Source organism: Roseibium algicola (assembly GCF_001999245.1).
In the GTDB taxonomy this organism is placed as follows: Bacteria; Pseudomonadota; Alphaproteobacteria; order Rhizobiales; family Stappiaceae; genus Roseibium; species Roseibium algicola.
In genome coordinates this window covers 173014-229095 of record NZ_CP019631.1, presented here as the reverse complement: position 1 = coordinate 229095, position 56082 = coordinate 173014, and the positions used below count along the sequence as shown (strand labels likewise).

Annotated in this window: 58 protein-coding genes (2 of these 58 cut by a window edge); 28 read left to right on the top strand and 30 right to left on the bottom strand. The window is 59.1% G+C overall.

The features are described 5' to 3' along the window. The 7 genes in view from B0E33_RS29360 to B0E33_RS29330 are tightly spaced (at most 30 nt apart) and all read left to right on the top strand, a layout consistent with a single transcriptional unit that may run on beyond the window. Positions 1-312, top strand: the 3' portion of a protein-coding gene (locus tag B0E33_RS29360; RefSeq protein WP_156912571.1) for a NosR/NirI family protein. The gene continues 1902 nt to the left of window position 1, outside the view; 312 of the gene's 2214 nt are visible here — the last part of the coding sequence; its start codon lies off the left edge, out of view; it ends in the stop codon at positions 310-312. A gap of 30 nt (positions 313-342) precedes the next feature. Next, a complete protein-coding gene (gene nosZ / locus B0E33_RS29355; protein ID WP_077294238.1) occupies positions 343-2253 on the top strand; it encodes a TAT-dependent nitrous-oxide reductase in 1911 nt (636 codons plus the stop codon). A 3-nt stretch (positions 2254-2256) separates the two neighbouring features. Continuing rightward, positions 2257-3540, top strand: coding sequence for a nitrous oxide reductase family maturation protein NosD (locus B0E33_RS29350; RefSeq protein ID WP_206051480.1), 1284 nt, complete (start codon positions 2257-2259; stop codon positions 3538-3540). Next, positions 3537-4457 carry an ABC transporter ATP-binding protein gene (locus B0E33_RS29345; RefSeq protein WP_077294235.1) on the top strand — a complete coding sequence of 307 codons (921 nt, stop codon included), beginning with the start codon at positions 3537-3539 and terminating at the stop codon, positions 4455-4457. The genes B0E33_RS29350 and B0E33_RS29345 overlap by 4 nt, the downstream gene beginning before the upstream one ends. A 3-nt stretch (positions 4458-4460) precedes the next feature. After that, positions 4461-5291, top strand: coding sequence for an ABC transporter permease (locus tag B0E33_RS29340; protein ID WP_075281792.1), 831 nt, complete (start codon positions 4461-4463; stop codon positions 5289-5291). Then, a complete protein-coding gene (locus B0E33_RS29335; protein WP_077294231.1) occupies positions 5288-5836 on the top strand; it encodes a nitrous oxide reductase accessory protein NosL in 549 nt (182 codons plus the stop codon). The genes B0E33_RS29340 and B0E33_RS29335 overlap by 4 nt, the downstream gene beginning before the upstream one ends. Beyond that, positions 5833-6858: an FAD:protein FMN transferase gene (locus tag B0E33_RS29330; protein WP_228148149.1), complete on the top strand. Its 1026-nt coding sequence runs from the start codon at positions 5833-5835 to the stop codon at positions 6856-6858. Before B0E33_RS29335 ends, B0E33_RS29330 begins: the two co-directional genes overlap by 4 nt. A 12-nt stretch (positions 6859-6870) precedes the next feature. On the opposite strand, the gene B0E33_RS29325 is transcribed toward B0E33_RS29330, so the two are convergent. The 12 genes from B0E33_RS29325 to B0E33_RS29270 form a co-directional block, all read right to left on the bottom strand. Then, positions 6871-7272, bottom strand: a complete 402-nt coding sequence (locus B0E33_RS29325) for a hypothetical protein (RefSeq protein ID WP_228148148.1) — start codon at positions 7270-7272, stop codon at positions 6871-6873. A gap of 25 nt (positions 7273-7297) precedes the next feature. Further along, the gene (locus tag B0E33_RS29320) at positions 7298-7549 is read right to left on the bottom strand and encodes a hypothetical protein (RefSeq protein ID WP_023001466.1); all 252 of its coding nucleotides are present in this window, start codon (positions 7547-7549) and stop codon (positions 7298-7300) included. Beyond that, complete coding sequence (locus tag B0E33_RS29315; protein ID WP_023001467.1) at positions 7546-8289, bottom strand: sirohydrochlorin chelatase; 744 nt, start codon at positions 8287-8289, stop codon at positions 7546-7548. Before B0E33_RS29315 ends, B0E33_RS29320 begins: the two co-directional genes overlap by 4 nt. Continuing rightward, the gene (locus tag B0E33_RS29310; RefSeq protein WP_077294219.1) at positions 8246-9793 is read right to left on the bottom strand and encodes a nitrite reductase; all 1548 of its coding nucleotides are present in this window, start codon (positions 9791-9793) and stop codon (positions 8246-8248) included. Before B0E33_RS29310 ends, B0E33_RS29315 begins: the two co-directional genes overlap by 44 nt. Beyond that, positions 9768-10988 (bottom strand): heme d1 biosynthesis radical SAM protein NirJ, encoded by a 1221-nt coding sequence (gene nirJ, locus B0E33_RS29305; RefSeq protein WP_077294216.1) that lies wholly within the window; start codon positions 10986-10988, stop codon positions 9768-9770. Before nirJ ends, B0E33_RS29310 begins: the two co-directional genes overlap by 26 nt. 3 nt (positions 10989-10991) lie before the next feature. Then, positions 10992-11480: a siroheme decarboxylase subunit beta gene (gene ahbB, locus B0E33_RS29300; RefSeq protein WP_077294213.1), complete on the bottom strand. Its 489-nt coding sequence runs from the start codon at positions 11478-11480 to the stop codon at positions 10992-10994. Then, positions 11477-11932 (bottom strand): Lrp/AsnC family transcriptional regulator, encoded by a 456-nt coding sequence (locus tag B0E33_RS29295; RefSeq protein WP_077294210.1) that lies wholly within the window; start codon positions 11930-11932, stop codon positions 11477-11479. The genes ahbB (B0E33_RS29300) and B0E33_RS29295 overlap by 4 nt, the downstream gene beginning before the upstream one ends. Further along, positions 11929-12918 (bottom strand): siroheme decarboxylase subunit beta, encoded by a 990-nt coding sequence (ahbB, locus tag B0E33_RS29290; protein ID WP_077294207.1) that lies wholly within the window; start codon positions 12916-12918, stop codon positions 11929-11931. The genes B0E33_RS29295 and ahbB (B0E33_RS29290) overlap by 4 nt, the downstream gene beginning before the upstream one ends. Positions 12919-12921: 3 nt before the next feature. Continuing rightward, positions 12922-14070 carry a cytochrome D1 domain-containing protein gene (locus tag B0E33_RS29285; RefSeq protein ID WP_077294204.1) on the bottom strand — a complete coding sequence of 383 codons (1149 nt, stop codon included), beginning with the start codon at positions 14068-14070 and terminating at the stop codon, positions 12922-12924. Next, positions 14067-14384, bottom strand: coding sequence for a c-type cytochrome (locus B0E33_RS29280; protein ID WP_077294201.1), 318 nt, complete (start codon positions 14382-14384; stop codon positions 14067-14069). Before B0E33_RS29280 ends, B0E33_RS29285 begins: the two co-directional genes overlap by 4 nt. Then, the gene (gene cobA, locus B0E33_RS29275) at positions 14377-15180 is read right to left on the bottom strand and encodes a uroporphyrinogen-III C-methyltransferase (RefSeq protein ID WP_077294198.1); all 804 of its coding nucleotides are present in this window, start codon (positions 15178-15180) and stop codon (positions 14377-14379) included. Before cobA ends, B0E33_RS29280 begins: the two co-directional genes overlap by 8 nt. Positions 15181-15250: 70 nt before the next feature. Continuing rightward, positions 15251-16966 carry a nitrite reductase gene (locus B0E33_RS29270; protein ID WP_023001476.1) on the bottom strand — a complete coding sequence of 572 codons (1716 nt, stop codon included), beginning with the start codon at positions 16964-16966 and terminating at the stop codon, positions 15251-15253. A gap of 409 nt (positions 16967-17375) precedes the next feature. Between B0E33_RS29270 and B0E33_RS29265 the strand changes: the two genes are divergently transcribed. The 6 genes from B0E33_RS29265 to B0E33_RS29240 are packed head-to-tail and all read left to right on the top strand — an operon-like array spanning position 17376 to position 22852. Then, entirely contained in the window at positions 17376-17828 is a 453-nt protein-coding gene (locus B0E33_RS29265; protein ID WP_023001477.1) for a c-type cytochrome, read from the top strand. 24 nt (positions 17829-17852) lie between these two features. Next, positions 17853-19223 carry a cbb3-type cytochrome c oxidase subunit I gene (locus B0E33_RS29260; protein ID WP_075281799.1) on the top strand — a complete coding sequence of 457 codons (1371 nt, stop codon included), beginning with the start codon at positions 17853-17855 and terminating at the stop codon, positions 19221-19223. Then, a complete protein-coding gene (locus tag B0E33_RS29255) occupies positions 19223-20038 on the top strand; it encodes a CbbQ/NirQ/NorQ/GpvN family protein (RefSeq protein ID WP_077294195.1) in 816 nt (271 codons plus the stop codon). The genes B0E33_RS29260 and B0E33_RS29255 overlap by 1 nt, the downstream gene beginning before the upstream one ends. Before the next feature lie 10 nt (positions 20039-20048). After that, positions 20049-21986: a nitric oxide reductase activation protein NorD gene (locus B0E33_RS29250; RefSeq protein ID WP_077294192.1), complete on the top strand. Its 1938-nt coding sequence runs from the start codon at positions 20049-20051 to the stop codon at positions 21984-21986. 8 nt (positions 21987-21994) lie between these two features. After that, positions 21995-22573 carry a cytochrome c oxidase subunit 3 family protein gene (locus B0E33_RS29245; protein ID WP_077294189.1) on the top strand — a complete coding sequence of 193 codons (579 nt, stop codon included), beginning with the start codon at positions 21995-21997 and terminating at the stop codon, positions 22571-22573. Between the two features lie 6 nt (positions 22574-22579). Beyond that, positions 22580-22852: a hypothetical protein gene (locus B0E33_RS29240; RefSeq protein WP_077294186.1), complete on the top strand. Its 273-nt coding sequence runs from the start codon at positions 22580-22582 to the stop codon at positions 22850-22852. Here B0E33_RS29240 and B0E33_RS29235 read toward each other — a convergent pair. Together B0E33_RS29235 and B0E33_RS29230 are read right to left on the bottom strand one after the other, a co-directional pair. Beyond that, positions 22842-23399 carry a DUF4202 domain-containing protein gene (locus tag B0E33_RS29235; RefSeq protein WP_077294599.1) on the bottom strand — a complete coding sequence of 186 codons (558 nt, stop codon included), beginning with the start codon at positions 23397-23399 and terminating at the stop codon, positions 22842-22844. The genes B0E33_RS29240 and B0E33_RS29235 overlap by 11 nt on opposite strands. 5 nt (positions 23400-23404) lie before the next feature. After that, a complete protein-coding gene (locus B0E33_RS29230; protein WP_023001484.1) occupies positions 23405-24109 on the bottom strand; it encodes a Crp/Fnr family transcriptional regulator in 705 nt (234 codons plus the stop codon). A 171-nt stretch (positions 24110-24280) separates the two neighbouring features. Between B0E33_RS29230 and hemA the strand changes: the two genes are divergently transcribed. Both hemA and B0E33_RS29220 read left to right on the top strand, forming a co-directional pair. Next, positions 24281-25504: a 5-aminolevulinate synthase gene (gene hemA, locus B0E33_RS29225; RefSeq protein ID WP_077294183.1), complete on the top strand. Its 1224-nt coding sequence runs from the start codon at positions 24281-24283 to the stop codon at positions 25502-25504. A gap of 216 nt (positions 25505-25720) precedes the next feature. Continuing rightward, on the top strand, positions 25721-26104 hold the full coding sequence (locus tag B0E33_RS29220) for a c-type cytochrome (RefSeq protein WP_023001486.1): 384 nt from the start codon (positions 25721-25723) through the stop codon (positions 26102-26104). An 83-nt stretch (positions 26105-26187) separates the two neighbouring features. On the opposite strand, the gene B0E33_RS29215 is transcribed toward B0E33_RS29220, so the two are convergent. Both B0E33_RS29215 and B0E33_RS29210 read right to left on the bottom strand, forming a co-directional pair. Then, positions 26188-26808, bottom strand: a complete 621-nt coding sequence (locus B0E33_RS29215; protein WP_077294180.1) for a gamma carbonic anhydrase family protein — start codon at positions 26806-26808, stop codon at positions 26188-26190. Beyond that, positions 26805-27323: a MarR family winged helix-turn-helix transcriptional regulator gene (locus B0E33_RS29210; protein ID WP_077294177.1), complete on the bottom strand. Its 519-nt coding sequence runs from the start codon at positions 27321-27323 to the stop codon at positions 26805-26807. Before B0E33_RS29210 ends, B0E33_RS29215 begins: the two co-directional genes overlap by 4 nt. A 1610-nt stretch (positions 27324-28933) precedes the next feature. On the opposite strand from B0E33_RS29210, the gene B0E33_RS29205 reads away from it, so the two are divergent. Then, the gene (locus B0E33_RS29205; protein ID WP_077294174.1) at positions 28934-30040 is read left to right on the top strand and encodes a glycosyltransferase family 4 protein; all 1107 of its coding nucleotides are present in this window, start codon (positions 28934-28936) and stop codon (positions 30038-30040) included. A 135-nt stretch (positions 30041-30175) separates the two neighbouring features. Here the strand turns inward: B0E33_RS29205 and B0E33_RS29200 are convergent, their stop codons facing one another. After that, positions 30176-30748, bottom strand: a complete 573-nt coding sequence (locus B0E33_RS29200) for a TetR/AcrR family transcriptional regulator (protein ID WP_077294172.1) — start codon at positions 30746-30748, stop codon at positions 30176-30178. Between the two features lie 111 nt (positions 30749-30859). Here B0E33_RS29200 and B0E33_RS29195 point away from each other — a divergent pair, with 111 nt between their 5' ends. Beyond that, complete coding sequence (locus B0E33_RS29195; RefSeq protein WP_077294169.1) at positions 30860-32050, top strand: acetyl-CoA C-acyltransferase; 1191 nt, start codon at positions 30860-30862, stop codon at positions 32048-32050. Between the two features lie 69 nt (positions 32051-32119). Further along, positions 32120-32692, top strand: coding sequence for a carboxymuconolactone decarboxylase family protein (locus B0E33_RS29190; protein WP_077294167.1), 573 nt, complete (start codon positions 32120-32122; stop codon positions 32690-32692). A gap of 73 nt (positions 32693-32765) precedes the next feature. On the opposite strand, the gene B0E33_RS29185 is transcribed toward B0E33_RS29190, so the two are convergent. The 7 genes from B0E33_RS29185 to B0E33_RS29155 all read right to left on the bottom strand — a co-directional run bounded on the left by B0E33_RS29185 (position 32766) and on the right by B0E33_RS29155 (position 39589). After that, entirely contained in the window at positions 32766-33284 is a 519-nt protein-coding gene (locus tag B0E33_RS29185; protein WP_077294164.1) for a GreA/GreB family elongation factor, read from the bottom strand. A 183-nt stretch (positions 33285-33467) separates the two neighbouring features. Further along, positions 33468-33914 (bottom strand): nucleoside diphosphate kinase regulator, encoded by a 447-nt coding sequence (gene rnk / locus B0E33_RS29180; RefSeq protein ID WP_077294161.1) that lies wholly within the window; start codon positions 33912-33914, stop codon positions 33468-33470. Between the two features lie 352 nt (positions 33915-34266). Then, complete coding sequence (locus B0E33_RS29175) at positions 34267-34947, bottom strand: SGNH/GDSL hydrolase family protein (protein ID WP_077294158.1); 681 nt, start codon at positions 34945-34947, stop codon at positions 34267-34269. 29 nt (positions 34948-34976) lie between these two features. After that, positions 34977-35933 (bottom strand): ABC transporter permease, encoded by a 957-nt coding sequence (locus B0E33_RS29170; RefSeq protein WP_023001496.1) that lies wholly within the window; start codon positions 35931-35933, stop codon positions 34977-34979. A gap of 2 nt (positions 35934-35935) precedes the next feature. Further along, positions 35936-36898, bottom strand: a complete 963-nt coding sequence (locus B0E33_RS29165; RefSeq protein WP_077294156.1) for an ABC transporter permease — start codon at positions 36896-36898, stop codon at positions 35936-35938. A gap of 25 nt (positions 36899-36923) precedes the next feature. Further along, entirely contained in the window at positions 36924-38417 is a 1494-nt protein-coding gene (locus B0E33_RS29160; protein WP_077294153.1) for a sugar ABC transporter ATP-binding protein, read from the bottom strand. Positions 38418-38515: 98 nt separating this feature from the next. Next, the gene (locus B0E33_RS29155; protein ID WP_077294150.1) at positions 38516-39589 is read right to left on the bottom strand and encodes a substrate-binding domain-containing protein; all 1074 of its coding nucleotides are present in this window, start codon (positions 39587-39589) and stop codon (positions 38516-38518) included. Between the two features lie 377 nt (positions 39590-39966). On the opposite strand from B0E33_RS29155, the gene B0E33_RS29145 reads away from it, so the two are divergent. The 4 genes from B0E33_RS29145 to B0E33_RS29130 all read left to right on the top strand — a co-directional run bounded on the left by B0E33_RS29145 (position 39967) and on the right by B0E33_RS29130 (position 43997). Next, the gene (locus B0E33_RS29145) at positions 39967-40608 is read left to right on the top strand and encodes an SGNH/GDSL hydrolase family protein (protein WP_077294144.1); all 642 of its coding nucleotides are present in this window, start codon (positions 39967-39969) and stop codon (positions 40606-40608) included. Positions 40609-40677: 69 nt separating this feature from the next. After that, positions 40678-41766 carry an ROK family transcriptional regulator gene (locus B0E33_RS29140; RefSeq protein ID WP_077294596.1) on the top strand — a complete coding sequence of 363 codons (1089 nt, stop codon included), beginning with the start codon at positions 40678-40680 and terminating at the stop codon, positions 41764-41766. A gap of 111 nt (positions 41767-41877) precedes the next feature. Beyond that, the gene (locus tag B0E33_RS29135) at positions 41878-42999 is read left to right on the top strand and encodes a mannitol dehydrogenase family protein (protein WP_077294141.1); all 1122 of its coding nucleotides are present in this window, start codon (positions 41878-41880) and stop codon (positions 42997-42999) included. Then, entirely contained in the window at positions 42996-43997 is a 1002-nt protein-coding gene (locus B0E33_RS29130; protein WP_077294138.1) for an aldo/keto reductase, read from the top strand. The genes B0E33_RS29135 and B0E33_RS29130 overlap by 4 nt, the downstream gene beginning before the upstream one ends. On the opposite strand, the gene B0E33_RS29125 is transcribed toward B0E33_RS29130, so the two are convergent. Further along, positions 43982-44884: a GntR family transcriptional regulator gene (locus B0E33_RS29125; protein ID WP_228148164.1), complete on the bottom strand. Its 903-nt coding sequence runs from the start codon at positions 44882-44884 to the stop codon at positions 43982-43984. The two genes, B0E33_RS29130 and B0E33_RS29125, sit on opposite strands and share 16 nt — an antisense overlap. A gap of 138 nt (positions 44885-45022) precedes the next feature. Here B0E33_RS29125 and B0E33_RS29120 point away from each other — a divergent pair, with 138 nt between their 5' ends. The 4 genes from B0E33_RS29120 (at position 45023) to B0E33_RS29105 (ending at position 48934) form a co-directional block, all read left to right on the top strand. Beyond that, positions 45023-46045 (top strand): ABC transporter permease, encoded by a 1023-nt coding sequence (locus tag B0E33_RS29120; RefSeq protein WP_075281820.1) that lies wholly within the window; start codon positions 45023-45025, stop codon positions 46043-46045. Positions 46046-46091: 46 nt separating this feature from the next. Continuing rightward, a complete protein-coding gene (locus tag B0E33_RS29115) occupies positions 46092-47033 on the top strand; it encodes an ABC transporter substrate-binding protein (RefSeq protein ID WP_023001507.1) in 942 nt (313 codons plus the stop codon). Between the two features lie 75 nt (positions 47034-47108). Further along, positions 47109-47900, top strand: coding sequence for an ATP-binding cassette domain-containing protein (locus tag B0E33_RS29110; protein WP_077294587.1), 792 nt, complete (start codon positions 47109-47111; stop codon positions 47898-47900). A gap of 38 nt (positions 47901-47938) precedes the next feature. After that, a complete protein-coding gene (locus tag B0E33_RS29105; protein WP_077294590.1) occupies positions 47939-48934 on the top strand; it encodes a zinc-binding alcohol dehydrogenase family protein in 996 nt (331 codons plus the stop codon). 74 nt (positions 48935-49008) lie between these two features. Here the strand turns inward: B0E33_RS29105 and B0E33_RS29100 are convergent, their stop codons facing one another. The 5 genes from B0E33_RS29100 to B0E33_RS29080 form a co-directional block, all read right to left on the bottom strand. After that, positions 49009-50019 (bottom strand): ABC transporter permease, encoded by a 1011-nt coding sequence (locus B0E33_RS29100; RefSeq protein ID WP_077294135.1) that lies wholly within the window; start codon positions 50017-50019, stop codon positions 49009-49011. 18 nt (positions 50020-50037) lie between these two features. Beyond that, the gene (locus B0E33_RS29095) at positions 50038-51540 is read right to left on the bottom strand and encodes a sugar ABC transporter ATP-binding protein (protein ID WP_077294584.1); all 1503 of its coding nucleotides are present in this window, start codon (positions 51538-51540) and stop codon (positions 50038-50040) included. Between the two features lie 93 nt (positions 51541-51633). Continuing rightward, positions 51634-52581 carry a sugar-binding protein gene (locus tag B0E33_RS29090; protein ID WP_077294132.1) on the bottom strand — a complete coding sequence of 316 codons (948 nt, stop codon included), beginning with the start codon at positions 52579-52581 and terminating at the stop codon, positions 51634-51636. 269 nt (positions 52582-52850) lie between these two features. After that, positions 52851-53843, bottom strand: coding sequence for a substrate-binding domain-containing protein (locus B0E33_RS29085; RefSeq protein ID WP_077294129.1), 993 nt, complete (start codon positions 53841-53843; stop codon positions 52851-52853). A gap of 39 nt (positions 53844-53882) precedes the next feature. Then, positions 53883-54863, bottom strand: a complete 981-nt coding sequence (locus B0E33_RS29080) for an NAD-dependent epimerase/dehydratase family protein (protein WP_077294126.1) — start codon at positions 54861-54863, stop codon at positions 53883-53885. Between the two features lie 180 nt (positions 54864-55043). On the opposite strand from B0E33_RS29080, the gene B0E33_RS29075 reads away from it, so the two are divergent. Both B0E33_RS29075 and B0E33_RS29070 read left to right on the top strand, forming a co-directional pair. Then, positions 55044-55784 (top strand): ATP-binding cassette domain-containing protein, encoded by a 741-nt coding sequence (locus B0E33_RS29075; protein ID WP_077294123.1) that lies wholly within the window; start codon positions 55044-55046, stop codon positions 55782-55784. A gap of 13 nt (positions 55785-55797) precedes the next feature. Further along, positions 55798-56082, top strand: partial view of an ABC transporter permease gene (locus tag B0E33_RS29070; RefSeq protein WP_077294120.1) — the beginning only. 711 nt of this gene lie beyond the right edge of the window; only the first 285 of its 996 coding nucleotides appear in the window; the start codon lies at positions 55798-55800; the stop codon falls past the right edge of the window.

Here is a 56082-nt window from a genome sequence, read left to right as displayed (position 1 = left end):
TGCCCGCTCGGCGCGGCCCTCGCGATCCCGGCACGGCTGCGGATGTTCGACTGGCTGAAGCGGTACCGCGAGTGCGGCAACCCCTGCAACCGCTGCGCCAAGGAGTGCATGGTCCAGGCCATCCATCCCGAAGGCCACATCAATCCCAACGAGTGCCTGAACTGCCTGCACTGCCAGGTTCTGTATCAGCACGACCAGAAATGTCCCGTTTGCATCAAGAAGCTCGCGAAAAGACGGCGGTTCGAGGTGCAGACCGGTCTCGTCAAGCCGGACACAAAAGCCAAGGCGGAAACGCCGGTGCCGGCCAAATAACCTTCAAAAGGCAACCTAAGGAGATCAGCCATGAAGGACACTCAAGAACAGCGCGGCGTATCCCGCCGGGATCTGTTGGGCGGATCAGCCAAGACCGCCATTGTCGCCGGAATGGGCGCAGTCGCCCTCAGCGGTGCAGACCTTGCATATGCGCAGGGACACGGACAGAAGTTCGAACTCGCACCGGGTGAACTCGACGAATATTACGGCTTCTGGTCGTCCGGCCAAAGCGGCGAGTTGCGCATTCTCGGTTTCCCGTCCATGCGCGAACTGATGCGTGTTCCGGTGTTCAACCGCTGCTCGGCAACCGGCTGGGGTCAGACCAACGAGTCCCTCAAGATCCTGACGGAAGGTCTGCTGCCGGAAACCAAGGCGTATCTCGCGGCACAGGGCAAGGTCACCTATGACAACGGCGACCTGCACCATCCGCATATGTCCTTCACCGACGGCACCTACGACGGTCGTTACATCTTCGCCAACGACAAGGCGAATACGCGCGTGGCCCGCATCGATTGCACCACGATGAAGTGCGACAAGATCATCGAGATCCCGAACGCACACGACATCCACGGCATGCGACCGCAGAAATATCCGCGCACGGGCTATGTCTTCGCAAATGGCGAGCATGAAGCCCCGCTGGTCAACGACGGCAAGATCCTGGACGATCCGTCCCAGTATTCCTGCCTGTTCACCGCCATCGACGGTGACGAGATGAAGGTCGCCTGGCAGGTGATCGTATCGGGCAACCTCGACAACTGCGACGCAGACTACCAGGGCAAATACGCCTTTTCGACCAGCTACAACTCGGAAATGGGCATGAACCTTGCCGAAATGACCGAGAGCGAACTGGATCATTGCGTCGTCTTCAACATCAAGGCGATCGAGGAAGCCGTCGCTGCGGGCAACTACCGGGAACTCAACGGTGTGCCGATCGTCGACGGCCGGAAAGAAGCCAATTCCCAGTTCACCCGCTATATCCCGGTTCCGAACAGCCCGCACGGCTGCAACGCGGCACCGGACAAGAAGCACATCGTCATCAACGGCAAGCTGTCGCCCACCTGCACGGTGATCGACGTGACCAAGGTCGACGCGCTCTTCTCTGACAATGCCGATCCACGCTCGGCCGTTGTCGCCGAGCCGCAGCTTGGCCTTGGCCCGCTCCATACGGCTTTCGACGGCAAGGGCAATGCGTTCACCACCCTGTTCCTCGACAGCCAGATCGTGAAATGGAACGTCGACAAGGCCATCCGCGCCTATGCGGGTGAAGAAGTCGATCCGATCATTTCAAAGGTCGATGTGCATTATCAGCCGGGCCACAACTCCACGTCGATGGGTGAAACCGCGGAAGCGGACGGCAAATGGCTGATCTCGATGAACAAGTTCTCCAAGGACCGGTTCCTGAACGTCGGTCCGCTGAAACCGGAGAATGAACAGCTCATCGACATTTCCACTGACGACATGAAAGTCGTTCACGATGGGCCGACGTTCGCCGAACCGCATGACAGCATCATCGTGCATGCGTCGAAGCTGAATCCGGCAACTGTCTGGGATCGCAACCATCCCTGGTTTGACGATGCCAAGAAACAGGCAGCCGCCGACGGCGTCGAGCTGGAATATGCCGCGGACGTCATCCGCGACGGCAACAAGGTGCGTGTCTACATGCACTCGGTCGCGCCGACATTCAGCCTCGAGAAGTTCACGGTAAAGCAGGGCGACGAAGTCACCATCTACGTCACCAACATCGATGATATCGATGACCTGACCCATGGCTTCTGCCTGTCCAACTATGGCATCGCCATGGAAGTTGGTCCGCAGGCGACCGCGTCGGTCACCTTTGTTGCCGAACGCCCGGGCGTCCATTGGTACTATTGCCAGTGGTTCTGCCATGCGCTGCACATGGAAATGCGCGGCCGGATGTTCGTGGAACCGAGGAACGCCTGAGCCATGCACCGCGCCTTTTTCAGATCACTGGCCTTTTCCACCGCTGCTGTGGCGAGCCTGACCGTCTGCGGTCCGCTACAGGCGGAAGAATGGCAGGTACCAGCCGAAAAGGGCGCCTTGCAGCAGGTTCTTCAACAAGCGCAGGCCGGGGACATTCTCCGGCTTGCACCCGGCAAGCATGAGGGCCCCGTGGTTCTCGACAAACCCTTGACGCTGAGTGGAGCGGGCAAGGCCGGCATTGCCGGCAACGGCACAGGTAGCGTTGTCACCATCAACGCACCGGACAGTGTCGTGGAAGGGTTGGAACTGACCGGGTCCGGCCTCTCGCAGGACACGCTGGATGCGGGCGTCAAGCTGTCCAAGACCGCGCATCGCGCCATCGTGCGTGACAACCGGATCCTCGACAACCTGACAGGTGTCGATGTTCACGGTGCGCACAACGCAACAGTTTCGAACAATCTCATCGAAGGCCGCCAGGACCTGCGCATGAACGAGCGCGGCAACGGCATCTACGTCTGGAACGCGCCTGATCTTCTGGCGGAATACAACACGATCCGCTACGGCCGCGACGGCATCTTCGTCAACACCAGTCCCAAGGACACGTTCCGCAACAACCGGTTCGAAGACCTGCGTTTTGCCGTTCACTACATGCACGGCAACAACGGTGTCATCGAGAACAACGTTTCTGAAGGCAACGACATCGGCTACGCGCTGATGTTTTCCGACCGGCTGAAGGTACGCAACAACGTCTCGATCGGCGACCGCAATCACGGCCTCATGCTCAACTACGCCAATCACGCCGAGATTTCCGGCAACCAGGTCGAAGGCGGCGGCGAGAAGTGCCTGTTCATGTACAACGCCAACAAGAACACGGTGACAGACAACAGCTTCGAAGGCTGCCCCATCGGTGTTCACTTCACCGCGGGTTCTGCGAACAACGCCTTCAAGGGCAATGCCTTCATCGCCAACAAGACCCAGGTGAAATACGTCGGCAGCCGCCAGCTTGACTGGAGCACGGACGGGCGCGGCAACTACTGGAGCGACCACCCGGCCTTCGACATGAACGGCGACGGCATTGCCGACACCGCCTACCGGCCCAACGACATGGTCGACCAGGTCCTCTGGACCCAACCTTCCGCCAAGCTTCTGGTCGGCAGTCCGGCTGTTCAGTTGCTGCGGTGGACCCAATCTCAATTTCCGGCGCTGTTGCCAGGCGGCATCGTCGATAACGCCCCACTGATGCATCCGCCGGTGCGGGCGACACCGAATTCGGGAGTTCAAGGATGACCGAAACGTCCCTTTCTGCACCGACCCTCCGCGTGGACGGCGTCTGCAAGACCTTTTCCGGGCACAAGGCCGTCGATGACGTGTCTTTTTCGCTGAACGCAGGTGAACGGGTTGCCATGCTCGGGCACAACGGCGCCGGCAAGACCACACTGTTCAAGATCGTGCTCGGGTTCCTGAAGCGCGACCATGGAGACGTCGCCGTCATGGGAGCTGCCCCCGGCAGTCACGATGCCCGTGTCGGCACGGCCTATCTGCCGGAATCGGTCGCCTTTCCCGCCTCGCTCACCGGCAAGGAAGTGCTGACCTTCTACGCGAGACTGAAAGGCGAAAGCCCGGCCAGGGCCTTGCCGCTGCTCGAAAGGGTCGGCCTGGCGGAGGCTGCAAAACGGCGGGTCGGCACCTATTCCAAGGGCATGCGTCAACGCCTTGGTCTCGCCCAGGCTCTTGTCGGGAGACCTCGGCTGATCCTGCTGGATGAGCCCACCACTGGGCTTGACCCCATTTCCCGGCAGACGGTCTATGAACTGATCGGTGAAATCGCCGGTCAGGGAACGACGGTGCTGCTGTCGTCTCACGCCCTTACCGAACTGGAGGCACGGACAGACCGGATCCTGATCCTGTCGAAAGGCCGGCTCGTTGCCGACGACATCCTGAGCCGCCTGCGTGCCCAGGCGGGGCTGCCGATCAGGCTGAAGGTCTGGACCAGGCCCGAAGATCTTGCCCATGTCTCCGAAAGCCTCGGCGGCGGGCAGATGAACGGACGTTCGGTCGAATTCAACTGCAACGCGGACGACAAGGTCAAAGCCCTTTCGGCAATCAGCGCACTCGGCAACCTGGTTGAAGATGTCGATGTGCACGCGCCGAGCCTCGATGACGTCTACCGGTATTTTTCCAGCTCCGCTGGCAAGGAGGCCTGAACCATGTTCTCCAGAATCCTCACCGTAGCAGGACAAGAGATCCGCATCGGTATCCGCAACAGGTGGATCCTGCTTGCAGCGATGATCCTCGCCGTGTTCTCGCTGGCGCTCGCCCTGCTCGGCTCGGCACCAGCCGGAACGCTCGGCGTCGACCGCCTGACCATTACCGTTGCCTCTCTGGCCAGTCTGTCGGTCTATCTCGTGCCGCTCATCGCGCTGTTGCTCGCATTCGACGCCATCTGCGGCGAGATCGAACGCGGTACTTTGCTGATGACGCTGTCCTGCCCGATCTCCCGTGTCGAATTCCTGATCGGCAAGGCCGTCGGCCACACGCTGGTTCTGGCATTCGCACTGGTTGTCGGCTACGGCCTGACCGCCGGGTTGCTTGTGGCAGCGGGTTTCGGCTCCCTCTCGGGCCTTGCGGATTTTGCGCGTCTGATTGCAACCTCGATCCTGCTCGGCGTCTGCTTTCTCGCCACGGGCTACGTTCTGAGTTCACTGACACGCCAGTCGCGCACTGCGGCGGCGGCTTCGGTTGCCGTGTGGCTTATGCTGGTCGTCCTGTATGACCTTGCGCTGCTTGGCGCGCTGGTCGCAAACCCAAGCGGTGTCTTTGCGTCCGACGTTTTCCCGTACGCCATCCTGCTCAATCCGGCCGACGCCTTCCGTCTGTTCAACCTGGCCGCCCTCGGCGCAAGCGATCTGGTGGGCGGCATGGCCGGTGTGGCGGACACGCTGCCTTTCGACCCCTTGCTCGCCCTTGGCTCCCTGGCCGCATTTGCCGGCCTGGCCATGGCCGGCTCCGCTCTTCTGATAAAAAGGATTGCGCCATGAAACGCGCGCTCATTTCGATATTCATGCTCGGGGTCCTGGCTGCCTGCCAGGAAGAGGTTCAGATTGCCAAACCCGATGCCGTTCATCTGACACCGGAGGCGGCTGGTCACTACTGCCAGATGACCGTTCTGGAACATGACGGCCCCAAGGCGCAGATCCATCTGGCAGGAAATCCCAATCCGCTCTGGTTCACACAGGTCCGCGATGCGGTTGCCTTCCTGCGTTCTCCCGAAGAGCCGAAGGATATTGCTGCCGTTTATGTCAATGACATGGAGCAGGCAGAAAGCTGGACCCAGCCGGGTACCGACAACTGGATCGATCTGGATGGGGCCTGGTTCGTCATCGGCAGCAACGTGGCAGGCGGCATGGGCGCCCCGGAAGCAATTCCCTTTGGTACGCAGGCCGGAGCGGATGCGTTCGCGCGGGACAACAAAGGCCGCGTCGTCCGCGCCGAAGACATCCCGACCGACTACGTTCTGGGGGCCGTCGATGTGTCCGCTGCCACCTCGGTCCCCATGTCTGTAAAACACGGGGCTGCGCAATGACACATGCAACCATCAATCAACCACTCATGAACCGCAGGCGTTTCCTGCGGATCTGCGCCGCCGGTGTTGCTGGCCTTGCATTGCCCGCAGGCGGAGCAATGGCAGGTGCACAGGCCCAATTGTACCGCTGGCGCGGCATTGCGCTCGGGGCTGGGGCCGAGATCGATATCCTGCATGAAAGCGCAAGCGAAGCGAAACGCCTGTTCAGCAAGGTGGAAGCGGAAATCCGCAGGCTGGAAGCGATCTTCAGTCTCTACCAACCGGACAGCGAGCTGGTCCGGCTGAATGCCAACGGACGGCTTTCGGCGCCTTCACTGGAAATGGTCGATCTGCTCGGCCTGTGCGACAGGCTACACGCCGCGACTGAAGGAGCCTTCGACCCGACCATTCAACCTTTGTGGGCCTATTATGCCAGGCAGGCGTCCGGCGACACCGGAGAAGATCTTGCAACTGCCCGCAGCCGCACAGGCTTCAGACACGTCGTTTATGGCCCGGGCGAGATCCGCTTTGCGCAAAAAGGCATGTCCATGTCCTTCAACGGCGTTGCCCAAGGCTACATCACGGACAGGGTGACGGCCCTGCTAGCCGCGAAGGGATGCACGAACATGGTGGTCGACCTCGGTGAGATCGTCACCAGAGGCGGGCCGGATGAAGAACCTGCTCTCAACGCAGGCGCTCACCGTGGCTGGCCAGTGACCTTGCAGCCAGTGGCCGAACGCGCAGAGGCGAAGACCAGGATCAGATTGACGAACGCCGCAGTCGCCAGTTCCGCGCGGCTCGGAACGACGTTCGATCAGGCTGGCCGGCGCTCCCACATCATCGATCCGCGAACCGGCCTGCCGGTTGCGGGTGCAGTAGATGGCGCCAGCGTCATAGCTCCGGCCGCAGCTCTCGCCGATGGCCTGTCCACGGCCGCATTGGTACTTGAAGAGAACCGCCTTGGCAGAGCCCTTACCGACTTTACGGCAACCAGCGCCTTCGTGGTGCGCCGCGATGGTTCGACAGGGTGGCTGAGGGCTTGAGGAACGCGTCTGTCAGCGGATTACGGCTCGCAGGGCGGTCGAGGTAACGATCGCCCAGAAGCCCGTTCTGAAGATCAATGCCACGAGAGTGCGCGTTTCATGAGGTCCACCCTGGGACACATACACAAGGAATGCACATAAAACGACCGCGGTCCCGATCAGAATCGCGATGGCCATCCAGCGAGCCCACCCTCTGGCGAACCAGAGCCCGATGCCGGTCGTTACATATGCAAAGCCCGCCAGGAAATTGAACCAAAGGACAAACGAGACGACGTTGCCAGCCAGTCTGGATAGCTGATCGCCACCACAGAGAACCGTTCCACCGCTCACGACTGTCATGACACCGAAAACAGCGGCGGCGGCACCAGCCATGCGCAGGCCAGACCCTCGACGCAGGTCCCTTTGTATCAACATGGTCTGTTTCCCGTTTACGAGGGTGTCAATCTGCCGGTGGCAGTTTTCCATCTGCTTCGTCCATCAGTCGCCGCACCCACTTTGCTGCAAGCCATGTGGCCGGGATGCCGAGTGGCAAGCTGATCCAGATCGACACGATCGGCGACAGGGCCGGTAAGCCGATGGCCTGCCCCATCAGGCTGAGCATGAAGAGATTGATGGCAACGGCAGCGGCCGTGAACGGATAAAGCACGATCGCAAGTTTGCGCACCGGCCAGCCGGTTTCGATCCGGGTCACGCCGCCAGTTCCTTCCGATTGGCGCTCTCCAGCGCGCAGGCAATGAGTTTGGGTACGAAAGGCGCCTCGATCAGCGGAGCAAGGCGCAGTCCCTCGAACCCGGCCTTGTCGAGAGCTTCCGGAATGTCCTGGGTCACATGGTGCCCGTTTCCGGCAAACAGGGGCAACAAGACCGTTCTCATGCCGCAACTTGTAGCCGTTTGTTCCAGGAAGGGTGCTTCTTCCAGGAAGCCCAGTCGAATCGGTCTTTCCGGCAACCATTCGGCAAGACCAGCGGCAAAGCGGACGGTGCTTTGCGCGGTCGACCGGCAGGTTGCCGACCCATGGGCTGCCAGCAGCAGTTCGTAGCCGGACGCATTCCAGTGAGTTCTTTCAGCCGTCATTTCCAGAAAATGCGCCGTCAACCGTGGCAACTCGGGATGAATTCCGAGGGCAGGCAGCTGCCGGGCGCCCGTCCCTTTCAGCCTGCCTGTCAGAGCGGTCTGCGTGAACCAGCCTTCGGCCATGAAAACCGGAAAAACAAGCGGTTCAGGCCCGGCAAGGCCCAGGGCCCGATCAAGAGCGCCAGGCGCGGCCAGCGTGGCCGAGCGGATGGACCAGCCGGGTAGGAATTCGCGGACCTGCTGCGCAAGTGCGCGCAAATACGCTTCACCTGCCTGCGGGTGCGACGGCTGGCCGTGCGAGACGAGGATCGCCTCAATGGCTCGTTCCTTCCGAAAAGGTGATCTTGTTCCAGACATTGTACTTCCCCGAAGGTTTTCGCATGGGCAGGCGCCGGATCTCTTCCAGCGTGCTGGCGTCATAGACAATCACTGCGCCGTCATCCTCCCAGACGGAGACAAGGGCATGGCGGCCATCTTTCGTGAATTCGACATGGGCGACCGTCGCGCCCTCGACGGGCTTCAAGGTCTTGACGATTTCCAGGCTGTCCTTGTCGATCACGTGGATCTCGTCCTTGTTCGGACCGAAGAAGACATCGGCCCAGAAATAGGGCGTGTTCTCATGACTGCGCAGGAAAAAGCCGGGACCGTCGGTCTTGATCGTCGCGATCTGCTTCCAGGTTTCGGTGTCGATGACCGACAGCTTGCCTTCTTTCAGATGCGGGGTCGCCATGACCCTGCGGCCATCCCGCTCCCAGCTGATACCGGACCCGAGATGTGGCATGCCTTCCAGCGGCAGTTCAGCAATTTCACGGCCGACATTCAGGTTGACCACGACACCGCGTGCGCCGTCGCGCGACGCTCCGACGAGATGCCGGTAGTCGTCATCGAAAAAGAAATCGTCAAGCGGTTCTGCCGTCAGGATCCGGCGGCGGGCGAAGAGACCGACGGACGAAGGCAAAGCTTCGACCATGCCTTTTTCCCGGCTGTGCACGAAGCCTTCGTAGACCGGGTCGGCTTCCGGATCGGTCGCTACTTCCCAGATTTCCGGAGCATCCTTCAAGGCAAGGATGAAGCTCTTGCGGTTGGGAGCCTGATAGACCGCCGAAACGCGACTGGCCGTACCGTCCTTGGCCGTCACATCCATCACGGTTGCGACCGAAAGGTCCTCGCTCGACAGGATCGTCAGCGTCATCGGCAGATAGTTGGCAACCGCCAGCCACTTGCCGTCATGGCTCATGGCAATGTTGCGGCTGTTGAGCCCTGCCCGCACCCGGCCGACTTCCTGAAGCGCGTAGAGATCGTATTTCTGGACCCAGCCGTCGCGCGACATGATGAAGACATAGCGCCCGTCCGGCGAGAATTTCGGCCCGCCATGGACCGCAAACGGCGTTGCGAACCTGTCGAGTGTCTCGAAGGTATCGCCGTCAAGAACACTCACGTGATGATCACCAGTTTCGACGACAAGGGTGATGTTCATCGGATCGGACTGCCAGACCGGTTTTTCGACCGGCTTATAGTCCTCGTTGATCACCTGGCTGGCGGCAATATCCGTTTCGGTCCAGTCCGGAACGTCACTCAGTGGCTCCTTCAGGAAAGCGGCCAGGGCCTCGATCTGATCGGCACCTAGAATATCGGCGAATGCCGGCATCTGCGTCGCCTTGCGGCCGTCTCGAATGACAGCATCCAGATCCGGTCCGCGCGTGCGGCCGAGGGTCTCCGGGATCAGTGCCGGTCCGACACCACCAAGACGGCCTGCTCCATGGCAGTCCTGGCAGTTGTCTGCATAGTCCTGCGCGGGGCCTGCAACCGAAAGCGAGGTCATCAGAAGGAGTGCGCTAAGCGAAGCGGTGAGCCGGATCATGGCGTTTTCCTCGGAACGGGGTCACGGCCAGGCGCTCGCCGCCAGGGCCGGCAAGCCCGATTTCGTCGTCATTGAGATAACAGGCAGGGTCTTCGGCCCAGGGATCGCCAGTCAGTTGCAGTGCGCGGATACGGGTATTGCCGCCGCACACGTCCTTGAAGGCACAGGCACCGCAGCGCCCCTTGAGCGGTCTTGGCCTTGTTCTAAGCCGGGCCAGCATGGGGTCTTCACCGGTCCAGAGTTCGGAGAACGGAACGGATTTTACGCTGCCGATGGTGTAGTCGGACCAGTAGGTATCCGGATGCACGTTGCCGAGGGTGTCGATGTTGGCGACACCGAGACCGGAGGAATTGCCTCCCCAGGCCGCAAGATGACCGCGCACTTGGGCTGCCGTTTCCGGACCAAAGATCCGCTGTACCCATTCCAGAAAGTAAACCGCGTCGGCATCATTGTTGCCGGTTACGATATCGAGTGGCCGGCCACCGCTGACACCTTGCCATGCGCGGTCCATCAGAATGTCCATTGCCCATCTGGAGCGCTTGTGCTCTGCATCTTCGCCGCGGTGCTTGTCGCCCCTGCCGGCATAGACGAGATGCGAGAGGTAAAACTTGTCGACACCTTCATCGTCGCACAGGCGCAGAAGATCCGGCAGGCTTTCGTGGTTGCCCTCGGTCAGGGTGAAGCGCAGCCCGACCTTGATGCCGCGTGACTTGCATTCGCGAACGCCCCGCAGGGCAGATTGGAAAGCTCCCTCGACGCCACGAAACCAGTCGTTCGTGGCCCCGATCCCGTCAATGGAAATGCCCACATAATCGAAACCGATCTCGGCCACTTTGTCGGCAGTCTCGCCATGCAGCCTGGTGCCGTTGGTCGACAGGGCCAGCATGCGCACAAGGCTTCTGGCGCGCCCGGCAATCTCAAAGAGGTCTTTCCGGTCCAGCGGTTCGCCCCCGGACAGGATCAGGGCGGGAATGCCGAAGTGTCCAAGATCCTCCAGGGTCGCCATGGCCTGGTCGTGGGTCAGCTCGCCCGGAAAATCGACGTCCGCCGACACGGTGTAGCAATGCCGGCATTTCAGGTTACAGCGCCGGGTCAGGTTCCAGATCACCACCGGCTTGACCGCACCGGTGCCGCGGCGTGTCCTGACAGGTGTCGGCTCCACGATCTGATGCATGTATTCCGAGAGGCGGAACATCGTTCAGCCCTCCTTGCCGCGAAGGCGCATACCGGTCTTTTTCAGGATGCGCGTTGAAAACAGGATGTCGCCGGAACGGCAGGCCTTGCCCAGCAAACTGGAAATCTCCACCCGCTTTGCAATAACTTCCTCGCGGGTTTCTCCATGAACCATGGCAAAGAGGTTGTAAGGCCAGTCGGGCAGTGCCCGCGGACGGCGGTAACAATGCGTGACGAACGGCAGGGCGCCGACCTTTTCGCCAAGACTGTCGACCACTGCGTCATCGACATCCCAGACGGTCATTCCGTTGGCTGTCATGCCGAGCCGGTAATGATTTGGGGCGGCCCCGATACGCCGGATGACACCTTGCGCCTTCAGCTGCTTCAGGCGGTCGATCAGCTCCGCTTCGCTCAGTCCCAGGCTTTCCGCAACCACGGCAAAGGGTCTGGTGACCAGAGGCAATCCGGCCTGTGTGGCTTCGACGATCGTTCGGTCCTGTGGGGTCAAGGTCATGCGTTCACCCGAAAGCCTATGAAAAACTCGCGTTCCTTCGGAAACAGCAGCACCGGCAAGCCTGTGTCGCGTTCGATTGCTTCGGCAGTTGCCGAAATTGCGGCCTGACTTTCCGTTGCCAGGACGAACCACATGTTGAGCTTGTGGTCCCGTTCATAGTTATGGGCGACTTCGGGGTAGGCATTGACTTTGGTTAAGACGTCTTCGAAACGCGCTGGCGGTACCGCCATGGCGCAAAGGCAAAAGGCACCGCCAAGGGCTTCCGCATCGAAGAAGGGTCCGAACCGTGTCAGCAGGCCGTCGTCGCGCAAGGTCCGGATGTGCCCGGCAACCTCTTCTTCACTCAGGCCCAGTTCCTGCGCCAATTCCTGAAAGGGATGCGGAACCAGCGGCAGATCGTCCTGCAGACGATTGATCAAGGTCCGCTCAAGAGGAGACAGTTTCCGGGTCATGCCGCAACTCCCTGACGAGAGATCAGCGCCCCGGTCTGCTTGAAGCAACGGGTGGAAAAGAGAACGTCGTGTCTGACGCCCGCCACTTCCGGCAGGCGCGATGCCTGAATGAGAACATCCAGTGCCTGCGACCGGCTCCGGCCGTGAATCATGCAGTAAAGCCGATAGGGCCACACGCCTGCCACGGGCCTGCGTTCGTAACACAGGGTCACCCCCGGATGCGCAGCAAGCGCCGGGCCCGCCGAGGCGATCCTTTCCGGTTCGATATCCCAGACAACCATGGCATTCGCGCGCCAACCAAGGGCGCGATGACGTACAATCACGCCGAAGCGGGAAATGATACCGGCTTCAAGCAGCCTTCCAATCCGTTCCAGAACGTCCTCTTCTGTTCGGCCGAGGTGTTCTGCGATACGCAGGTAGGGACGCTGTATGATCGGTAGTCCTGTGGTCAGAGCCTGCAGGAGGTCATCGTCTCCCTCCTGCAGTCGCTCCAACCGGACCGGCCGGGGCACTGGTGGCCGGCCCAGGCCGCCGTTCAAGCTGAAGCCTAGGTCTATATTGAACGGACGGATGATCGGGAGATCCAGTACGGCAAGCTGCGTCTGGTCCCGGATGGTGTCCAGAACCCCGTTGACATGCTCCCGGTCCGGGCCGGTAGCAACGAACCAGAGGTTCCGGTAATTCTCCCGTAAATAGGAATGATTAATACCCGGCTGAGCACCGACGATCCCGGCAACGGCCTCGATGCGATCGTGTGGCACCGACATGGCCGCCAATGTGCTTGCCGAAACCGTGTTGGGTGCACAGGTGGCACCAACGCGGGTGATCCGGCCGTTCGCAGCCATATCCTGCAGCCGCCCGATAACGTCACCTTCGGAGCAGTTCGTTCCCGCTGCAATGATCTCGAAAGGTCTCGGCACCAACGGGAAGTCCCGTTGCCAGTTGTCGAGCAGGGTCAGGTCAATGGGATCGATGAGGCTTGTCATGGCTCACAACCCCGTCCTGTGTGCCCGGGCTGTAAAGAAGATGCCGGATGGGCTTTCGGCGTCGATTTCGCCTGTCTTCTCGAAGGTCCGGGTGTCGTAGATCATGACCTTGCCGGCATCGCGCACGGAAACCCAGACCTCGTTACCGCGTGGCGTGAATTCCATGTGCAGTACGGCAGGGCCGGGTTTGAATTCGTGAACGACCTGCTTTGTGACCGTATCGATCACCTGGATGGTGTCATTGAGCGGATGTGCGAAGTTTACCCAGACCTGGCGGCCATCAGGCCGCGCCATGGCAAAGACCGGCTGACCATGGGTACTGGTGCGTCCGGTTTCGGCGAGCGTTTCACCATCGACCCACAGAACCTCGTGGTGCCCGACGGCAGGCAGGACAAACTCCTGGCCGGCACGTGCCCAACCTTCCAGATGGGGCATCTTGTAGACCGGCAACTCCGCTTCCCCGCGGCCATATCCGGGCAAAACGCGAATTGGTTCGGGATTTTCCTGCCACAGGTCGAGCGCGGTCAATCCGTCTTCGCCAAACAGGCCTGTGATGTAGAGACGGCCGTCACCGGTGATCAGGGCGTCATAGGGGTTGGTGCCCATGCCGGTAATTCTGGTGATCTTCGGCTCCTCCGAATTGAGGTCCGCGATCCAGGTTTCGCCTGCATCCCACAAAGTGAAGACAAAGCGTTTGCCGGGCGCATCGACAAGACCGATTGTCTTCGACCCGGTCGGAATATCTGCAACCATCTCCAGCGTCTGAGCGTCGAAGATACGCACACCGCCAGGCTCATAGTTGGAAACCGCGACCAGTGAGCCGTCGTCCGAGATGGCTCCGCCGATGGCGTTTCCGGATTGAATCACCCGCTTGGCTACCCGTTTCTCGACAAGGTCGACCTTGGAAAGGCCGCCATCGCGGCCGAAGACATAGGCGAAACGTTCGTCCGGTGAATAGACCAGGCTTGCATGGGAAAGGTCGCCAAGCCCTTCTATCCGTGCCAGGGATGCACGGTCGGACTGATCGACCAGCAACAGAGACCCGCTCGCCCGTTCAACCACAAGACCGAGATCGCCGGTGGCAACGACCGACTGCGCCTGGACAGTGCCGGTCAAGATGGCTGCCAGAACGGCTCCATATAGCCACTTCATTTCGTGTCTCCCTTCAAAAGATATTCGGCAATTTTCCTCGCGTCGGCCTCGCTCAGGATCGGACGCCAGGGAGGCATTGCCGTTTTCGGGATGCCGTCCAGAACCACCGTGGACAGGGTGTCGATGTCGTAATGACCGAGGGCATCCGGCCGGATGTCCGGTCCAAGGCCACCTTTCAGTGTCATGCCGTGACACGAGCCGCAGTCCTGTCGCACCAGGTTGACCAATGCCGCAGGCGCTTCCTGTTCCTCGGCAAGCGCGAGGCTTGTGATGGCCAGAAGACAAAAGGCAATGGTGAGCAGCGTCTTAAGCATGGACCAGCCTTCCGGCTGTGCCGCTGTCCACGGCACTGAGCATGGCGTCAAAGGTTGTTGCCGGCCATTCGGCACTCAGGGTCACGACCTTGCCAACAACAAACAGCACAGGTGCCTTGAACCTGGCGTCGCGGATATCGATCGCGATCCTGTCGAGTTCGGAATAGAGCCTGGTTTCACGCGGTGTCGTCGCGTTGGCGATGGCAAGTACAGGGGTTGTCCCGCTCAGTCCTTCGGCAATCAGGCGCAGGGCAATCTGCCCGATGTTGGCAACCCCCATGTAGACGACGAGCGTGGTGTCCTCGCAGGCGAGACTTTTCCAATCGAGGTCGAGAACGCCGTTTGCCTGCCGGTGTCCAGTCACATAGCGGACGCCAGTTGCCAGACCACGATGGGTGAGCGGCACACCTGTTACGCAGGCAGCCCCCTGGGCAGCGGTAATGCCGGGCGCATATTCGACCGCGATGCCGCGTGACAAAAGATGTTCGGCTTCTTCCGAACCGCGACCGAAGATCAGTGGATCGCCGCCTTTCAGGCGGGCGACGGTCAAGCCTTCCAGCGCCAGTTCTTCAAGGATCTCGTTGATCCTCTCCTGAGGAACGGGATGATTGTCGGGCGATTTTCCAACAGGCACCTGCAGCGCACCGGACGGAGCCAACGACAGGATTTCAGGTGAAACCAGACGATCGAAAACGACCGCATCCGCTTCCTGGAGCATTCGCAGGGCCTTGAGCGTCAGAAGCTCCGGGTCTCCGGGTCCCGCACCGATCAGATAGACCTTCCCTGACTGTTTCATCGTTTGCTCCTGCAGGCGGCATGGAAGAAAGAAACGGGAGAGGCGGAATTCCGCCTCTCCCGGCGGGACGTCAGTAGACGTCGGCGCGCGTGTTGAAGACGTTGAACTTGCCGGTCGGAGTGATCAGCCGTTCGTCCTTGATGACGTGCTTCAGCTCGAGCGTCTTGTCGTCAACGACGACGATCGCGCTTTCCTTGTCCTTGGCGTTCCAGACGGAGAACCAGATTTCCTCGCCCGCCTGGTCGAACTCACCCTGAACGACACGCGGCTGGCCTTCGCCGACATCCGCCCATTCGACAATCGGCAGAACCTTGTATTCAGGTTCTTCCTGGGTCAGGTCGTCGACGTTGAACACAGCGATCGCGCCCGAGACTTCCGCGTCCGGGTTCAAGGGTGCATCCACGTAGAGATGGTTCGACTTCGGATGGGACTTGACGAAGAGCGAGCCCCCACCGAGACCATAGAGGGTCTGCACGACCTTCCAGGCACTGTCCGGATGGCCTTCCGGATCCGTCCCGATCAGGGCGACGGTTTCGTCGCCGAGGTGCGAAGTCACCCAGACCGGTCCGTATTTCGGATGGATCAGGTTGGCACCACGCCCCGGATGAGGTGTCTGACCACCCGTTTCAAGCAAGGCAGTCAGCTTGCCTTCCTTGGTGTCGACGACCGCGACCTTGCCGCGGGCATTGGCAGCCACGAGGAAGTAACGCTTGGTGCTGTCGAACCCGCCATCATGCAGGAAGCGTTCGGCTTCGATCTCGGTCGTCTTCAGGTTCTTGATGTCCGAGTAGTCGACCAGCAGGATCTTGCCGGTTTCCTTCACGTTGACGATGAATTCCGGATTGTAGTGCGATGCCACGATGGAGGCGACGCGCGGCTCGGGATGATAGGTCTGGTCGTCGTAGACCATGCCACGGGTCGACTTGATCTTGAGCGGCTCCAGCGTGTCGCCATCCATGATCACATATTGCGGCGGCCAGTAAGAACCGGCGATCGCATACTTGTCTTCCCATCCCTTCATTTTCGATGTTTCGATGGAGCGGGCTTCGGTGCCGACCTTGATCTGCGCCACTGTTGCCGGTTCTTCCATCCAAAGGTCGATCATGTTCACAAGCGCATCGCGCCCGATCACGTAAAGATAGCGGCCGGAGGCGGAAATACGCGAAATGTGAACCGCGTAACCGGTGTTGATCACCGCATGGATGGCATAGGTTTCACCGTCGATCAGGGCGACCTGGCCACTGTCGCGCAGGGTGACCGAGAAGAGGTTGTCGATGTCGATATCGTTCAACTTTTCTTTCGGGCGGTCTTCCGGTGCAACCAGCACCTTCCAGCTCTTGCGCATTTCGTCCATGCCGAACTCTGGCGGTGACGCCGGTTCCAGCAGGATATAACGCGCCATCATGTCGACCTGTTCCTCGGTCAATTCACCCGAGGTCCCCCAGTTCGGCATGCCGGCGGGCGATCCGTAGGTGATGAAGTCGCGCAGATACTCGTAGCCGTTTTCTCGGGTGATATCCGTGGTCAGCGGCTTGCCGGTCGCGCCCTTGCGCAGCACGCCGTGGCAACCGGCGCAGCGTTCGAAATAGATCTGGTTTGCATTCTGATATTCTTCAGGCGTCATCACGGGATCGCCTTCCTTGCGCCCCGGAATCTCGACCTTCAGCTGGCCGAGAGTTGACATGCTAGGCTCATAGGCAGCTGAAGGACCACTGCCGTGGTCCGCCGGCTTGTCTTGGGCAGAAACGCCGACTGCCGACAATCCGAGTGTGAAAGCCACACTCATCAGCAGCGCATTTCTCCGAATGGCTCGTGTCGAGATCATGATTAGTCTCCGTTCGACTGGTGAGGCAATCGGACGGTGCGCGCAGGCAGGGTCTGCTTCCTTGACTTTCGTTAACTTGAAATTTTCAGGCAGGTTTGTTCAGCCATGTCCGGCGGGAAAACCGGCAAGACACGACCATCCTAAGCATTTGTCTTTATTGATATAATTACGAGTTCGCCGCCCGCAAAACGACACAATTGTCGCAGGGGAGCATGCACTTCACGGCAATATCGGCGAACGCGTCGATCCCATTGCAATGAATTTCACTGTCTTCGGCACCGCTTTCCGGTCCACTTGACTTTGGTTAAGGAAATGCGGCTGCGCGCTGGCACCCTCCCGGCAGGATCAACTCCGGGGAAAGGAGCGCGCTATGCGCGAAGTCATGACCAAAAGCATGGCCCGAAACATATTCTATGGCGGGTCGCTTTTTTTCATCATCATCTTTGTGGGGCTGTCGGCGCACAGCCACCTTTACATCACCAGCACATCGACGAATGCGGAAACGCTGACCGAAAGCGTTGCCGCAGGCAAACGGGTCTGGGAGGACAAGGCCTGCATCAACTGTCACACGATCCTCGGCGAGGGTGCGTATTTCGCCCCCGAAGTCGGCAACGTGATGACCCGTTGGGGTGTGCTGGACGATCCTGACCTGGCATTCGAGACCCTCAAGGGCTGGATGGAATCCCAGCCTTCCGGCATCGAAGGCCGCCGACAGATGCCGCAGTTCCACCTGACGGACGAAGAGATCCGAGATCTCTCGAACTTCCTGATCTGGACAGACAAGATCGACGCCCAGGACTGGCCGCCGAACGACGCCGGCTGATTTTGAACGCTGAGGAAACCCAAGATGAAATACCAATCTCAAAAGGTTGCGCTGGCGTATTTCGCCGTGGCGCTCGGCCTGTTCGCCGTCCAGGTTCTGGGCGGGTTGCTCGCCGGCTACATCTATGTGGCGCCGAACTTTCTGTCGGAGCTGCTTCCCTTCAACATCGTGCGGATGCTGCACACAAACAGCCTGATCGTCTGGCTGCTGCTCGGCTTCATGGGCTCCGCCTACTTCCTGATCCCGGAAGAAGCGGAACGGGAAATCCATTCCACCAAGCTGGCCTATCTGCAGCTTATCATTCTGGTGGTCGGCACATTGGGTGTGGTTCTCACCTATGTCTTCAACCTGTTTGAAGGCAACTGGCTGCTGGGCAAGGAAGGCCGCGAGTTCATCGAACAGCCCAAATGGGTCAAGGTGGGCATCGTTGTTGCCGCCCTCATCTTCCTGTTCAACATCACCATGACAGTGCTGAAGGGCAAGAAGACCGCGATCACCAACATCCTGCTTCTGGGCCTGTGGGGCCTGGCGCTCCTGTTCCTGTTCAGCTTCTACAATCCAAGCAACCTCTCGCTCGACAAGCAGTACTGGTGGAACGTCGTGCACCTGTGGGTGGAAGGTGTCTGGGAACTGATCATGGCCTCGGTCCTCGCCTACCTGATGCTGAAGCTGACCGGCGTCGACCGCGAAGTCATCGAGAAATGGCTCTACGTCATCGTTGCCGCCGCACTGTTCTCCGGCATCCTGGGCACCGGCCACCATTACTACTGGATCGGAACACCCGGATACTGGCAGTGGATCGGCTCGATCTTCTCCTCGCTGGAGGTGATCCCCTTCTTCGCCATGATGGCCTTTGCCTTCGTGATGGTCTGGAAGGGCCGGCGGGACCACCCCAACAAGGCTGCGCTGCTGTGGTCGCTCGGTTGCGCAACGCTCGCCTTCTTCGGTGCCGGTGTCTGGGGCTTCCTGCACACCCTGCATGGCGTGAACTACTACACCCACGGCACGCAGATCACCGCTGCCCACGGACACCTGGCCTTCTTCGGTGCCTATGTTTCCCTGAACCTGGCGATCATCACCTACGCCATGCCGCTTCTGCGCGGCCGGGATCCCTACAACCAGGTGCTCAACATGGCGTCCTTCTGGCTGATGGCCGGTGGCATGTCCTTCATGACCTTCGTGCTGACGTTCGCCGGAACGGTGCAAACCCACCTGCAGCGTGTCATGGGCGAATACTACATGGACGTTCAGGACCAGCTGGCCGTGTTCTACTGGATGCGCTTCGGGGCCGGTGCTGCCTTCGTCCTCGGCGCCATCCTGTTCATCTACGCAGTTGCAATGCCACGCCGCGAAGTCATCCAGCCCGGTGAAGCAGCCGGCGCCCCTGCGGAGTGATGGATATGGACGCTACAGTCTCCATGGAAAAGGGGGCGGCATCTGCCCCCTTCTACCTCTCGCAAGGCGACGAATGCGATGTCTTCGAAGCCGCGCACCGGAACGGCCTGCCGGTTCTGCTGAAAGGGCCGACCGGCTGCGGCAAGACCCGGTTCGTCGCCCATATGGCAGCAAGGCTCGGCCGCAAGCTCTACACGGTCGCCTGTCATGACGACCTTGCCGCCGCCGATCTGATCGGCCGGTATCTTCTCAAGGGCGGCGAGACGGTCTGGGTGGACGGACCGCTGACACGGGCCGTCAGGGAAGGCGCAATCTGCTATCTCGACGAGGTTGTGGAAGCGCGCAAGGATGTGACGGTCGTCCTTCATCCCCTCACGGATGATCGCAGGACCCTGCCGATCGACAGAACCGGAGAAGAGCTGATGGCCGCACCCGGCTTCATGCTCGTCGCATCCTACAACCCCGGTTACCAGAACATCCTGAAGACCCTGAAACCATCCACCCGCCAGCGGTTCCTGTCACTTGAATTCGATTTCCCGCCGGCGGATCTGGAAACGGAAGTGGTTTGCGAGGAAAGCGGCCTTGATCACGGCCGGACCGCCTCGCTGGTACGTCTGGCCGGGAAACTCAGGGCGCTGAAAGGCCAGGATCTCGAAGAAGGCGTGTCGACCCGTCTGGTCGTCTATGCGGCAACGCTGATTGCCCAGGGCATGCCTGTCGGACGGGCGATCGAAGCTGCAATGATCGAACCGCTGACCGATGATGAAGACGTGAAACGCGGGCTCCTTGATCTTGTCACGGCCGTGTTTGGGTGAGGCCAGACCGATGGGCAAGATCGACATCGAGCCATGGGAACCCGAGGAAACTGTCGGGAAACTGTGGCACGCGTTTGCAAGCCGCCTGGGTGCACCCGAGGTGCATCATGGAGCCGCGGTCGGCCTCGATGAGGTCGGCGGGCGGCTTGCTGTCCTTTTCCGGGGATTGGGCGGAGCTCACAGTGTCGAGCTCCGTCCGGTCGCCCAGGAGGTTTCCCGCCATCGCCTCGGATTTCTGAGGCGGCTCGGCACGGAAGCCGAAACCGTGACACGGACCAGCTTCGACGGCGAAATCCTGAGATTGCCGGCCAGTCTTGCGGTGTTCCCACTGCGGGAGGCAAATGCAGCGCTCTATGTCTGGCTGACGGCACTTGCGGCCCATGCACCAACCCATATCGGCGAAACGGATCCGCTCCGCGCCGATCTTCAAGCGCTCAGGGCGATTTCCGCGATGGTTCGAGACACGCTCGAACACGCTCCCGGCTTGCGGAATCTTTACAGCGCACTCTGCCAGCAGGTGCTGGCAGCAAGACCTCAGGCCCCGCTGCCAGACATGGAAGCAAGGGTCGACAGGCTTGTGCGTCAAATGCTGGGAGACCCCGCACTTCCTCCCCGCGATGTCCTGGAACTTCAGGAGCGGGTTGACCGGAATTCGTTCGAGGAAATAACTGCCCCGCGCGGGTACCGCCCTTTCCGGCCTGTGCCGCTTTGGCCGGATCTCAGGGAGGTCGTGTTTTCAGCGGGAGACGAAGTCGACAGCCGCGAGACAGACGGCCCACCCGAGGAAGCAACCGGCAAGACCGTGCGCGCCCGCAGACGCAAGGCAGATCAGGCGGAACGCAGGGACAGCCTGATCCTGCACAAGTTTGAAGCCATTCTGAGTTGGGCGGAGTTTCTCAATCTCAATCGGCGTGTCGATGACGACGACCACGACAGCGCCAAGAAAGCGGCAGACGATCAGGACGAGATCGGCCTTGGGCAAATCTCCAAGGCACCGGCAACCCGTCTGAAGCTGCATCTTGATCTCGCCCCGGAGGATGTGGACCGCGAAAGACTGTCCGGACGGCATCTCTACCCGGAATGGGACACGCGCAGCGGCCGCTATCTGGCAGACCACGTCTGCGTTTTGACCAGCACCGCGGAAGCGGATCCTGAAAAGGGATCTGCCGGCATGGATGAGAAGGCCAAACGGCGCATCCGCTCGGTGAAGAAGCAGTTCGAGGCCCTCCGCCCGGGCCGGGTGACAACACGTGGACACCTGGAAGGCGACGGACTGGATCTTGATGCAGCCGTGCGCTCTGAAGCCGAACGGATTGCAGGCGGCACCGGCTCGGAACGAATCTGGCTGCAGACCCGTCCGGAAGCGCGTGATCTCGCGGTTTCCATCCTGCTCGACGTTTCCCGCTCGACCGAGAGCGCCGTCACCGGACGCGCCGTGATCGATATCGAACGGGAAGCCCTGACAGCTTTGGCCTTGGGTCTGAACGCCTGCGGCGATGATTTCGCCATCACTGCGTTTTCATCCCTGAAACGGCAGCGGGTGTACCTGCAGTCCTGCAAGGGGTTCCATGAACCGATGAGTGCCCTTGTCGAACAGAGGATCGGAACGCTGCGTCCCGGCTTCTACACCCGTCTGGGCGCAGCCATTCGTCATGTATCCGCCGATCTGGCAGCGCAGTCGCGCAAGCGCAAGCTTCTTCTGGTGATCACGGACGGCAAGCCGAACGATCTCGATCACTACGAGGGGCGGCACGGCATCGAAGACACCAGGATGGCAGTTCGGGAAGCCCGGCGGGCAGGCCAATCCGTCTTTGGCGTCACCATCGACAAGTCGGCCAAGTCCTGGTTTCCGCGGTTGTTTGGTCAAGGCGGCTTTGCCGTTATCCCGCATCCCGATCGGCTGACACAGGCCTTGCCGCAGATCTACCGCCAGATTGTCGGAGGCTAGAGCCGCTGATGCACGCTCCGTCACCGAAGCCGGATCAAGACGGCGACGCCGGCATCCTCGACGAGTTGCCCGGGGAACTGATGATGTGGGTGCTCATCGTCAGTGAATTGCTGGTGTTCGGTGCCGGTCTTGCTGCCTTCATGGGCGTGCGAATATCCGATCCGGCTGGCTTTGCTGCCGCAAGAGCTCATCTCGACCCGGCGCTTGCGGGCATCAATACGATCGTTCTGATCACCAGTGGTTTTCTGGCGGCCAGAAGCCTGGAGCTTCGGCTTGCGATGAAACGCACCGCGGCGCGTTTGCACCTCACAGGTGCCATGGCCCTCGGCGGCGTGTTCCTCGCCATCAAGATACAGGAATATGCGGTCAAGGTAGAGCAAGGGATCTCCACGGAGACCCATCCCTTCTTCACCTTCTACTACCTGCTCACCGGGTTTCACGCGGCTCATGTGCTTGCCGGTATCGTCGTGCTGGGTCTGGTTGCCTGGAAAGACGAACCACGTACCATCGAAACAGGCACCGCCTTCTGGCATATGGTCGATCTCATCTGGGTTCTGCTGTTTCCGGTGATCTATGTCCTGGGATAGCGAACGATGACCCTTCCCTCCGTCACGCTTGCGTGGATTGCGCTATTGGGCCTGTCGGCCGCTACCGTTCTGGTGACTACAGGCGGAACCGGTCATTTCAGCCCGGCTCTTTTCGGCGGACTGCTGTTGCTGCTGGCCTTCATCAAGGCACGGATCATCCTGTCCCGATATCTCGGGTTGTGGCAGGCGCCTGCCTGGCTGTCAGGCTTCAGCTGGGTGATCGGGTTCTTTTGCCTGCTGTTGCTGGTGCTTTACGTGGCACCGGGGCTCAGTCTCTGAAAGCTTCGGCAAGCTGCTTTGGAAGATCGAATTCGGCAAGCACCCGGGCCCGTCCCTCCTCCGACATCTTCCGTGCCGTTTTCTGCACGATATCGAGCACCTTGCTGTCCTCGTGTTTGGCGGCAAATGGCGCGAAATACCATTTCAGGAACACAAAACAGATCACGTTTTCCAGCGCCTGCACGTCCGCGTCCCGCTTGAGGCCTTCCTTGCGCAGCATCTTCGCCGCCGCCTCGATCTCCTCCGGTGAATAGCCCGCGCCCGCCATGATTTCACCGACCCGGTCCGCGTGGTGACGGGCCTGATCCCGGCGCCAGGCGTGATAGCCGGCCTTGCCTTCCGGGTAGGACTGGCGCGGAGTGATCCAGCGCTCGATGTGCTGGCCCCTGGCCGCAATCTTCAACGGATCGGTCGCCTCCGGGTAGAGCCGTTCCAGCTCTTCGCTCATCCGTTGCCCATATAGAAGAGCCGCAGGCTTGCCGTCTTCCTGGTTGGGGTCGGCCGCGTTCGCGGTGTCGATGGCCGTCAAGGCAATGTCCAGTTTCATCATGGTCACCCCTTGGTCCAGGCATCCACCGGATCTTCTTCGGAGAAGGCCCGAAGCCGCTCGATATCCTTGATTTCCGCATGATTTCGATTGATGCGGACCCCAGCAGATTTCAACCGCGCAAAAGACCGCGACAGGCTTTCCGGCTTCATGCCGAGACGGCCGGCGATCAGGAACTTGTCGTAAGGCAGGGTTACCTCGCAGCTACCGCTTTCCTGCTCGCACAATTCCAGCAAGAACTCGGCAACCCTTTGCGGTCCGGTTTGCGCCTTCAACTGTTCCAGCTGCGAAACGAGAGAATGCAGGTGAATGAAGGTCGATGCCACAACCGACACGGCAATGTCCGGGTCCTTGCGCATGGCTTCCAGGATGGCCGTGCTGGGTATGCGCATCACTTCGCAGGCGGTTACCGCTTCCGCCGAAACCGGATAGGCAAGCCCGCGGAACGCGACCGCTTCACCGAAGCTTTCGCCCTTGGCAAAGACATTCACGACCGCTTCGCCTCCATTGGGCGCGATCCGGTAAAGCTTGACCCAGCCGTCCATGACGATGTGGATAGCCTGGGCTGTCTCACCATGCAGGAACAACGTCTCACCGCGGTCATATGTCCGCCAGCTCGACATGCCGAGCACCATGTCTCGGATCTCCTGCGGGAAGCTTTTCAGAAGCAGGGAGTTCTGGGCAATTTTCCGCTGGCGGTCGGTCGGCATCGATGAAGGTCCTGGGCAAGTGATATGCAAGAACGTCTAGCCCGACCTGGTGACTTTGCACAATAGCAAGCGCGGACCATCGACGGATTCTTGCCTTTCTTGACTATTGTCATTCAGCCTGCCCCGCCCCGCAACTAGCGTCTACCGGACACTTGAGAAAGCGGGGACGTCATGGACTATCAAGCCTTTTTCAAAAGCCGTCTTGCAGACCTGAAGCATGACGGAAACTACCGCGTCTTCATCGACCTTCAGCGTAAACGCGGCAATTTTCCGGAAGCGAAGTGGACCAGCGGAGAGAGCACCAAAGATGTCGCCATCTGGTGCTCGAACGATTACCTCGGCATGGGGCAGCATCCTAAGGTTCTGGCAGCCCTGCACGAGGCGGTCGACCGCTGCGGAGCCGGGGCAGGCGGAACCAGAAACATTTCCGGCACGACACACGATCACGTGCTGCTGGAAGCCGAACTCGCCGATCTGCATGGCAAGGAAGCCGCCCTGGTGTTTACATCCGGTTACGTCTCCAACTGGGCGGCGCTCGGTACGCTCGCCTCGCAGATCCCCGACTGCATCGTTTTTTCCGACAGCCTGAACCACGCTTCGATGATCGAGGGAATACGCCACTCGCGCGCCGAAAAGGTGATCTGGAAACACAACAACCTCGAAGACCTGGAAGCCAAATTGCGGGCTGCCGACCCGGCAAAGCCGAAGCTGATCGCTTTTGAAAGCGTCTACTCCATGGATGGGGATATCGCGCCGATTTCGCAGATCTGCGATCTTGCAGACCGATTTGGCGCCATGACCTACTTGGACGAGGTCCATGCCGTGGGCCTTTATGGGCCGCGCGGTGGCGGTATTGCAGAACAGGAAGGTGTAATGGACCGCCTGACCGTCATCGAAGGCACCCTTGGCAAGGCCTTCGGCGTTGTCGGAGGATATATCGCAGCGTCTGTCGAACTTTGCGATTTCGTGCGTAGTTTTGCCAGCGGCTTCATCTTCACCACAGCCCTTCCCCCCGCCATCGCGGCTGCCGCAACGGCGTCCATCAGACATCTGAAGGAAAGTTCGGTGGAACGGGAAGCCCACAAGGCCATCGTCGCCAAGGTTCGGCGGCGTCTCGATACGCTCGGCATTCCACATGTCGACAATCCCAGCCACATCATACCGGTGATCGTCGGCAATCCGGCCAAGTGCAAATTCCTGTCGGACACGCTCCTGGAGGATTTCGGCATCTACATCCAGCCGATCAACTACCCGACCGTTCCAAAGGGAACCGAGAGGCTTCGGATTACCCCGTCGCCGGTTCACACATCCGGGGATGTCGACCGGCTGGTCTGCGCGCTTCATTCGCTTTGGTCGCAATGCCAGCTGGCAAGACAGCCCGTTGCCGCCGAATAGCCGGAGGCTCGCTTGACGGATGTCAAGGATGTGAAAGGCGATCACCGGCTTTCTGGCCTCGCACCCTCACCATGACCTCGTCCGTCCGACAATGAGGCCTGGGGACGGACCGGTCAGGCCGGGCAAACTAGGTTTGCCCGGCCACCACGAAAACCCACCGCGGCCGTCCGCCGGCCGTATCGTCGGCAAAGTGCCGGCAACAGGAAAGGAAACATCATGAGAAAGACACTCACCTGCCTTGTCACGCTTGCGGGTCTCTTCGCAGCGGCTCCTGCCTGGGCTGACGGCGACGCTGCTGCAGGCGAAAAGATCTTCAAGAAATGCCAGGCCTGCCATGCTGTCGGCGACGGGGCCAAGAACAAGGTTGGCCCGGCGCTCAACGGGATTGTCGGCGCACCTGCAGGCCAGGTCGAAGGCTATAAATATTCCGCCAGCATGACTGAAAAGGCTGACGGCGGACTGGTCTGGGACGAAGAAACCCTGACGGCCTATCTGCACAAGCCAAAGGAAGTCGTCCCCAAGACAAAGATGTCCTTCGCCGGGCTGCGCAAGGACGAGGAAATTGAGAACGTCATCGCCTACCTGAAGACGTTTCAATAAGCGGACTGCAACGGGCACACCGGGCTCGCGCCGTTAACTCAGGCGCGGTCCGGTCGTGGCCTACCCGTCGGTAATTCCTGGGCTCAAAGGCCAGGCACACTAGGCGCACCGGCCACGGTTACCTGGCGTTCCCCCAGGCTTTCCGAAAGCCGTTGGGTGATGGTTTTCATCACGTCGGGAGCGTTTCTGTCGACGCCATAGACAAACCCCGGAAAGTCGAGCGGCTTCTGGATTGTCCAGATGGCTTCATGCTGGTCTGCCGACAGGATCCGGGCCGGGTCACCGACAGCGACCCATCCGATCGGAACGGTCGATCCGGGTTCCAGCCGCGTGCGAAGGTGAACCGTGCCGTTGACGCGAACCTCCGACCCGTGCCCCACCTGCGCTCCATGGAAAACGGCAGCTCCGGTTGCGATGAAGACTTCATCCTCGATTTCCGCGCCGACAACATGAGTGTTCGGGCCGATCAGACAATGATCTCCGATTTTGCAATCGTGACGGGACGTTGCGCGGATCACGGCGTTTTCGAGCACGATACAATTTCGGCCGACACGGATTGTGCTGCCGCCTTCCGCCACCAGCCGGGCACCATTCATGATCCTGCTGCCTGCACAGATCCTGACATCGCCCGCAACCGTTGCGTCGGGCGCAACCCATGCATCCGGATCGATGAAAGGTGAGGCGTTTCCTTCAGACGTGCTCATAGCCGCTCCTGCGCTTTCTCGATTTCGCTTGCCTTGCAGCCAATCGGGCAAACATCGGCGCTGCACAGGTTATGCTCGCACAGCCGGCAAGTTGTTCTGGCAAAGGATCGCGATGTCGTCGCCTCTTCAAGAACCCTGTCCAGCAGCAAAACGAACCGGTTCCGGTCTGTCTCGGGCAAGGCGCCAAGCAAACCGTCCAAAGCGGCCAGCCGGCGCCGCTGCAACGCTTCGGCCTCATCGTGACCGGCCTTTGTCAGGCTGAGCGGGGTTACGCGTCCTATCTGCTCGCCGCGCTTGATCAACGCCTGTCGTTCCAGCCCGTCTATCAACCTGACGGCAGTCGGTTGACTGACGCCGACGACCGTTGCGATTTCGCTCGTCGTCAACCCGGGCTTGAAGTGAAGCATCGACAGAACGGCCGCAGCGCTTGGCGACAATGCTCCCAGCGCCGCATCTGTCCGGTCGCGGATCAAAGTGCCGAGGGCACCCAGTTTGTTGGCGTCCAATAATTGCATAGCCTATGCATATATTAATTTCTCTCCTTGTCAACGTCCATGTCCGCCTCCGTCAATACAAACTCTTCGCGCTCATTACGCTACGCAAGATCCGATGCGCTGGAACAAGAAACGCCTGAAGGGTGCCCGCAAAAAATCTTCTCATTTCGAAGAATTCAAAAAGGCAATACCTCGGAAGCTTCTTCTTGTGTCCACTCCGAAGGCATGTCGGACAGTTTGAAACGCAAACCTTGGATGCAATTTCGTGCCGAATGGAGTGTCAGCTGGCTGCTGTGACGTTTCGATAAAAACAGGGCCTTCCCGCTTTGTCTGTATTCGACGAACGAGTTGCGAATACACTTTCCGGGAAATTCTGAAACCTGACTATTCAGTACGTGTCTTGTTTCACAAGCCTGACAAAGTCTAGCGCCTCGATAAATTGACCTAGGTATTGCGATATCTGATGTAAATCATTTTCTTCACCCAATTCACATCAATAATTATTCTTGAATTACTGCAAGCTTCGCATTGTCAAACTAAAGATTATTGCGTTCCTGGAGATCAATCGCGTTGACGAACTTTGCGATTAAAAGGTCTCAAGCCTCTCGGAAAAACTTTCGACATTCAAAGCTTTCCCTGCGTAGCGTTAATGGTGTATTATTTGTTAATATAGGGCGGATGGCTGATTATCATTTTTTTCTTCGCTCCTGTGCGGCTAGTTCAGGTAGTGGGTTGGGCAACCTGACAGCACATTGAGGGAAGTGGCATCGTCCGATCTGCGAGCATGGAGAGTGCTCGTAGAAATATGCGCAAGACCACGTTTGGAATGGCAGCTATTGCAATTTGATTTTGGAAAATTCCCTAAAGGAAAATGACATAAACACGGAAGGTTCTATTTCAATTTAGAAAATAAAAAAGCTTAGGCAACACAAAAAGATCCCAAAAGTAGTTGCTTCCTGATTGATAAGGAATGCCAACCATACGGTTGGTGGCAACGCTATATTTTTTTACAGTGTATTTCTCGGTGGATATTCTTTTTACATCTCATCAAGGGCACGCGAAATCCACCTTCAGGGTAATACGTCCTGTAAATCTATAGCTATAGATACTTCATACAAGAATAAATTTCGCTTCCAATTGAATATGGTGGGGTGACATGGGCAAGCTACATAGTAAATTTATCGGTCAATTATCCGTTGAAACGTTCCCTTTAAGACGTCAAGCCAGAATTACGCGGACGAATGGAAGGGGACACACCAAAACTGCAGCGGAAGTCACGCTTGATACGGCCCGGCTTGATGGCTCCGCGTCGGCAGTGACCCTCGGCAACGGCATTCACTGGGGTATCGCCGCCCTGCATGAGTGCGCGCGGAGACATGGTGCGACCTCCGAGATCCATAGTCCCGTCGAGCAAAACAGGACCTGCATTTCGGTCTTCCATTCTTCAAATCATCACTAAAAGCCGATCCGAAGGGAAGCGTTACAATGACGCCAAAGCTTACCCGTATGATCATCGTCGACGAGCATCAAGTGATGGTTGCTGGAGGCCGGGGCCACATCGCACAATCAGAGACTAATAGGCATCCGGCACCGAAAGGCTTCACCAGCCCCGCAGCGAGAAAGGATCCGTAATGCGTGTTGTGTTTGTTCTTGCGGGCCTCGGAGCAGGCGGTGCTGAAAAAGTCGTCAACCTGCTGGCGCACCACCGCCTTGCCGCTGGCGACGATGTACATGTGATCGCCCTGAATGCGACCGATTCCACCTCTTATTTTTCCTATGACCCCAGGATTCAGGTCGAAGGGCTAAGCCGCACCGGCAAAAATTCTCGGCATTTTGTCACCATGCAACGGGTAAAGGATCTGCGCAGGCGCTTTGCAAGGATCAGACCGGATATGGTCGTCTCCTTCCTGACCAAGATCAACGTCATCACGGTCCTTGCGACCGCAGGTACCGGTACGCCAACGATCATATCCGAACGCAACAATTTTGATGTTCAGCAAATGAGCCGCTTCTGGCGCTGGTCTCGGCCGATGGCGGCCTTTGCAGCGACCAGTGTCGTCGTCATGACGGAGCGCGCGCGTGCAAGACAACCCGCCCGCGTTCGCAAAAAAACCATCGTTATCCCAAATCCGGTCACGCCGCTGCCGCGCGCCTTGCCGCGGCCCGATGCGGGTCGCAGGGTGGTCGCGGTAGGACGGCTCGACCGGCAGAAAGGCTTTGATATCCTCATCGCCAGCTTTGCCCAGGTTGTGGAGCGCGTCCCTGATGCGGTGTTGACGATCTATGGCGAAGGGCCGGAGCGGTCCGCACTCGAAAAGCAGATTTCCGACCTCGGACTGCAGGAAGTCGTCCGTCTTTCGGGTGTCACGCAAGTTCCTGGCGAATGGGTATCACCCGGCGACGTATTTGCCCTGAGTTCACGCTTCGAAGGTTTCGCGAATGTCGTCCTCGAGGCAATGTCGAGCGGGATGGCCGTTGTGTCCGTCGACTGCCCGTGGGGTCCCAGCGAAATCGTGCAGGACGGAACCACCGGTCTGCTCGTGCCGATGGGTAGCAAGGAGGCACTTGCTACGGCGATCACTCGGGTCCTTACCGACCCTGAGCTGCGCGGATCTTTTTGCGAGGCCGGCCCACCTTCGCTGGACCGCTTTTCCACGGCAACCGTCCTGGCCAAATGGGATGAGACAATTTCTCAAGCCGCAGGCCGTCCTCCATTGACGGTTTTTGCCGATGCTTGACATGAGGTTCATTGGCACCAAAACGACCATGTATGCCAATTTCCGGTTTCACCTTATTGCCGTGCCGCCCTTGAGCACAAAACAGGTCTCACACACCACAACGCTGAAAAGGCGCATGAGACGCCGGGGCATTGCCTATTTCAAGCGTCCAGGCCGTGGTTCCAGAATCGCGCAATCGAGAACTTCCTGGCTTAACGCCCCCTCCCCGACAGCCCGTGACAGGACAAGTGCCCCGACCATGCCGGTGATCAGCCGAATTGCCTCGCAGCGGGACTGGGCACTTTCGGCGCGGGTGTCGGTCAGCAGGGTGATGGATTTCTCAACGGCTTCACAAAACGCATCCTGAAGATACTTGCCGTGACGCGGGGCTTCGGCCGCCAACGCGGCATAAGCGCAACCTGCGTCACGCCGGTCGACATGTTCCCGGGATAGATACCAGCGTCGTAGAGCGTTCAAAGGGTCGTCCTGGTGTCCTTCAACAACGGATTGCCAGGCGACGAGATTTTCGTCCAGCGCCTGCTGCGTTGCTTCGGTGATGATGGCGTCCTTGTCGGCAAATTGCTTGTAGAAGCCACCCTGCGTCAGCCCGGCAGCTTTCATCAGTCCTGCGATACCGATCCCGTCATAACCGTGTTCCCGGAACTGTCTGCTCGCGGTTTTCACGACGTTCTCGCGGTTTCTGGCTGCCGTTTCCCTGCTGACACGCATTTCCACCTCCGTTGGCTGTTGGAATCGTAATTCGGATTACGATCCAAATCTATTCTTGATTTTATAAATTATGATCATAATCTAATTTTGGAAGCCAACCAGGAGGTACCCATGAGCGAACCCGATCCGATCGTTATCTGCGCCGCCAGACGCACACCGCTAGGTGCTTTCATGGGGGCCTTGAGCCCCGTAGCAGCTGCCAAGCTCGCCGCGGCAGCGATTGGAGCAGCACTTGAAGATGCGCAGGCTGGGCGAGACTCGATCAGTGAAGTTCTGATGGGCTGCGTTCTTTCTGCCGGTCAGGGACAGGCTCCGGCCCGGCAGGCGGCCCGTGCTGCAGGTCTTTCCGACCACACGGGCGCAACCACACTCAACAAGGTTTGCGGCTCCGGCATGAAGGCGATCATGCTCGCACACGATCTCCTGATTTCCCGATCGGCAGACATCGTCGTTGCAGGCGGCATGGAATCGATGTCGAACGCACCCTTCCTGTTGCCGCAAATGCGCGCGGGTCGAAAGTTCGGCAGCAGCGAGGTACTTGACCACATGATGCACGACGGCCTGGAGGATGCCTATGAGGCCGGCCGGCCGATGGGGTCTTTCGGAGAAGCGGCCGCTGAAAAATACGGTTTCACTCGTGCCGACCAGGACGCCTTTGCCCAGGAAACGCTCGTCCGTGCGCAAAAGGCGGTGACCGGCGGTGCCTTCCGGGATGAAATCGTCCCTCTTGAGGTCGCAGGCCGCAAAAGCACGGTCACTATCGAGGACGACGAAATCCCGGGACGGGTCGATCCGGAAAAAATCCCGAGGCTTCGCCCGGCTTTTTCTGATAACGGCACCATCACAGCTGCCAGTGCCTCGGCCAATGCGGACGGTGCCGCGGCACTGGTTCTGACCCGCAAGAGCTATGCGCAAGCCAACGGACTGCCGGTATTAGCAATCGTGCGTGGCCACGCGACCCATTCGCAGGACCCGGCCTGGTACACGACCGCGCCCATCCCGGCGATCCTCAAACTACTGGATCGCACCGGCTGGTCTGCCGATGACGTCGACCTCTGGGAGATTAACGAAGCCTTCGCGGTGGTCGCAATGGCTGCCGCACATGACATCGGCATTCCGCGCGAGAAGCTGAACGTCAACGGCGGCGCCTGCGCGCTCGGCCACCCGATCGGCGCGACCGGTGCCCGTCTGGTTGTTACGCTCATTCATGCCTTGAAAGCACGTGGAGCCCAGCGCGGCGTTGCAGCGCTGTGCATCGGCGGCGGCGAAGCCACCGCGCTGGCCATCGAACTCTCCGCCTGAACACTTTTGAACGCGCAGGACTAACGGCAGCGCATTCCCCCGCTTTCAAACTGACAAGAGACAATCTTCATGACCGAATTTGAAATCCACACGGCACAAACGGCGCCGGATCGCAGCAAACCCTTGCTCGAACAAACAAAGGCTACGTTCGGCGTCGTGCCCAACCTCCATGCGGTCATGGCGGAAGCTCCGGGCCTGCTGGAAGGGTATCTGGTTCTTCATCGGCTTTTTCTGGAAAGCAGCTTCACGGACGAGGAAAAAACAGTTGTCTGGCAGACGATAAACGTCGAGCACGATTGCCATTACTGCGTCCCCTCCCACACCGGCATCGCAAAACGCATGGGCGTTGATGATGCGGTCTCGGACGCCTTGCGCAACGAAACGTCATTGCCGACGCCCAGGCTTGAGGCGCTTCGCCGGTTCACGCTGCAGATGGTTCGCGAGCGTGGATCGGTCGGCGACCGGCATGTGGAGGCGTTTCTGGCTGCCGGTTTCACCAGCCGGCAGGTTCTCGAAGTCGTGCTTGCCATTTCCCAGAAGGTGATGAGCAATTACACCAACAAGCTGGCCGATACGCCGATCGAGCCGTACTTCGAGCAATTCGCCTGGCAACGCACACCATCAGCAGAGCTGGTCAGCTGAGAAGGTGACGAGCGAAACCTATTCCCCGCTGTCGCCCGGCGTATGGCGCCGGGTGACAGCGGGTCGTGCATATTTACCGGTGCAAGTGAACGAGATTGCTCTCGGGGTCTTCATCCGAGCTGTGAACAAGATGCAGAAATGGCCTGCCTTGCCGTCTGGCGGATATCGGACCTTGCGGTACATCCAAGCGAACACCACCCATGGCTTCGGGTTGGTAGGCAACCCCGATCACCGTAAGTGTCCTGCTCTTACGACCGAAACCAGTGAGGTCAATGCTTTGCTTTTCCGACATGCCAAGCAAGGCCATTCCCGTTGTCGTCGTGATCGGCAAGGTCAGGCCGACAAGACTGTCGGCTTCATCGGGAATGACCACCCTTGTGTCGGGTGCATGATCGTCCACCTGGAAGGTCACGCGGCTGTTCATGGTGACGACGTTCACCGGGATCTCCGATGAGGGCACTACGTGGGCTTGCGCCAATTTCCGGCGCAGCAGGGAAACAAACGGCGTATTGGTTCGCGGGCATTGCGACACCATCCTTGTCAGGGTCGCGTAGTCCTTGTTCGTGAAGATAAACTGCTTTGGTTCGCGCATGCGGTGTCTCCTTCGGCCCCGCTTTGGCGAAGGCCGGTGTTGGAACTGGTTTCAGCTTCAAGACTGTTCCCCCTGTCCGGCCGTCTCGGGTGCGAGAGACCGGCAGGGGCTAAGTTCCTGCGAGAAGACTGCCTGCGTGATCCAGGAAACGGGGTTTGTGAAACGGCGAGCCGGAAGTCATGACTAACCGCGATCCAGGCACTGCAGCTCCAAACCTCCACCGACGAGCGGCGGCTGGCTGACCGACACGACGGTTAGGCGATGCCGGCGTCCGTCGTTTGCACACCAGGTGATCGACTGACCCGCGGAAAGGCCAATGAGGGCGGTGCCGATGGGTGTCAGGATGGAAATCCTGCCGTTTGCGATATCCGCGTCGCCCGGAAAGACCAGCTGCAGGGTCTTTTCGTCCGTAGCGTCGGTTCGGAACCGGACGACGGAACCCATTCTCACACTATCGGCAGGCAACGCCCCGTCTGGGACGAGTCTGGCCCGGCTCAATTCGGTCAGGAGATCCTCCGTGACACTTGGCAATCGTGTTTCAAACGAGGAAGCGAGGCCTTCCAGCCGTTCATAGTCGGTTGTGCCGATGACGATGTCAGGCTTCGAAGCAAAATCAGTCGGTTCGCGCATAAAGTCCCCCTTGCCGGGTGCCTTCAGGCACCAATGGACGGATCACGTCCGGACGGCGGAGTTAAGTCTCAAGATGTGGTGATTTGTGCGCTTCGATGATTTCGACCGGCAGGACCGGTTCCTGTTGCATCATCTCAAGTGTTTACCCCGAGGCTCGGGGCGCATGACAGCCGAGCCGGGGGCTACTCTCCCGCTTTGGGGATAGCTCTGAAATCTCGTTTGTAGCTGGTCGCGGCGGCTTTGTTCATGACGGGATAGTTGCGAAGAATTTCATGCAAAGTCAAGCCGCCCGCACATGCTTTGGCTACACTGGCGGGCGGCAAGGAGAGTTGTCAGGTCTGAACCAGGAGTATCAAGCCGCTTCTGCCTGCTGCCGGTCCAGGATCTCACGAACCTTACCGGCAATGGCCTTGCCCAGGTCGATGTTGTTCTGGGCCGTGAAATGAATGCCGTCGCAGCCGTCCGTGGTGATGTGGTCCGCTGCGCTGAGGAAATCGACCTTCATGAAATCGGCCATGTTCCGGTATTGCTCGGCCAGCGCCGCCGACTTTTCATGGGCCCCGCCAAACATGCCCTGGAAATAGGGATGCGGCATAGGCGTCAGGGGCGGCGGTGCAACGACAAGGCACTTTGGCGCTGGATAAGGCGTGCCGATGCCGCCACCACTTGTCAGCACCTGCCCGACCAGCTTCGACATGCCATAGGCAATGTCATAGGGCGTGCGATTGAAGAACGGCTTGGTGTCGTTGGTTCCCAGAAGGATGATCGCCAGATCCAGCGGCAAATGGCTGGCCAGGGCCGACGGCAGGTACTGGCTGCCGTTCAGACGGGGATCGTTGGGATCATCGGCGCTCGTCGTGCGGGCACTGAGGCCTTCTTCGATAATCCGGTACCCTTCGCCCAGCTCGGCGGCCATTGCCCCCGTCCAGCGCTGTTCATAAGGGTAGCGCATTGTCGGGGCGCCTTCGACGACGGGGATCCAGCCCCAGGTCAGCGAATCCCCAAAGCAAAGTATCGACTTTTCGTTTGCCATTGTTTCCTCCTCAAATTTTACGGAAAGGCTCAATTGGATCTGGACGTTCTGATGCCGTAGAAGATGGCGGCGAGCAGGATGATCAGCCCCTGGGCAATGAGCTTGCCCGGGTCATCGATGCCGAAGGTGGTCATCACCACGAACAAGAGGGCGAAGGACAGGACACCGAAGAACGGGCCCCAGACACCGCCTTCACCCCGGCCGAAGACGACCCCGCCGAGAATGGTTGCAGCCACTGCCAGGATAGGCAGATCGAGCCCAACCCGGACACTGCCAACCGCGATGGAGGCGGTTTGCACCAGGGCTGCAACAGCTGCGATGAAACCGGCCAGCGTGTGGGCAAGAATGACGGTCCGCTCGACCGGTACCCCTGAAAAATGTGCGGCTTCCGGGTTCTCGCCGACCGAAGTGACATATCTGCCGAATACCGTCTTTGAGAGAAACAACGCCATCACCACGGTCAGGGCGAACCAGAACAGCACCGGAACCGGGGCCGGGCCCCATTTGATGTTGTAGATGTCGTTCAGGTAGGACGGCACGTCGCCCGGTGGTTTGCCGCTTGAAAGATACTGCACGAACCCGACCAGGATGATGCTGACCGCCAGTGTGACGATAACCGCAGAAACCCGGCGCTTGCCAATCATCCAGCCGTTGAAGAGACCGATCGCGGTACCGGTTGCCAGACTGAGCCCGATGAAGAACGGCATCGACGCCCCGGGAAAGATACCCGAGGAAATGAAGTAGTTGACCAACAGGATGATGCCACCGCCGGAAAGGTCGATGCTCTTCACGCGCATCACCAGCAACTGCGCCAGTACCAGCACGCCGAGCGGCGCCACCTGGCGAATGAAGATGCCCATGATATTGGCGTTGAGCATGTGCGGCCTGGCAATCCAGAGCGTGATCAGCAGGATGGCGAACACGTAGTACGCCGGCGGAACACGCAGCAGGCGCTGCAGGAAAGGATGCTTCACGATCGCAGACATGATCAAAGCCCTATCTTCTTGCGGGTCTGGAGCCCCACGACCAGGAGCAGGAGACCGCCCTTGATCGCGGTCTGGATGAAGGGCGACACGTTGGTGAGGTTCATGCCGTTGGACAGGAGCGCCAGGACCAGTGCCCCGATCACCGTGCCTTGCAGGCTGCCGATACCGCCGGAGAGCTGTGTTCCGCCGACGGCGACGGCGGTAATCGCATCCAGTTCGAACAAGAGACCGACATTGGGATCGCCCGAAACAATCCGGCCGGCCAGGAAGACACCGGCAAGGGCCGCAAAACACGAACAGGCGACATAGGCGAGCAGGATGTTGCGACGATCCGGAACGCCGAAATTGCGCGCAGCATCCGGCGTGCCGTTTGCAACTCCGCCGCCGATCGCAAACAGATGCAGGCCGAAGCGCGATCCATGCAGCAGTTTCCAGGCCACCAGAACCACCGCGACACCCCAGAACACCGGCATCGGCACTCCGAGAAACGTGCCGCCGACCGACTGGATGACGATATCGGGCACGGTGCCTCCGGAAACCGGACGCAGGATGCGCGTGATGCCCAGAATGACATACTGCATAGCCAGCGTTGCGATGATCGGGTGGACATTCAGCCGGGTGATCACAAGGCCGTTGCTGAGGCCAACCAATACGGCGAACAGGAAAACCGCCGGTATCGTCACGTAGCCCGGCGCATCAAGCGCCAGAATGGCCGTCGTGAAGCTGATGAGGGAACCCACCGACAGATCGAGGCCGCCCACCACGACCACAAACATCTGGCCAATGGCCGTGATGACCAGCGGCATCGCCTGGGCAATCAGGTTGAAGAGGTTTTCAGAACCGAGGAACTGGTCTGTGCGAAGGCCGAGATAAATGCTGATGGCGATGGCGATCAGCAAGGGTAGCATCCACAAACCCTGCCGGCCTTTCGGCTGCGTCAATCTCGCGAGAAATGCTTGTGTCATGATCACTTCAATCTTGTGGGCAGGGTCAGGCGCTCAAGGCAGCGTTCAGGATCAGGTGCTCCGTTGCGGTTTCGGCGGGGAGCTCCGCGACAATGGCCTTGCCATGGACGACATAAATGCGGTCGCACAGGCCGATGAGCTCAATTGTCTCGCGGGAAAGAACCAGAACCGCGCCACCCTCGTCCGCAAAGCTGCGCAACAGCTTGTAGATTTCCGCCTTCGCTCCGATGTCGACGCCCCGGGTCGGTTCTTCGATGAGCAGCAGATCGAGACCGGCCGCCAGGTAGCGCCCCAGGAGCACCTTCTGCTGGTTGCCACCCGAAAGCGTGCCGACCGGCGCGGATGGACCGGACGCCTTGATGTTCATGCTGGCCATCGTCTCGGCAATGGCCTTGCGATAATCGTACGCGATGGAGAGTTCGCCATGCACGGCAGACAGACCGACGGCAATGTTGTGGGCGATGGAAAGCCCAAGGAAGAGCCCCTCTTCCTTCCGGTCTTCGGGAACGAAACCGACTTTTCTTGCCTGGAGCTGCCGGATGCCCGATGCCTTCGGCGCGGGGAGTGGCAAGATCTTGCCCTTGATGGAGGCGGTGCCTGTCGAAGCCGGGTAAAGCCCGGCGAGCGATCTCAGCAATTGCTGTTGCCCCTGCCCTTCCAGTCCAGCGAGGGCGACGATCTCGCCTTTGTTGACATGAAGGGACAGCGGTGTGCTGCCCGGATCGATCCTGAAGTCTTCAAGGTCGAGGACGGTTTCTGTTGACGCTTTTCCGCGTGCTGGAAAGAGGTCCTGCAGTTCGCGGCCGACCATCAGGGCAATGAGGCTGTCCGGCGTCATGCCGCTCAGGGGCCGCGTTGCGACCAGCTTGCCGTCCTTGAGAACCGTCACCGTGTCGCAGATGCCGAATATCTCGTCCATGCGGTGTGAAATATAGACAATCGCCTTGCCTTCATCGCGCAAGCGCCTGATCTGCGCATTCATCACCTCGACATCGGCCGCATTCAGCGCGGCTGTCGGTTCGTCCAGAATGAACACCGAGGCATCCGCCTTGATACCATGGGCAATTTCAACGAACTGGCGCTCCGCAATCGACAGCTCGGAAACCAGAATATCGGGGTTCAACTCCAGCCCCAACGCGGCAAGGGCCTTGCGGGTTTCGCGCCGCATCCTTGCCCTGTCGACCGTTCCGAATGCTGTTACCGGCTCGCGGCCAAGGAACATGTTTTCCGCAATTGTCAGGTTGGCGAGGAGAGACAGCTCCTGAAACACGGTCGATATGCCTGCTTCAAGAGCTTCCCTCGGCGTCTCGAAACCAGCTTTCCGCCCCTCGCGGAAGATCTCCCCGCTGTCGGGCTGGTGGACACCGGCCAGGATCTTCATCAGCGTCGACTTGCCGGCACCGTTCTCACCCATCAGGGCATGGACCGTGCCGGGCATGAGCTTGAGTGACACACCGTCGACTGCTTTGCTTCCGCCGAACGATTTGGAAATGTTCGACATTTCAACGAGGCAAGTCATTGCCTTCTCCCCCGGATCATATTCTGGATCTTTGCTGTCGGTGACCAGCCGGTGCGCGGAACTGCAGCACCGGCTGGCCGTCCGGCCTCGGGAGGAGGCTATTTCTTGCCGTAAAGCTCCTGCAGCTTTTCCTCCGGCAGCTCGGTTGGCCACCAGACGTTGGCGGACAGGTCCTCGCGGTAATATTGCTTGGCCTTGTCGACGTCCCAGCCTGCCGGGTTGTAGTCGTAGTGCTTCTTCAGCTCCTTGCCTTCCAGCAGGGCGACAGCAGCACGCACACCGGCAGCCCCCTGGGCAGGCGCGTATTCCGCAGACACGGATTTAAATCCGTCCCGGATCCACTGACCGAAAAAGCCGTTGTTGCCTTCGCCGGAAATCGGCGGAATTTCAGCGCCGAACTGCTTGAACACGTCAACACAGGCACGGGTCATGTCGGCACCGGAAGACCAGATGCCGTCGACAGACGGGTTGTTCAGATAAAGCGTCTCACACAGGTTCTTGGCCTTGTCGTACTGCCAGTCGCCATGTTCCTCGGCGATGACTTCGACATTCGTGCCTTCAAGAGACTGCAGCAAGCCGTTGTAACGGTTGGTGTCTTCCGGGTGTCCGGCGAGACCGCGCAGAACCCAGATTTTGCCGTCGGTGCCAACCTCGTTGACAAGCCAGTCGCCCATCACCTTGCCGAAGTGTTCGGCGCCGCCCTGGATCTCGGTCGTATAGGCATCGCTCTCGATACGGCCGGTGTGCAGGACAACCGGAATGCCGGCTGCCACGGCCTTGGCGATCGACGCATCAGCAGACGTTGACGTCACAGGCTGGACGATGATCGCATCGACGTTCTGTGCAACCAGATCCTCGATATCGGCCACCTGCTTTTTCTGGTCGAAACCGGCGTCGAGCAGGATGAATTTGGTGATGCAGTCGTTCTTGGCAGCAGCCGCTTCGGACTCATGTGCCACCTGAACGGTCCATGTATTGGCGTTCACCCCAAAGTGGCTCATGCCGATGGTCCAGGGGCAATCCTTCTTGTATTTGCCCGCTTCGACAACCGGATTGTCGCCTTCCCTGGCCGTAACGCCATCCATCAGAAACGTGTCTTCCGCGAATGCAGGGTATGACGAGATGGCGACCGCCAGACAGCCCGCCAGCGTGGCAGGTTTGAAATATGTCATCGAAATTCCTCCTCCAAGGTCAGGCCTTTGATCTGCTTGCAGGAAGACTGCCGAGCGCCTGACCTCGGCGAACAGCCTTCCTTTACGCACAGGTCAGCCGTTCCGGCAGCGACAACGGGTGCCGGCCGGCAGACAAGGCGATGCCGTTCGCCGAAACGCATTCCGGCGGCGGGTGAACGCAACTGCGATGGGTGGGACCTCCTCCCAGGTCCGTTAAAAATCACGGCAGGACTTGCCTGTCAATAGTTATTCATATTGAATGATTAATTGGAAAGCTTGTCAGATCCCGCGAGCGATGCAATGTATGGCAACAGAGGTTTCGGCCAACCTTCGGGACAACCGACTGTTTTCAATAACTAAATCAGGACGCTGCCAGCATGCGCACGATCTTGTGTTACGGCGACTCGAACACGCACGGACAAATTCCAGGGGGGACACCACTGGATCGCTACACTCTGCTGCAGCGGTGGCCGGGTGTGCTTGCGCGTGAACTCGGCAAGGGCTGGCACATCATCGAGGAAGGCCTCAGTGGTCGGACAACGGTGCATGACGACCCCATCGAAGGCGCGCTGAAGAATGGCCGCACCTATCTGCGACCCTGCCTCATGAGCCATGCTCCTCTGGACCTTGTCATCATAATGCTGGGCACGAACGACCTGAAGGCCCGGTTCGGCCAGCCGGCGTCGGAAGTGGCAATGGGCATCGGCTGCCTGATCCACGACATCAAGGAACTCTCGCCCGGCCCTGACGGAACGGTGCCCGAGATCATGGTGGTCTCGCCGCCGCCGATGCTGGACGACATCAAGGAATGGGAGAACATCTTCAAGTCCGCCCAGCAGAAGTCCCATGAACTTGCCCTTCAGTTCGAGATCATGTCGGATTCGCTTGAGGTGCATTTCTTCGACGCGGGGTCCGTCTCGACCTGTGATCCGCTGGACGGGTTCCACATCAATGCTCAGGCACATGAGAATCTCGGTGTCGCCCTGGCGCGGGAAGTGGAGGCGATCGGGTGGAAATGAGTTCGCTGCGCGCACAGCTGCCGGCAGGAATTTATCCGGCACGGCAACGGAGGGCCTTCCATGCCTGACATGAGATTTGCTCCGCCCAATCCGCTGCGCATAGCCGACCGTGCGTCAGGCCTGAATGCCGTCAGTGTGCGAAGCTACAACGAGCGCCTGGTGCTTTCGCTGCTTCTGCAGAACTCCTCGACGACACGGCTGGAGATCGGCGAACAGACGGGCCTTTCGGCGCAGACCGTGTCCGTACTCGTCAGGTCGCTGGAGCAGGAAGGACTGGTGGCGAAGGGGGAAGCGCAAAAGGGGCGCGTCGGCCCGCCAACCGTGCCGCTGACCCTCAACCCTGAAGGGGCCTATTCCATCGGGATCAGCGTCGGCAACCGGCACACCGATATCGTTCTCATCGATTTTGTCGGCAAGATCCGCTTTCACAAGACCTTGCCCAATCCACAGCTTGCCCATGGCAGCAACCATTCGGAATTTCTGGAGACGATTGCGAGCGCGGTTAAGCTGCTGCCGGATGCGGAACGCGAACGCCTGGCTGGCGTCGGTCTTGCCCTGCCCCGCCGACTGTCGGGCGGCATGGACGAAGAAGCCTATTTCAAGGCCTTGCAGGCGGAGATCGAGGAACAGCTCGGCATTGCCGTTTTTGTCCAGAACGACATCACCGCAGCGGCCAGCGGTGAGAGCATGTTCGGCGCTGCCAAGACACTTTCGGACTATATGTTCTTCTACCTCGGCGCCGACCTGCACGGCCGCCTTGTCCTCAATCACCAGATCTACAACGGCAATTCCGAAGTCAGCTTCGATGTCGGCATTGCGGCGCTGGAGAGAGACCTGTCGGCACAGGGCAAGGAAGTCGACCCGCTCTGGGACCGTTCAGGATCCTGGCCAGACTACGGTGCTCTGGTGAGCGATTGGGAAGAACGGCTGATTGCCCAGATGCGCGCCTCCCTGCATGGGGTTGGCCAATTCGTGGAAATCGAAACAGTCATCCTGTCGTCTTATGCGCCTGAAAGCATTTGCCGGGACATCTGCCGGAAACTGGAAGCAGCAGCCCCGCAGATCAAGGCAATCGCCGGCAACATCGTGCCGGCACCGAAGGCGATCGGCGCTGCCAGCCTGCCGTTCAGTTCCAGGTTCATGGTCAGCGGAAACTGACCCGCTGATGTCTATACCCCCGACAACCGCCTGATCTTTTCCGCGGTCGGAAATTGCTTGATTTAAAATGTTCATAATAATAATAAACATAAAATCATTCGGGAGAGAGCCATGTCGACGTCAGCGATCGTTCAATTCGGGACCAGCCGCTTCCTGCAAGCGCATGCGGATCTATTCATTTCCGAAGCCATTGCCGAAGGGCAGGACGTCGGACCGATCACGGTGGTTCAAACCAGTGGCGACGCGTCCCGGGCACATCGCCTGAAGGCGCTTGCAGACCCTTCCGGCTACGAAGTCCGGATCAAGGGCATCGACAACGGCACCCTGGTGGACACAAGCAAGACCGTCAGCAGCATCAAACGTGCCTTGTCCTTGCCGGAAGACCTGGCCGAGGTCGCGAAAGCCGTTGCCGGCGAGGCAAGGATTATCCTCTCCAACACCGCTGATGCGGGCTATCGGCCAAGTGAGGCAGACAAGAGCACCGACTTTTCCATCGACATGTCCTATCCGGCCAAGCTGACGTGGTTCCTGTTCCAAAGGTTCGGCATGGGCGGCGCTCCGGTGCAGGTCATGCCGGCCGAACTCATTCCCGAAAACGGCAATGTTCTGAAGGGTCTCGTCCTTTCCATTGCAGCTCTTTACCCGCCTGAATTTGCAGACTGGCTCCGCTCAAACGTGACCTGGGTGAATTCCCTGGTCGACAGGATCGTCTCCGAGCCGCTGGATCCCGCCGGAGCTGTCGCCGAACCCTATGCGCTTTGGGCAATAGAGAAACAACCCGGCCTCATTCTGCCCTGCGTGCACCCATGCGTGCAGGTGGTCGAGGATCTGGAACAGGTCGAGACCCTGAAGCTTTTCATCCTGAACCTTGGACACACCTACCTGGTGTCACGATGGCTGGCTGCAGGCGGTTCGTCCCTGCAGTTTGTCCGGGAACTGATTGACAGTCCCGACTATGGCCCCGACCTTACAGATCTCTATCGACGCGAAGTCATCCCTGCCTTCGAGGCTCATGGCCGCAAGAACGAAGCGGAAGCCTATGCCGCCACGACAATCGACAGGTTCAAGAACCCGTTTCTGGACCACAAGCTTGCCGACATCGCACAGAACCACGGGGAAAAGATAGACCGACGTATTTCATCTTTCCTGTCCTGGGCACGGAAAGCCGACGCGTCACTTCAGATGCCCCGGCTGGATGCAGTGGCGGCTGGTGCCGAGGCAGCAAGCGCATGAGGGCACGCAGACAGATCGGCAACACAGGTGTTCAGGTAACGGATATCTCCTTCGGAGCCTCCGCCATCGGAAACATGGGTCGGGTAGTGCCGGAACCAGAGGCAAACGACGTTCTCCAGTCTGCCTGGGACGCCGGGATCCGGTACTTCGACACCGCACCTCATTATGGCCGTGGCCGGTCGGAAGAGCGGCTAGGCCGGTTCCTGAAGTCCAGGCGGCGTGAAGACTACGTCCTGTCCACCAAGGTTGGACGCGTTCTGTCACCGGGAACTCCTCTGAAGGAGGCCGACGGTTTTTTCAACCCGCTTCCGAACGCTGTTCGCTACGACTATTCCGGTGACGGCATTGAAGCGTCGCTGGAAGGCAGTTTCGAGCGGCTGCAGACGCGCCATGCCGATATCGTCTACATCCACGACATCGGCACCTACACACATGGCGCTTCAAACGAAACACATATGCAGGACTTGCTGGCGACCGGGCTCGACCGGTTGCAAAGGTTGAAAGCCAAGGGAAAAATCCGCGCCTTCGGCCTCGGCGTGAATGAAACCCGGGTTTGTCTCGACCTTCTGAACGAGACCGACCTGGACGCCATCCTGCTTGCAGGACGCCTGACCCTGCTCGACCGGGAAGCCGAAGACCAACTCGTCGGGCGGTGCCGGGAAAAAGGCACAAGCCTGGTTCTCGGCGGGATCTTCAATTCCGGAATTCTGGCAACGGGACCGGTTGAGGGCGTCTGGTTCGATTACGCACCTGCGCCAGCGGAAATCCTGGCAAAGGTGACCGCGCTCAAGGAACAGGCGGAAACACTGGGACTTCCGCTTGCCAGCGCGGCCCTTCACTTCGCCCACAGCTATCCCGGTGTCGCCTCTGTTCTGCTCGGCACATCGAAGGCCTCATCCTTGAAGCGCAATCTCGACTGCCTCGCCGAAGCACCGCCTGCCAGCTTTTCAAGAGTGTTTGGCACCCCTGCGCAAGAGGGCCTTCAGGCGAACTTGTGAACCCGCAGCGACTGCAGAAGCGTTTCCTTCGATCTCCGCAGATGCTTTAGCGCTGCGGCTTCCGACCTTGCGCCGTCCTTGTCGAGCATCGCGTCGATCCATTCCAGATGCTCCTCGATCGCGGCCGCATTGCGTTCCAGCTCGTCGCGTTTGTCCCACATGTAGTGGTAGTTGAAGATCAGCTTGATGAGCTTCTGTGCCTCGAGAACAAACCGGTTTTTGACCACGCTGTTGACGGCTGAATGAAACTTTTCGTCCAGCAGGGAAAAGTCGTGATACCGCTCCTCAAGGACCGATTTCAGGTCCTCATGTTCGCGCTTCAAGGCCTTGAGCTTTTTCCAGATCTCGTGCTCGGGCGGAAGGGTCAGCAGCTGCCGGACCGCATTCAGCTCGAGAACCATTCGAAACTCTGACAGTTCAACCGCAAATTCCGACGTGAACCCAAGGAGCGACCAGCCTCCTCTTGGACGGCGCTCCACAAGACCGAGACGGCTCAGTCCGGCCAGAAATTCCTGCAGGTTGTGGACGGGAACACCGAATTGCCGCGACAGTTGCGCCACGTTGAGCGACGTCCCCGCCGGAACGTCGAAACGCAGGATCCATTCAAAGAACCTGTGCTCCAGTTCCTCCGTGGACAGGGAACTTTCGGCAGGAACCAGGCGGTGCTCCACCTGAGGTTTCCGGATCAGCGTCTTGGTACGGCCTTCCCAGCGAATGAGATTGTCGCTGTCCAGCTTTTGCAATGCGGTGCGTACGATGGTTCTGCTGACTTCCATCTTGTCCGCAAGCGCGGTCTCGGCGGGCAACTCGTCGCCAATCGCCATGGTGCTGCAGATGTCCAGCAACCTGTTGTATGCGCGCCTGAATCGTTCGTCCGTTCTTGCCATGGCAGCAACCTAACATATCCAAAACGCTGAACAATTCCGATTGTTTGTATTAAAAAATAAAAAACTGTTGACGCATCACATTACCTGACCTCATATTGTTTTTAATAATTTTATTCAATATCCGGCCCGGGAGGATTTATGGCGGATCTTGATCGAGGCGCAGAGCCAGCTTCCTGGACCTTCAAACTGTCTGCCGGTTCCTTTCACAAGTTATCGGCGCTCCTGACCCTTGCCCTGCTGATCTTCGCGTTCTCGTTTGGAAACGCGGCCTTTTTCTCCATCAACAACGGCCTGACTGTGCTGCTGCAGACGTCCGTCATCGGCTTGCTGGGCATCGGGATGACGATGGTCATCATTACCGGCGGCATCGACCTGAGCGTCGGCTCTGTGCTTGCCCTTTCCGGAACAATCACCGGATTGAGCATCAAGGCAGGCGTGCCGGTCGGTCCCGCCATGGCGATCGGCGTGATGGCCGGCGCCGCTTGCGGTTTCATCAACGGCTTCGTCATTACCAAAATGCGGATCACCCCGTTCGTGGCAACGCTCGGCATGATGCTGATCGCCCGAGGCGTTGCCCTCCAGCTGACGGGCGCAGCACCGATTTCGCGCCTGGGCGAAAGTTTCGGTCTTCTGGGCAATGGCTCCTTGTTCCGCATCGTGGAGAAAACCGGCGGCATCTTCCCGAAAGTCGTCTTCCCCGGAATTCCCTATCCGGTCATTCTGCTCGCGGTTGTCGCACTTGCCGCTGCCTATCTTCTCAGGCGCCGCCAGATCGGTCGGCATATCTATGCCACAGGCTCGAACGAGGAAGCCGCGCGCCTCTCCGGTGTCCTGGTCGATCGCACCAAGATCTTCGCCTACGTCCTTTCAGGAGCTCTTGCAGGTCTCGCGGGCAACGTCCTGATGTCCCGTCTCGTGACGGTTCAGCCGAACGAAGGCGTCATGTACGAGCTCGACGCGATCGCCGCGGCAGTCATCGGCGGGGCTTCGCTCATGGGCGGCGTCGGCAATATTTCCGGAACGATGATCGGCGCAGCCATCATCGGCGTTCTGCGGAACGGCCTCAACATGGCCGGCGTGTCCGCATTCATCCAGCAAATCGTGATCGGCGTCATCGTCATTCTGGCGGTCTACGTCGATCAGATCAGAAACCGGCGCTGAGAAAGCCGGACGATTTCCAGAGCAACTTCAGACGGAGGAGAATGAAATGAAGAAGCTTTTGACCACAGCGATGATGGCAAGTGCCCTTGCGCTGTCCGCAGCAGCCGCGCAGGCCGGAGAAATTGCGGTCATCGTCAAGACGACGAATTCCAACTTCTGGCAGAACGTGAACAAGGGCGCCAGCGCAGCCATCGAAGGCCAGTCGGACCACACAATGACCTTCAACGGTCCGGCGTCGGAATCGGCCGTTGCCGATCAGGTCAGCCTTGTCGAGAACGCCATCAACCGCGGCGTATCCGGAATTGTCCTGGCACCATCCGATCCGGAAGCCCTGATCCCGGCAGTGAAGAAAGCGTATGAATCGGAAATTCCCGTCGTCATCATCGACTCCGGCCTCGCCGACAACGGCAAGGAATTTTACCAGTCATTCCTGTCGACCGATAACTGCGCTGCCGGTCAACTGGTTGCCGACAAGATGATTTCGGAAGTCGGGACAGAGGGCAAGGTTGCCGTGATGTCCTATGTCGCGGGTGTCGGCTCCGAACTTGGCCGCGTCGGCTGCTTCGTCAAGCGGATCGAGGATCAGTCCAAGATCGAGATCGTCGGCCCCTATTACTCCCAGTCACAGATGGCCACCGCCTTGAACCAGACCACCGACGTTCTTGCGGCAAACCCGGATCTCGTCGGCATTTTCGGTGCCAACGAACCGACAGCCATCGGCATGGGCCGGGCCCTGGCGCAAGCTGGCAAGGCCGGCAAGGTCACGGCAATCGGCTTTGACGGCAACACCGACCTTCAGGATTTCGTCCGCGACGGAACTCTGGCCGCGACTGCCGTTCAAGGCTCGTTCCAGATGGGCGAGATCGGCGTTCAGACCATTCTGAAGCTTTTGAACGGTGAACAGGTCCCGAACTTCATCGACACCGGCGTTGTCCTGGCGACCAAGGACAACATCGATCATCCGAGCGTTCAGAACGTCCTTTACTAACGCACCACAATGCGGCCGGAAGCCTTTCTGTTCAAAGGCTTCCGGTCTTTTCAATCGTCGATCGGGACACGGAATATGAAACCAGATGCACAATCCGCGGCACCGCTGGTGCAGATGGAGGCAATCGAAAAGCACTTTGGCGGCATAAGGGCGGTAAATGATGTTTCTCTGGAGCTTTATCCAGGTGAAGTCGTTGGCGTTCTCGGCCACAACGGCGCCGGCAAATCGTGTCTGATGCGCATCCTGTCCGGGGCCATGATCCCCAATGAGGGGACAATCCGCGTCAATGGCGAAATCGCCGACATTCAATCGCCTCACGACGCCCGCGATCTGGGCATCGAAACCATCTACCAGACGCTTGCCCTTGCAGATCATCTGAACGCACCCGCCAACCTGTTTCTCGGCCGGGAACTGAAAACAAGGTTCGGAAATCTGGACGACAGCAGGATGATGGCCGAGGCGGTCCGCGTTCTGAAAAGGCTCAACCCGAACTTCAAGAACCTGAACGATCCGGTGTCGAGCCTCTCGGGCGGTCAGCGCCAGGTTGTTGCCATTGCCAGAGCGATCTATTTTGACGTCAAGATCCTAATCATGGACGAGCCGACAGCCGCTCTCGGCCCTTCGGAAACGGCCATGGTCGGTGCCTTGATCAGACAATTGCGCGAAGAAGGAATAGGCATCCTCCTGGTGAGCCACGACATGCATGACGTGTTCGAACTCTGCGATCGTGTCATAGTGATGAACAAGGGCCGTAAAGTCGGCTCGCACCGGATTGAAGACGTGACCAAGGATGATGTTCTCAGCCTTATCATCAAGGGCGACCTTCCTCACGACTGGGCTCCCAGGAGCCGGAAAGCCGTTCAATGAATATTGAAAAGACCAAATCACCGGCAGTGGCCCGATCAATGGAATGCGGTACCGTCATCGAACCGGGTGTTTTCAGGCTCGAAACGCGGGTCCTGCCCGAAGACGCGCCGGACGGCTGGGTGCTTGTGGACATCGAGGCCGTCGGCATTTGCGGCACCGACTACCATATTCTGGAAGGCAAGCACCCTTTCCTGAACTACCCGCGTGTCATCGGTCATGAGCTAAGCGGCAGGATCGCGGAAAGTGTCGGCCCGTGGACTGCCGGGGAACTGGTGGTGATCAACCCGTATCTTTCGTGCAACGCCTGCCGGGCCTGCATGAAGGGCAAACCGAACTGCTGCAGCAGCATCGAGGTTCTCGGTGTTCACCGGGATGGCGGAATGTGTTCCCGCATCGCCGTTCCCCAGCAAAATCTCTATCCGGCGACCGGCTTGACGGAACTTCAGGCGGCGATGGTGGAGTTTCTTGCAATCGGGGCCCATGCCGTTCGCCGGGCGGCGTTATCTGCCGACGACAGGGTTCTGGTCACCGGGGCCGGTCCCATCGGCATCGGCACAGCTCTCTTTGCCCGGCTTTCGGGAGCCGAAGTCCATCTTCTGGACATGAGCCAAACACGGCTGGCCCAGGCGACGGAAAAATTCGGCTTCAAGAACACGCATCTCGTCGGAACCGACATTCTGTCAGGTCCGCTGCAAGACGGCTTCGACGTGATTTTCGATGCAACAGGCAATGCGGCCGCGATCGAAGCCGGCTTTCCTCTTCTTGCGCATGGCAGCCGCTATGTGCTGGTGAGCGTCGTGAAGGAAACCATCAGCTTCAGCGACCCGGAGTTTCACAAGCGCGAAACCCAGATCATCGGCAGCAGAAACGCCACGAGAGAAGACTTCGAGACCGTCATGTCGGCAATTCGCTCAGACCGGATCGACACCGACGCGCTGTGCACGCTGACCGTGCGCCTCGAGGATCTTCCGGCGAAGATCAAGGAGCTGGCGACAGACAGGGAAGCCTTGATCAAGGCCATCGTCACTCTCTAAGCCCCCTTGTCGGATCAGGCAGCCCACCAGCAGGCCTGCCCGGTCCATGCTCGCTCAAGATTGAAAAAGCGACATCATACCGCTTCCGAACGCGGCTCCCGGTTGGCCGGTGCAATGGTCGCAAGGGCGCTTGCCTGGCGCCGGGAGTTCCTGTGTTTGGCGATCTGATTGTCTGCGATGACACCGATCAGGATTACGCTGCCCATAACCGCAAAGTTGAGCGATGAGGGAATGCCGAGCAGATTGACGAGATTCTGAAGCATCTGCAGCAGAACGACACCCAACACGACGCCGACAACGGACCCCTCCCCTCCCCTTAGGGAAAATCCTCCCAGCACGGCGGCTGCAATTGCATAGAGTTCATAAAAATTGCCGTGGGATGCGGGGTGGATGGAGCGGGTATACATGGCAAAGAAGATGGCCGAGAGACCGGTTAGAACAGCGCAGATGACATAGGCCAGAGCAATGACCCGCCTCGTGTTGATTCCGGTGTAGCGGGCTGCTTCCTCGTTCTTGCCCACAGCGAAAAGATGCCTGCCGAAAACTGTGCGATGAAGCACGAACCAGGCGATCACCGCTATAATGGTGAAGGCGATAATCGAGTGGGGGACACCACCGCTCCGCCCCGAAATCAGCCACTCCAGAACCGGAAAACTGTCTCCGAACGAAAAGCCTGCCGTCCCGTCCTTGGTGTAGAACCGCGCGACCCCGCGATAGATCAGGAGGCCGCACAAGGTGACGATGAAGGGCTGAAGCTTCAACCGGGTGATCAGCCAGCCGTGGATGAAACCGAAACAGGCTCCCAGCAGAAGCACGATCAGGCAGGCAACCGGCCAGGGAACGCCCTGCTGAACGATCAGATCGACGAAGATGACACCAAGGAGCGCGATAAGAGAACCGACGGACAACTCGATACCGGCCGTCACGATCACGAAAGCTTCTGCAAGGGAAAACAGCCCGAAAAGACCAATGAGATTGGCCGTGTTCGCCAGGTTGATCGGCGACAAGAACCGGGGATTGATCAGGGCGACAACTGTCCCGACCACCAGAACAAGTACCGCCAGTCCGATATCCTTCTTTTGCATTCTGTCTCCCCAACTCCCTTACCCGACCGCCAGCCGGAGTATGTTTTCTTCCGTCAGTTCGTCACGACCCAGGATCCCCGACACGTGCCCCCGACGCATGACGGCCACACGATCCGACACCCCGATGACTTCCTCCATGTCGCTCGAGATCATCAGGATACCGACGCCTTCGTCCGCGAGCGCCTGCATGAGGTGATAGACTTCCGCCTTCGCGCCCACATCGATGCCTCTGGTCGGTTCGTCGAAAATGAGAACCTTTGGCTTCATCGCCAGCCACTTCGCCAGCACCACCTTCTGCTGGTTTCCGCCGGACAACTCAGCAGCGGCCCGTGTGATGGCGCTGGTCTTGATGGAAAGCCGGTCGCGCGAGCTTTCCGCCAACGTTGCCTCGCGCGCCCGGTCAACGACACCGCGGCGGCTCAGCTTGTTGAGACAGGGCAAGGAAATGTTCGCGCAGATCGCAAAATCAAGAAGAAGGCCCTGCTCTTTTCTGTTTTCCGGCACCAACGACAGCCCTGCGGCAATCGCTTCTGGAACTGAATGAGTTTGCAATTCCCGGCCGTTGAGCCGGATGGTGCCATCAACCAGAGGCTCCACACCGAAGACAGCGCGTGCAAGTTCCGTTCGGCCCGCACCTACCAAACCGGCAACTCCGAGGATCTCACCGGCATGAAGTGTCAGGTCGACGTGTGAGCCGGGAAAAGTCGACGTGCGCACACCCTGCAGCTCAAGCACCGGCTCGCGCAATTGGTGGGGCTTTTTTTCATAGAACTGACCGACATCCCTGCCGATCATCATCCGCACCATTCTGTCCTTGCGGATGCCGGCGCCCACCAGTGCGCCTGCGTTCCTGCCATCGCGCAGGCACACAACCCTGTCCGCGACGTCTTCCACTTCACTCAGACGATGGCTGATAAACAGGATTGCAACGCCCTGATCTTTCAGCTGCCGCATGACCTGAAGCAGCCTGTCGGTTTCCGACAAGGTGAGACTTGACGTCGGCTCATCGAGAATGACCAGGCGTGCATTCATCGACAATGCGCGGGCAATTTCGAGCAATTGCTGATCTGCGAGCGAAAGGTCCGCAACGGAGTCGCTGGCACCGAAACGCGTACCGAGCATCTCGAGAATAGGCTCCACCTTGGCCACCATGGCGCGCCGGTCGAGCAATCGTAGCGGACCGGATGTGATTTCGCGGCCCAGAAGCACGTTTGCGGTCACGTCAAGATTTGAAAACGGATTGAGCTCCTGATGGACGAAGGCAATGCCGAGCGCAGAAGCTTCGGCCGGGGTCAGTCCACCGGTCCGGACGCCGTCTATGATAATATCACCCCCGTCAGGGGAGATCGCGCCACCCAGCACTTTCATCAAGGTGGACTTGCCGGCGCCGTTTTCGCCGATCAGGCCAACGATTTCTCCGCCCTTGATGCTCAAATCGACATCCTGAAGGGCAACGACACCCGGATAGACTTTCGTTACCCGTGTGAGTTCGAGGGAAATCTTCTCAAATCCGGGGATCAAGGTTTTGGCTCCGCCATAATGATCAGCTTCGGCTGCACGGGCCGGCAATAATCCGGTCCGCGCAGCCTCAGGGTCCGCCTGGGAGGGCCCGACCTAGCCTTTGATGCGCTCTTTCAGCTGCTGTTCGAACGGATCGACATTTTCCGCATCGATGATCTTCGTCGGTACGATGATCAGACCATCAGCCGGAATTCCGGATTTGTCGCCTTCCAGAAAGTCGGCCATCAGGTGCATGCCCTGATAGCCCCACTGATAAGGATCCTGCACCACCGTTCCGGCGAAGCTGCCTTCACGGATAGCACCGAGAGTGATCGGGTCCTCGTCGAAGGCAATGACGGTGATTTCACGCAGTTTGCCAGCCGCCTGAAGCGCTTCGTAGATCTTCGGGGGATTGTATGAGTAGAAGCCGACCATGCAGTCGATTTCCGGATTGGCAGCGAGAACGTCATCGACGTTCGACCGGGCCTTGGCGAAGTCGACGTCGTCACCTCGGACGTCGACCAGCTCGATGCCCTTGTCTTTCACGGTTTCGCGGAAACCGGCGATGCGTTCCTTGGCGTTATCGGCACCGAGAAAGCCGACAAAACCCATGCAGGTTCCCCCGTCCGGCAAGGCCTTGATTGCAATTTCGCCAGCCTGATTTCCAGCAAGCGTGTTCGAAGACCCCAGATAGGCAATCCGGTCGCTTTCCGGTGCATCGCTGTCCGTCGTGAACAGCGGCACCTGTGCGGCAACACGATTGAAGGCGTCGGTCGATGTCTTGGGATCCACAGACGAAATCATGATGGCGTCAGTCCCGGCAGCCACCAAGTCGTCCATGAGGGCATTCTGAAGCGCTGCCGTTCCCTGGGCGGGATACCGGAACTGAAGCTCATAGCCGGGCAGCTCCGCCTGCGCGGCGTTCACGCCGGCTTCAGCCAGTTTCCAGAAGTCGGAGGCCGCGTTCACAACGAATGCCAATTGCGGCTTTTCCTGCGAATGCGCCGCCGTGGCGGCGAGTGTGGCAATGGCTGCCACGCAAAGGGTTTTACGAAGTTTCAATTTTTCCTCCCTGTCTCTGGGCAACGATACATCGCCCGCAACAAATTATTACTAATATTAATTAATTGAAGTTTTCAAGCATTAATTAACAAGCCATCCTTTGCAGCTAATCGAGGGTAATATTTCGAACCTTGGCACCCTTCACGAAAAAGATCTGATGGGCGCACGCACGCGCGCCGGCGGGAAAGCGCCATGTGAAAGCCATGGCCCCGCCAGGAAAAAGCGCCGCCGAACCAATGCGCCAGTTCGGCGGCCAGTGGAGAAGTTGTCTAGTTGTCTGCGCAGAAACCAGGATCTTCCTGGTTACAGACATCCAGCCCCGTATAGAGCGGATCGTCTACGCTATCTCCGTTGATGAGCTGCATCATCACGTCCGGTGCACGATAGCCCATTTCAAACGGCCTCTGGCCGACCTGAGCATGACTCCTGCCATCGCGGAAGGCTTTCGTCTGAGGCGGCAAGGTATCGCCGGCGATGATGATCAGATCCTTGGACTTCAGCTTGTCCATCACCTGATCCGTCACCTGCGTATAGGCCTGCGGCGCGAACTGAGCCCACCCACCGATCAGGATGAACGCATCAAGATCGGGATTGGCGATGAACGTGTCAGCCATCTGCTGGTTTGCAAGATCAGCCTGGTCATTGGTGAAAACGGGACATCCATCGATCTCGGTCCAGCCGTTCTGGCCAGTCAGGCGATCGACACCTTTTTCTCCAGCGGCCGTATCACGGAACCCCTGAGCCCGGGCATTGATATTGTCGGCAGCAACGTTTCCAAGTTGCAGGCACACCGTTCCGCCATCCGCCTTGAGCTTCGCGGCCTCCTCGGCCATCTTGACGCCCATCAGATAATTGTCGGTGCCAAGATAGGTCTTGCGAAGGTCGCGGTCGTCGGCCAGGAAATCCGCATCAATGGTCATGACCGGCACGCTTGGCGCGATCTGACGGATGCGGTTTGCCATGGCAGGCGCGTTGGACGGCGAAATGGCGATTGCGGCAACACCGCGGGTAAGCAGATCATCCACGATCTGGACCTCGCCAGCCTCGTCGGCGGATGATGCGGGGCCGGTATAAAGACATTCATATTCGCTGTCCGCGTTTTCGGACATCCACTTCTGGCAACCCAGATTGATCTGTTCGAAGAAAGGGTTATCAAGCCCCTTCACCACGATTGCGAGGGTTTTCTTGTCTTGTGCAAGGCTCGATCCGACTGAAATTGCCAAAACGGCAGCGGCGCCAAGCAACAGTAAATTCCGTCTCATGCGTGTCACTCCCTTCTGTCCAGCAGGTCCCGGAGCGATTTACCCCGGGTACCAGATTTTACGGGGATCTTTGATGTCCCTTCTGTAGTTCCAGGCCCCTTCAACAAGAGCCTCCAGGTCTACCGACGGTTCCCAGCCCAGCCTCTGGCGCGCCTTGGAATTGTCGAGCCAGTTGCTGTGGAGAGAGGTCGGAATTTCCGCGATTTCGTAGGATCTTGTGGCCGCGAGATGGCTGGCGACGCACCGGTAGTCTACCGGTTCGTTCATGGAGATATTGAAAAGCTGGCCAGCCGCCTTCGGACTGTCCAATGCCGCAAGGATCGCGGAAACAAGATCATCCACGTGCACAAAATTGCGCTTGAGCGGCGCGCCTTCCCGGTCCAGCAGCAACGGGGCAAATCGGCCGCCGGCAAGGCGCTGGATTTCATCGGCGGCAAGAAAGTCCGACCACAAGGGGCCGCCGAACTGGTCTGGACCAAAGCTCAGCGCAAACTTGAAGTCGTCCTTTTCCATGATCCAGGGTGCGCGCAATATGCAGCCGTTCAGACCATATTGATGCCGGTATTGCTCCAGCATTACCTCTTCCAGAACCTTGGTCAGGGCATAACAACCCGGATAAGCCTTGCGTTCCGAAGTTTCCGTAACCGGCTCCGAATATGGCTGGAAGGCATGACCAACGGCACAGTCCCCGCTGATCAGAACGAATTGCCTTGCATTTGCCAGTTTCCGGAACTCTTCGAGCAGGACAAACATTCCTTTCACGGAAACGTCGATTGCAAGTTCGGGAGATTCCTTGACGGCTGCCATGTGAAGCACATGCGTAACACCGGCCATGGCTTTCGACACACAAGCAGGATCGGCAATTGAGCCGCGGATGACCTCTACGCGGTCGCCGGGATCGATCGTCCGGTTGTTGCACAGAGCCACAACACTCCACCCGCTGAACATGTCCTCAGACAGAAAGCGCGGCAGGAAGTTTTGCCCGACCTTGCCCGTGGCACCTGTAAGCAGAAGCTTCATTTATCTCCCCTTGCCTTTATTAAATAATATTTACTAATATTAATTAGTCAAGAATTGAAAAACGACACCAAAACGTGTGTCATGCGGTAAGCTGAAACCGGCCTGTCACGGGGACATAACCGGGAGGACTTCCCAAGTGGCGACGTCCATCTGGCCGGGTGTTTGGGGAGGAAAATCAGAATGTCGAGGCTGAGGCTGAGCGGAATCTCAAAAAGCTTTGGAGCCATTCAGGCTTTGAACGACGTATCCCTGGAAGTGGCTCCGGGCGAGGTGCTGGGACTGATGGGGGACAACGGTGCGGGTAAATCAACCCTGGTAAAGATCGTTGCGGGCAACTTCAGGCCCACCCACGGTTCGATTTCCATTGATGACACCAGCATGGATTTTCATCGTCCGCTCGACGCGCAGGTAGAAGGTATTGAGGTCGTTTATCAGGACCTGGCGCTTTGCGATAACCTGTCGGCGGCGTCCAATGTCTTTCTTGGCAGAGAGCCGCGGCGGTCCTTCGGCGGGATCAAGCTGCTGGACTATGCCACCATGTACAAGCGCTCAGCGGATCTATTCGCGGTCCTCAAATCCGAAACCCGCCCTCGAGACCTTGTCAGGCGTATGTCCGGCGGGCAGCGGCAGGCTGTGGCCATTGCAAGAACGCTTCTTTCCAACGCCAAAATCGTCCTCATGGATGAGCCGACCGCCGCCATTTCGGTACGCCAGGTTGCCGAGGTCCTGGACCTGATCCATCGGCTGAGTGACCAGGGTATCAGCGTTGTCCTGATCAGCCACAGAATGCCGGATGTGTTTGCGGTCTGCAGCCGCATCGCCGTGCTGCGAAGAGGACAACTCGTGGCTTGCAAGCCGGCAAACGAAAGTTCTCCGGAAGAGGTGACCGGTTTGATTACCGGCGCCATTGAAACGGCTTGAGGGGGATCACACCATGACAACTCTTGAGCAAGCCATTGGGCACAGCCAGCACGGATCGCCCTTCTCCAGGATATTCAACTCCCAGATTTTCTGGGTCTTTCTGGCAGCCCTTCTTGCCTGTGTCGCCTTGTCTTTGCTGACGGATTCCTTCGCAACCCAGCGCAATCTGTTCAATGTGACACGCAACTTTGCATTTGTCGGCCTGATCGCGATCGGCATGACGACCGTAATTGCGTCGGGAGGGATTGATCTGTCCGTCGGATCGACAGTCGTCCTGTCCGCGATGGTCATCAGTGTC

Coding starts and splice junctions, on each gene's coding strand:
- B0E33_RS29140 (WP_077294596.1), top strand. CDS start 40,678: ATGAGATTTGCTCCGCCCAATCCGCTGCGCATAGCCGACCGTGCGTCA.
- B0E33_RS29240 (WP_077294186.1), top strand. CDS start 22,580: ATGACCCTTCCCTCCGTCACGCTTGCGTGGATTGCGCTATTGGGCCTG.
- B0E33_RS29165 (WP_077294156.1), bottom strand. CDS start 36,898: ATGACACAAGCATTTCTCGCGAGATTGACGCAGCCGAAAGGCCGGCAG.
- B0E33_RS29200 (WP_077294172.1), bottom strand. CDS start 30,748: ATGCGTGTCAGCAGGGAAACGGCAGCCAGAAACCGCGAGAACGTCGTG.
- B0E33_RS29295 (WP_077294210.1), bottom strand. CDS start 11,932: ATGACCCGGAAACTGTCTCCTCTTGAGCGGACCTTGATCAATCGTCTG.
- B0E33_RS29285 (WP_077294204.1), bottom strand. CDS start 14,070: ATGAAGTGGCTATATGGAGCCGTTCTGGCAGCCATCTTGACCGGCACT.
- B0E33_RS29280 (WP_077294201.1), bottom strand. CDS start 14,384: ATGCTTAAGACGCTGCTCACCATTGCCTTTTGTCTTCTGGCCATCACA.
- B0E33_RS29125 (WP_228148164.1), bottom strand. CDS start 44,884: ATGGCAAGAACGGACGAACGATTCAGGCGCGCATACAACAGGTTGCTG.
- B0E33_RS29215 (WP_077294180.1), bottom strand. CDS start 26,808: ATGAGCACGTCTGAAGGAAACGCCTCACCTTTCATCGATCCGGATGCA.
- B0E33_RS29085 (WP_077294129.1), bottom strand. CDS start 53,843: ATGAGACGGAATTTACTGTTGCTTGGCGCCGCTGCCGTTTTGGCAATT.
- B0E33_RS29265 (WP_023001477.1), top strand. CDS start 17,376: ATGCGCGAAGTCATGACCAAAAGCATGGCCCGAAACATATTCTATGGC.
- B0E33_RS29245 (WP_077294189.1), top strand. CDS start 21,995: ATGCACGCTCCGTCACCGAAGCCGGATCAAGACGGCGACGCCGGCATC.
- B0E33_RS29345 (WP_077294235.1), top strand. CDS start 3,537: ATGACCGAAACGTCCCTTTCTGCACCGACCCTCCGCGTGGACGGCGTC.
- B0E33_RS29205 (WP_077294174.1), top strand. CDS start 28,934: ATGCGTGTTGTGTTTGTTCTTGCGGGCCTCGGAGCAGGCGGTGCTGAA.
- B0E33_RS29250 (WP_077294192.1), top strand. CDS start 20,049: ATGGGCAAGATCGACATCGAGCCATGGGAACCCGAGGAAACTGTCGGG.
- B0E33_RS29145 (WP_077294144.1), top strand. CDS start 39,967: ATGCGCACGATCTTGTGTTACGGCGACTCGAACACGCACGGACAAATT.
- B0E33_RS29210 (WP_077294177.1), bottom strand. CDS start 27,323: ATGCAATTATTGGACGCCAACAAACTGGGTGCCCTCGGCACTTTGATC.
- nosZ (WP_077294238.1), top strand. CDS start 343: ATGAAGGACACTCAAGAACAGCGCGGCGTATCCCGCCGGGATCTGTTG.
- B0E33_RS29175 (WP_077294158.1), bottom strand. CDS start 34,947: ATGGCAAACGAAAAGTCGATACTTTGCTTTGGGGATTCGCTGACCTGG.
- B0E33_RS29340 (WP_075281792.1), top strand. CDS start 4,461: ATGTTCTCCAGAATCCTCACCGTAGCAGGACAAGAGATCCGCATCGGT.
- nirJ (WP_077294216.1), bottom strand. CDS start 10,988: ATGTTCCGCCTCTCGGAATACATGCATCAGATCGTGGAGCCGACACCT.
- B0E33_RS29350 (WP_206051480.1), top strand. CDS start 2,257: ATGCACCGCGCCTTTTTCAGATCACTGGCCTTTTCCACCGCTGCTGTG.
- cobA (WP_077294198.1), bottom strand. CDS start 15,180: ATGAAACAGTCAGGGAAGGTCTATCTGATCGGTGCGGGACCCGGAGAC.
- B0E33_RS29330 (WP_228148149.1), top strand. CDS start 5,833: ATGACACATGCAACCATCAATCAACCACTCATGAACCGCAGGCGTTTC.
- B0E33_RS29310 (WP_077294219.1), bottom strand. CDS start 9,793: ATGATCCGGCTCACCGCTTCGCTTAGCGCACTCCTTCTGATGACCTCG.
- B0E33_RS29195 (WP_077294169.1), top strand. CDS start 30,860: ATGAGCGAACCCGATCCGATCGTTATCTGCGCCGCCAGACGCACACCG.
- B0E33_RS29100 (WP_077294135.1), bottom strand. CDS start 50,019: ATGCAAAAGAAGGATATCGGACTGGCGGTACTTGTTCTGGTGGTCGGG.
- B0E33_RS29075 (WP_077294123.1), top strand. CDS start 55,044: ATGTCGAGGCTGAGGCTGAGCGGAATCTCAAAAAGCTTTGGAGCCATT.
- B0E33_RS29115 (WP_023001507.1), top strand. CDS start 46,092: ATGAAGAAGCTTTTGACCACAGCGATGATGGCAAGTGCCCTTGCGCTG.
- B0E33_RS29170 (WP_023001496.1), bottom strand. CDS start 35,933: ATGTCTGCGATCGTGAAGCATCCTTTCCTGCAGCGCCTGCTGCGTGTT.
- B0E33_RS29110 (WP_077294587.1), top strand. CDS start 47,109: ATGAAACCAGATGCACAATCCGCGGCACCGCTGGTGCAGATGGAGGCA.
- B0E33_RS29185 (WP_077294164.1), bottom strand. CDS start 33,284: ATGCGCGAACCAAAGCAGTTTATCTTCACGAACAAGGACTACGCGACC.
- B0E33_RS29230 (WP_023001484.1), bottom strand. CDS start 24,109: ATGCCGACCGACCGCCAGCGGAAAATTGCCCAGAACTCCCTGCTTCTG.
- ahbB (WP_077294213.1), bottom strand. CDS start 11,480: ATGACCTTGACCCCACAGGACCGAACGATCGTCGAAGCCACACAGGCC.
- B0E33_RS29135 (WP_077294141.1), top strand. CDS start 41,878: ATGTCGACGTCAGCGATCGTTCAATTCGGGACCAGCCGCTTCCTGCAA.
- B0E33_RS29105 (WP_077294590.1), top strand. CDS start 47,939: ATGGAATGCGGTACCGTCATCGAACCGGGTGTTTTCAGGCTCGAAACG.
- B0E33_RS29255 (WP_077294195.1), top strand. CDS start 19,223: ATGGATATGGACGCTACAGTCTCCATGGAAAAGGGGGCGGCATCTGCC.
- B0E33_RS29270 (WP_023001476.1), bottom strand. CDS start 16,966: ATGAGTGTGGCTTTCACACTCGGATTGTCGGCAGTCGGCGTTTCTGCC.
- B0E33_RS29190 (WP_077294167.1), top strand. CDS start 32,120: ATGACCGAATTTGAAATCCACACGGCACAAACGGCGCCGGATCGCAGC.
- B0E33_RS29130 (WP_077294138.1), top strand. CDS start 42,996: ATGAGGGCACGCAGACAGATCGGCAACACAGGTGTTCAGGTAACGGAT.
- B0E33_RS29315 (WP_023001467.1), bottom strand. CDS start 8,289: ATGTCTGGAACAAGATCACCTTTTCGGAAGGAACGAGCCATTGAGGCG.
- B0E33_RS29080 (WP_077294126.1), bottom strand. CDS start 54,863: ATGAAGCTTCTGCTTACAGGTGCCACGGGCAAGGTCGGGCAAAACTTC.
- B0E33_RS29160 (WP_077294153.1), bottom strand. CDS start 38,417: ATGACTTGCCTCGTTGAAATGTCGAACATTTCCAAATCGTTCGGCGGA.
- B0E33_RS29220 (WP_023001486.1), top strand. CDS start 25,721: ATGAGAAAGACACTCACCTGCCTTGTCACGCTTGCGGGTCTCTTCGCA.
- B0E33_RS29325 (WP_228148148.1), bottom strand. CDS start 7,272: ATGTTGATACAAAGGGACCTGCGTCGAGGGTCTGGCCTGCGCATGGCT.
- rnk (WP_077294161.1), bottom strand. CDS start 33,914: ATGCGCGAACCGACTGATTTTGCTTCGAAGCCTGACATCGTCATCGGC.
- B0E33_RS29260 (WP_075281799.1), top strand. CDS start 17,853: ATGAAATACCAATCTCAAAAGGTTGCGCTGGCGTATTTCGCCGTGGCG.
- B0E33_RS29335 (WP_077294231.1), top strand. CDS start 5,288: ATGAAACGCGCGCTCATTTCGATATTCATGCTCGGGGTCCTGGCTGCC.
- ahbB (WP_077294207.1), bottom strand. CDS start 12,918: ATGACAAGCCTCATCGATCCCATTGACCTGACCCTGCTCGACAACTGG.
- B0E33_RS29120 (WP_075281820.1), top strand. CDS start 45,023: ATGGCGGATCTTGATCGAGGCGCAGAGCCAGCTTCCTGGACCTTCAAA.
- B0E33_RS29155 (WP_077294150.1), bottom strand. CDS start 39,589: ATGACATATTTCAAACCTGCCACGCTGGCGGGCTGTCTGGCGGTCGCC.
- B0E33_RS29235 (WP_077294599.1), bottom strand. CDS start 23,399: ATGAAACTGGACATTGCCTTGACGGCCATCGACACCGCGAACGCGGCC.
- hemA (WP_077294183.1), top strand. CDS start 24,281: ATGGACTATCAAGCCTTTTTCAAAAGCCGTCTTGCAGACCTGAAGCAT.